The following is a 51437-nucleotide window of genomic DNA, read 5'->3' as shown; positions in this document are numbered from 1 at the left end:
CAGTAATGGTGTGGAGGGTAAAACCAAGCCGACTATCAGCATTGTGTTTGATAGGATCCATTTTAGCCAAAAGCTTAAATGGATTGCGAAGGGGGGAAGCAGACTTTAAGACTCTGATGAGTTGTGAGTTTTTTTATCATTGATACACAAGCCGCCTGATCAGCGGGACAAGTCGAATCGGTGCGCTAGGAATAGTGATGTCTGGTGAGACAGGCCGTATATGGGAAGTAATTGTAGTCAAATTTGGTAGATTGCCTCAGTGCTAGAACGCCAAACCCTGCAATGAAAGTTACCACAATGTTAGAAAATGAACGATGTCCATAGGGCGCACGATACTAGATTGCAAATTAGCATTGTGTCACTTAGCAAGTGATATGAAGTATGCAGGAGCCGTATACGAGGCCCGTACGTACGGTTCTGTGAGAGGGATGAGGCGCAAGCCTCACCCTACTCGATAATGGTAAATAAAGTAGTATAAAAGGCGCACCATTTAGTGGTAGGTTATTTATCACTCATACAGACTTTTACCTTCTGCGAAACGTCTTAAACGGGCGCAGAGTGTTAATTAAGGGATTACACAATGATCAAATGGATTGGTTTATGGCTTTGTTCGCTATGCCTGGTATTTGCTGCGGGTTACTATGCCAATGATAAGCGCCCGACAGTCCCCTCAGAAGCTTCTGTACATATAACCAACGTGGGCGACGGTAAAGATGAACACGTCTCACAAGAAGCGCTACCCCCTCAGCAAGGGGAGACTAAGCGTGATCAGTTACCCAAAGACTCAGCGAGTAAACCTGATGAGATTAGCCTAGAGGCCTGGTTGTCCGACAAGCCCAAGCTTAGCTTAAAACAAATAGGCGCCTTAATTATCTCTATAAGCACGATGGGCGAGCAGGCAATTATCGATACGTTATCAAGCATCGATACGTCTATCAGCGATCCAGATGCCGGCATGATTTTGTCAACAATGGTCTCTCGCTTAGTAGAGCTGAACCCCGAAAAAGCCTGGGACCTTGTTGATAATATGAATATTAACTTGGAAACGAAGAAGCAGTTTCGCTTATCGGTTATAGCTAATTGGGCTAATCAATCGCCCTCTAAGGCCCTTGATTGGTATATTAATAATGCTTCACTTACCTCAGGCAGTCTCGAAAACAACATTTACCCTCTGCTCATTTTTAGAGAAATGGCAAGTGAGGACATTGATAGTGCCTTTCAGTCTATCGCTCTTCTTGAGTCAGAAAATTTAAAAAGTGCGGCCTACAGCGGTATTTTTAGTGTCCTAGAAACATCAGAGCAGTTTCGAGACATGTTAACGTTAGTAAAACGTTCGGATGACAAACGGTTAGAAACGAATTTAATAAGTACCTGGGTACGCAAAGACGTTGAAAGCACTAAAGCTTGGTTCGATACGCTAGATGACAACGAACGAAAAAATGAGATAAAACGCGCGGTCTTTGATAGTTATGTAAACCAATCACCCAGTGAAGCTGCTTCCTGGTTTGTAGAACATAGCAGTAGTGAAAACTATCAATCTGATGTTGAACACGCTGCCAGAACTATCGCTTATTTTGAGCCCGACACCGCGCTTAGTTGGGCACAACGTCAAACGAATATCGATACTAAGCAAGCAGTGGTTACCTTATTACAAGGAGCAGTTTACAGATCACCGCAATTTGTCGAACAAAATTTAGACTTAGTTGTAGATCGCGACGCTAAGATAAACATAGCCCACTCGGTGTATTCTGCATACGGATACAAAAGTGACCAGCGGGCAAGGGATTTTCTGAACGGTTTCGAATACAAAAGCGAGTTAGCTAAACGTATTAATAAGGTGGAATCGAACCTTAAACGGGTTAATTGATGAATTTACGTTGTTCGGTCCTTGCTAACTGTGCAAAGGTCATTATAATACGGCGCTCATTCCGCTTTGCTGAATTAGTGATCGGCGAAGCATTAATATTAGGAGAATGACATGTCACTAACTAAAGCAGAAACCGCGAAAATCATTGCTGAGTACGGCGTTAAAGAAGGCGACACTGGTTCACCAGAAGTTCAAGTTGCTTTGCTTACTCACAACATCAACAAGCTTCAAGGTCACTTCGCTGATCACAAGAAAGATCACCACTCACGTCGTGGTCTTCTACGTATGGTTAGCCAACGTCGTAAGCTTCTAGACTACCTTAAAGGCAAGAACGCTGAGCGTTACCTTGACCTAATCAAGCGTCTAGGCCTTCGTCGATAAGACTAGGTTTCAAGAAAAGCGCCCAATGGGCGCTTTTTTTCTGTGTGAATTTTATTCCTTCAAAAAAGCGACGCTTTGTCCTCACATTTTTTATTTGCTAGAAGCTTAGACCATATTTTTGAGATTTGGCGTTCGTTGCAATTAATTATTATCGCATAGGCGCGTTTTAAAGCATTCTTAATGGCATGTTAGTTTGAGGGTGCAGTTTTACTCGATGCTTTAACCGCATTTTGCAACGTGGTTAGCTCGTGTTGGGTGAGGTTACGCCACTGTCCCGGTTTCAGGGCCTTGAGCTCAAGGTGCATAATTCGTGTGCGCTTTAATTTAGTCACCTCATACCCAAGAAATTCACACATTCTGCGGATTTGGCGATTGAGCCCTTGAGTTAGGATAATAGTAAACGTATTTTTACCTGTGGGCTTTACAACACAAGGCTTAGTTACTGTTCCTAAGATAGGGACACCACGGGCCATGCGTTTAACGAAGCGCTCGCTGATAGGCTGGTTAACCGTGACTTCGTACTCTTTATCGTGAGCATTTTCAGCGCGCAATATCTTGTTTACTATATCACCGTCACTGGTCAAGATAATAAGCCCTTCTGATGGCTTATCTAGGCGCCCAACAGGGAAAATACGCGCTTTGTGACCTATGGCATCAATGATGTTTCCCTTAACGTGTCGCTCTGTGGTGCAGGTGATACCTATGGGTTTGTTGTAAACAATATACACCCGATCGGATTTGTCTTTAGCCACGGCCCCAACAATTTTGCCATCTACTTTTACGATGTCATTTGGGCCTATCTTGGTGCCAAGTTCTGGAGGATGGTTGTTTACACTAACGCGCTTTTGCTCAATGAGTTTATCAGCTTCACGTCGCGAACACAGGCCGGTGTCACTGATATATTTATTTAAACGTTTTGGCGCTTGGTCACTCATTGCGCAGTATGTCCTATAGTTTTTTAAAAGAAGATAATAATATCACGACACACGCTAATACATAAAAAATGAAAGGGGCACATTGCCCCTTTCGTTTCTTCGTTTAACAGTGTATTGCGTCACCGCTAAATAGAGATTACATCAACCAATATTCTATTGAGATCCTGCCGTAGCTGGCGCCGAGCCGCTTCCACCTGATGCACCGCTGCGAGACACTACTTTTGTAGCGATTTCGCGGATTTCATTTTCTAAGCTAGTCAGACGGCCAGATAATGTTGTATTGCGCTGCTCTAGAACAGAAAGCTTATCTGAAAGGTTACGCACACTTTGTTGCGCGCTTTGTTTATCGTTAGCCGCTTGCTCAAGCTGAACGTTAACCGCGAGCAACTCGTCGGCCAGCGAGGCCAGCTGATTTTTCACAGAACCAATGGCAGCCGCCTGGGCGTTAACATCGTCAGATACGGAACCAATATTTTTGTTGAGCGCGGTTTGGACGTTGCCAACACGATCGCCTAAATCGGCAATTTCTTTTTGGTTGCGGCGCCAAGCTGAAGCCCATAGCTTGTCCATCTGTTCCCACAGCTCGTTGGTTTTATTACTGAGCTCGGTCACCTTAACCTGAAGCGCGACCGTAGACTCGCCAATTTCTTCGCCAGTGGCAGAGAGTTTGTTTTCAAGCTGCATAATGCGTTTTTCGGCTTGATCGGCAACGGCTTTTTGTTGCTCTAATAGCGTATATAAGTAGTAACAGCCACCACATGCAGCTAACGCTACAATTGCAACCAAGGTTACCCATATTCCATTTCCACCACCGTTCGATGAAGGGGAAGGAGAAGAAGGCGTTGATGACGGCGTGGTAGAGGGTTTTGAAGGTGCCGCTTGCCTTTTGGTTTGGTAGTCTCGACGGTCTTCTTCGTCCAGCCTAATTGTTGGAAACTCGTCGTTTTTTGAATTGTTTGCCATAGTAAATTATTTATCTCGTTATGTAGGGCTCGCTGATCACAAGGCTATCATGATGTGCGCTAATAAGAAGAGAGCCCATCCTTTTTTACGCGCTACCGCATGTTATCGCTTATTTAAAGGAAATTCTATGGCTTATGAAGATGTCAACAATACATAAGCCACAAGATTAAACATTTTCTTTAACGCGTTAGATTTAGCTGCGCTGAAACGCGGCTTTAGGATTTGTCGCCGATCCACTCAACCCGATACAAGTCGCGTCTTCTATCAAGGTAGTTTCTTACTGATCCTTCGTTTTGAAGTTTGGTAAGCTTGTCTAAATCTAAATCAACAATGAGAGTCATTTCCGTGTTTGGCGTGGTTTCAGATACAATTGCATCGTGAGGAAACGCAAAATCACTAGGAGAAAATACGGCCGTTTGCCCGTACTGTATGTCTACATTATCAACTTTGGGTAAATTACCAACACTTCCGGCAATGGCAACGTAACATTCATTTTCGATAGCCCGTGCCTGTGCGCACCGGCGTACGCGTAAATAGCCGTTTTTAGTATCAGTCCAAAATGGAACAAAGAGTATTTGCATTTCTTGGTCAGACAGAATGCGCGCAAGCTCGGGGAACTCCACGTCATAGCAAATCAGTACGCCAATTTTACCAAAATCGGTATCGAAGGTTTTAAGGCTGTTACCGCCTTTCATTATCCAATCCTCTTTCTCGTGAGGAGTAGGATGCAGTTTATATTGGCTCTCGATGGTGCCATCTCTTTTGCAGATGTAGCTAACGTTGTAAAGCTCTTCTTCTTCCACCACAGGCATAGAGCCAGCAATGATCGTGATATTGTAGGACACCGCTAAATGGGACACCGCTGTTAAAATTTCATCGGTGTAGGTAGCCAAGTGCCAAATAGCGTCAATGGAAGAATCTGACGGGCTAAGCCCCATTAATGGTGCATTGAAAAACTCGGGGAAAAGCGCAACATCGCAGGAATAATCTGACAGTGCGTCAACGAAATATTCGACCTGCTGCAATAGCTCTTCGACATTGTTAAAATAGCGCATCTGCCATTGAATACACCCTATACGGGCGCTGGCCTTTCTGCTTGCGATTAGAGAAGGGGTACCAGGCTCATAGTAAATATTGTGCCACTGAAGCAAGGTGGCATACCCTTGCGACGCTTCATCTTCAGGCAAGTAAGCTGACATAACCTGTTTCACTTCAAAGCCGTTAGAAAGCTGAAAAGTTAAAATAGGGTCGTAGATATCTTTAAGCTTTACCTGTTCAATGTATTCGTATGGCGACAATTCATTAGCGTGGTTTTTGTAGTTTGGTATACGGCCGCCCGCCATTATCGACTTTAAGTTGAGGTTACGACACAGTTCTTTGCGCGCCTCGTACAATCTGCGGCCTAGCCTAAGGCCGCGATACTCAGGGCAAACAATCACTTCAACGCCATATAGCACATCGCCGTTAGGATCGTGAGTAGTCAGGTAGGCGTCGCCAGTTATTTCATCATAACTGTGTTTATCGCCGAACTGGTCATAGTCGACGATAACCGAGATAGCAAAAGCGACCACCTTGCCTTTATCTTCAATACAAATTTGCCCTTCGGGAAAGGTTGTTACCTGGGCTTTGTAATTAGAGTAAGGCCAAGCGCCTCCTACATTGGCGTAAACTGTATCCATTAACGCCTTTACATCGTTGTAGTCATCTAGCCTTAAATTTCTCAAGTCTAAATGGTGTTCCGTTTCTTCTATTTGTGTTTGATCTTGACTCATGGGTTACTCATGTTTGTTACGCTTTACATCACTTATATGCAAGTATAGTTGATGTTGACTTTAAGTAAGACAAGCAAGAAGCGTGCGATTTCGAAGCACGCTCGCCAGCGATAAAACTTTTTTCTTCTATCGATTAAAATTTTGCGGAGTAAAAGCCGCGTTTCACAATTGCCACACTAATGTTAGCGGCGTATAACGTCGCTGCTTTCTCGCGGCGTGCATTAACGCCATCAATGCACATCAAACCTTCTTTGTTTTAATTTATCGGTAAACAAAACGTAGATGAATAAACAGCAACTGACAGCAATACAACCTCTTCATGTTTTTGATGAATCGATTTTCGAAACCATTGTCGATGACCTCGTTACGAAAGGCTTTTCTATACAAGAGAATGGGTTACCTGATTTTATAACACAAGCTCTTTTAGACTGTCAGCGTTCAATTTCTGAGGCAGAATATAAAACGGCCGGTATTGGTCGCGCAGACAACTATAAAAAAGCGGCGAACGTGAGAGGGGATGCAATATGTTGGATTACAGGCTCGTCGCAAGAAGGAGCACTGTGGCTAGCATGGTGTGAAGCAATGCAGCAGTATATAAACCGTTCACTTTTTATGGGGCTTTTTTCGTTTGAAAGTCATTTCGCCTGCTACGAACCGGGTAAATTTTACAAAAGACATGTAGATGCGTTTAAAGGGCAGGGCAATCGCGTGCTTTCACTGGTCGGGTATTTGAGTGAAGATTGGCTGGAGGAACACGGTGGAGAACTGGTCATTTACAATAGCAGTGATGACGTTGAAGGTACCAAAGTCTTACCGAAGAAAAATACCCTTGTCGTCTTTTTGAGCGAACAGTTTCCCCATGAAGTACTGCCTGCTACACGTACCCGTCACTCTATTGCCGGTTGGTTTAGAGTTAACGGCAGCGTTAACGATAACATAGACCCACCGCGTTAAAACTTATGGGGCAATGTTCTGCATGTCTGGTATCTAAAATATTATACTTATGTATAATAAGTTCACGCTATCTATCTACAGATAAAGAGTGTAAAACTAAACCTTCACTAGGGTAATACGCTCTAAATGTTTCGTTTTAAAAGCCTTGCTTTTAATGTGGAAGTAAAGTGCTTTAACTGACGCTTTCCCAGAACGTTTTATAGATATGGTAGTGCAGTCCACAATAGCATCGCTCAAATGCCTATTGTGTCGCTTAGGGAAAAGACGTAAGAAGTGATTGGTCAATGCTGGAAAAAATACCTGCCCCCACCCCAAGAGAAGAACTCCATGTACTGGTTATCGATAACCAGGGGCTTGTTCATGATGTCGTAGCATCTGCATTGCATGAAATTGGAATAAAGAATGTCAGCAGTGCATTTAACGCATTTCATGCAAAGCGACTATGTGAAGCGCGACAGTTTGATTTTGTATTATTGTCGTTTAACGTAAGCCACGATAAAGATGGCTTTCACCTCTTTGAAGAATTAAAGCACCTCAATCACATCAATGACACAACAACTGTCGTGTTCTTAAGCGCCGAAACATCGCCCGAGCTCGTCAATTGTATTGTCGAACTTCAGCCCGATGATTTTTGGGTAAAACCCCTACAGCGTAATAAAATTGAGTCTCGATTAGACTATTTAATACAAGTGCGCCTTAAGCTGCATAAAATGTTGTACTGTATGCAGATAGGCGACTATTCCACTGCGATGTATTATGCCGAAAGGCAGCTAAAAGACGCCTCGCTTTCTGAGTATCACACAAGAATAAAGCGCTTAATTGGCGATTGCTTATTGCAGCTTCGCGATTACGACTCCGCTGAAGATTATTTTAGGGGCTTATTGCAGAGTATGGATCACGCATGGGTTCATATTGGCTTAACTCGCTCCTTACTTAGACAAGACGAATTAGAAGAAGCCCAGCTTCTTGTCGATGATTTGTTACAAAGGCCTGATACACGGTTTTTAACCTACGATTTACTGGCGCAGTATTTTATAGAAAAAGAGCAGTTCGATATTGCTTATGAGCAGATGAAAGAAGCGAGTAGGCTTGCGCCCCGTAATATTGAGCGCAACAAGCGCCTATGGGACCTCGCTCGACTTAATCACGACAAAGCAGGCCAGCTTTCTGCCGTTCAAAACATGGCAAAATTTGCTAAAAACTCTATTCACGATTCACCTCAGCTCACGTTAAACATTATCCGTTCTACTATTGACCTTGCTACTAGCCTGGGCAATGCAGAGACAGAAAGGTATTTGCAAAAAGCCGAGTCCGAACTGGAAGAGCTTAAACAGCAAAAAGGTATGCAAAGTCAGCTTGGTGAACAAATTGACGTGGTGAAAGCCCGCGTGCTTTGTCTAAGAGATGATAAGCGTAGTGCAGAAAAATTGATGAAAGATCGCTCAGCTTCTACAGAAGGCTTGTCGATGGAAGACAGTCTGGACAAAATGAAGGCGTTTCATGAACTGGGAATGCGCGAACACTGTGTCAGTATTTTAGATAAGCTACGTAAACAAATTGAAGGCGATACCTTTACCTCGCAAGTGGTCAATGAATACTTAAATCAAGAGTCCATTGAACGCAGTGAGATTCAGTTTACCACCAAAGAACTGAAACAGATGGCGACGGTAAACTATAAAGAGAACCGATTGAACCCCGCCTACAATAACTTGCGGCAGGCGCTGACATTGTCGCCTAAAGATAAACAAATTGCGCTGAGTTTATTGAAAGTTATTACCCAAATTCACCTTGACGATAACCTATCTGATGAACAAATGAAGTCGGCGCAACGTGCAGCAAAGGTGCTGTTATCTACTGAATTATCGACAACGCAAGCGGAGAAGCGGGATCAGTATATTAAGCGTATTGGTATCGAAGTTGACGATACTAATGCCGCTGACTTAGTGGGTATGGTAGTGTCTAAAGCGTGAACGCCTAGTGGTGTGTAGAAATAGGAAATTATGGTGATGTGCCATTGAAAAAGCTGCCTTTAAAGGCAGCTTTTTACGTTTGCGAGTCACATTTTGTTAATGTGAACGGCGCTGGTTATTTTTCAACGCTAGCTTTTCTTTTCAACATTATGCTGACGACGGCGAAAACCTACCATTGCGGCTAGCAATGCGAGAATTCCTCCCATCGCTCCTCCTGAGCTATCCTTGTCATCTTCATCGTCTTCAACTACGTCCGCTTGTAAATCGAATGTGGCGATGAATGGGTCATGGTCCGAGCTTCTAAACGGGCCAACGTCGGTAAATGCGTAGCCGTCTTCGTCAGGATAGAAACGAAGCGCTTGATCGTACTGTAGCTGATACGATTCCACTGAGTTAATATTCCAGTGTGCACCATCAATAGCGTCTGCAAGCATGGCGTCACTTGCTAACACGTGATCTAAACTACCCACTTGTTCAGTGCCGTAGAACCAATATGAAAAGCCTTCTGCGTCGAACTCTTCGGCTAAATTGTGATAGCCAAAACTAGATTCAACGTCAACCGAGGCACCTTCGTCCATGCCCGTGTTTATAGCAGTAGCGATGGTGTATCCACGTGATTCAGGTGTGTAATCGGTAAGTACAGCGACAGGGTCTTCAGCACTGTATGCATTTAAGTCGCCCAATATGACTTTACGCTCAGGCAGGCTCTCATCGCTCAATGCGTTACCAAGCGTGATCGCTGCCGATACGCGAAGTGCATTACAGCTGCCTTGAATTGTCGTAATTTCAGACGGTGCTTCTGCTACGTCCTCAGCACACTGCGAACCTTTAGATTTAAAGTGATTTACCGCAACAAGGAACGACTTGCTACTTTCGTTATGAACGAACGACTGAAGAAGGCTAGGGCGCATACGTGCCAGACTATCTTCATCAATTTGTTGTACTGGCATATCCACAATCATTGCATCGCTTTCAGGTGTCACTACAGACGCCTTATATAGCAAGCCTACGGTAATGGCATCGGTACCTATTTCGCTACCGTCGCTGGTAGCAACAAATGCGTATTGTTCGGTTTCACCTAATTCAGCATTAATGGCATTAACAAGAGACTGGATAGCGCTATCGTCGCCAAAGCCATCATTCTCTATCTCCATTAAGCCAACAACATCAGCATTTAAATTAATAATGGCTTCGACAATACGACCTTGTTGTAGGGCGAAGGCCACGTCGTCTGACGCACCGCGATTGTTGTCATAATCAAAGGTCACATCGCCGTTTTCATCTACTTCGCCATTGAAATAGTTCAGTACGTTAAACGTCGCGATTGAAAGGTTACCTTCAGCAACAACAGGGTTGGCTTCGCGTGTTGAAGCTACTTCAATGATGTCACTTGGATTTATTCTGTAAGTACCAAAGCTATAGTTTAGCGGGCCCGAGGCCGACACACTGTCGCCAATGCGAATGGCGTTCGCATAGCTGAAAGTAGGGAAGTAATTAAGTGTATCAGGATATTGTGAGCCGCTATTGTCTTCAATAGTGAGTAAGCTGGTTTCGCTTGCTTGCTCTGCTGCAACGTAGTCTTCTGACAGTGGAGCTGCAACGTCGCTCGGCTGACGCTTAATCGTGTCACTAACGACAATCTCACCGAAGCGCCACAAGTTATTCGTGCTTGTTACGGTAGCATCGGTAACGCTTACTACCATGCCTTCCAGTGTTTCTAAGTCAACTTCATAAGGCATTGAAAGGGCTACGCTCGCAACCGATTCCGCTTCCCCACAATCTAACGCTGTCACGTCACTGTCCATAACCAGTGTGGTCATGCCGTAGTTTTCTTCAACTTCTCCGTAAAGACGAACCAGGTTGCCGGCTTCAATGTCTATATTACCTTCTACCAACAGGCCTTCAGACGTTGCTTCATTAGCGTCGTAATCTGCCGATTCTTCTTGGATAAAGAATCCGCCATTTCGCGTACCTGTTACAATAGCTTCAACAATAACCTTATTGCCCACCTCTGCAGAGCTATTCTCACTACCTTGAATAGTACTGATAAGCACCGCGTCATCGCCACAAACACCTAGCTCAACGGCCGGTACTTCAGGCTCATCGACTACTTCATCTCCACCTTCTGTTGTGAACGTACCTGTTGGGAAAGGTGTCGTTGCATCGGTATTCGTTGTTGCGCCATCTAACGCATCCACACCGCTGAATGTCCAGTTAGCTGAATCGAAGTTGCCGCCGTTAGCGTTTTGGCCTGAGGTACGGTAAGCCCACCCATCAAGGTATTCCCACGCGGTGCCGTTTCCATCGGTATTAATGTCGCCAAACGTATCAATAACACTACCGTCTTTGAAAAGTTCAATAGCATCGTCGCCATTAATGCCCATTGACGAGCTATCATAGTCAGGTGCTGAACCGAAAAACGCGGTAAAGCCGTCTATTTCAGATGCAACGTAAATATAGGTTCCTGCAGTTGCAGATACGCCAGTTGGGAAGGTAAACTCTTCGCCATCTGTGCCACCACCATTATTGGCAGAGCCAACACCATAAGCGGACAAGTCGGCAATGTCGTTGACCACAAAAAGTTCAACGGCTTTGGGTACACCGCCACTTAGCGGCCCATCAATGACACCACTAATGACCAAATCGTTAGCATTAACTGCTGTGGAAGAAAGCGCAGAAATTATCCCTGCAGATAGTAAAGTTAATGATGTTTTCACGTCATTTTCCCTTTGTAGTTTTCATTATTTTTCTAATTCACATCTTTGTGTGTGCTCGCAGGTGTGCAAGCCAGCAATAACCAGGCCCAATGCCATTTTGCTATTGCGAGTACTACCGTAAAGGGATTTCGCGTGGGTAGGAATGATTTAAGCTTATTCAAGCTGTATTTTAATAAATTTATATACAACAGGTACTTATCTTTTATGGGTAAGTTTATTTATGCCTTTGAGTTGTAACAAAGCGCTTAATTATCGCTTAAGTAATTCTATTCGGTGAAGTGTTTAAACCGCTAACGCAAGCTAGGGCGTTACCCATCAATTCATTTGTTTTCAATATGTTGTTTAAATAAAGCATGATCGTCTATTACTTGCTCAGCATACAAATTTGCAACTTTTACCAGTAGGGTCTTTACAGATTCAAATGTTTTAGCCGCAGAAGAGGAGAAGCGGGTACTGCGGCGGTCTCCCCGGCAGTGTGCTAAAGCAAGGCTGTACCCACAAAGTTCAGCAAAGTAATTAAAACCCTTTTCGATGGCTTTTTTGCCCATGGCGATATCGTGCGGGGCAACCCCAACTTTAGCGTGATGGCGCGAGCGCACTAAATAGTGTGCGCCAGCATATTTTACCTCATCGAGCACTAAGTCTGGCCTGCGCTGCATTCGGCGTTGACAGCGGGCGGTAAGATGCGCCGCGTTCAGTCGATTAACCGGGTTAAGCGCTTTAAAATAGTGAATGGGAGCGGCTTCACGCTGCTGCTTCACTTCTACGATATGGCAATGTGAGAAGCTTTCGGCGTTATGCGGTTTGGACGGGCCCACTAAAAAATAATAGCGGTTCATATTAACCGAGCCCGTACCGGCATTTAGGCGTTTAACGATATCCACAACGGCGTCATCCATATAAGGGGCAAAAGCGGCCAGTAACGCTGAATATTCTTGCCCACTTAGTTTAGTGAACTTCTCGCTGTTACGCTTGAAGGCTAATGTGTCGCCCTGTAGTTGTACTGCTTTGGCTAACGCACTTTTTGACGTGAAATCTTCACCACCTGCACTACGCGCCTTTGCTTTGTTATAGAGCTTAGTTAATTTACTGGGAACGGTGCTAGGGCAGGTGTCTATTGCTTCGTTCAGTACTGAAGCGTTTGCTTTAACGCGCTCACATGTCTTTATATAGCTTTCTATAAAACGATACTGAGCTTCAATCACATCCTGATGGCTAACGACCGGCTTCGAATGGTTGATGGCGTCATCTTGATATTTACCTTTAATCACACCAGCGCAATGTGCTCTGGCAAGATGTAAAGACGTGAGATAGCGAAGAACGTCCCATTGCGCTTGTCCTACGCATGCATCATCGAAATCGTTGGGTGAGAAAATAACCGTGTCGCCATGGGAACCCTCTTCGGTAAGAAAACCGAAATTTGAGGTGTGGCAATCGCCCATTACGCTTGTAAGGGGAATTGAGTCACATTCTTTTGGGAAGTTGATGACCCCAGATAGAATATCGGCATAAAATAGCTGGGCACTTCCTCGATAAAACACAAAAGGGCTTGAAGCCATCTTTGTGTGCTTAGCTAGCTGTAAGCTTGGTGTTTGCCCGTCAATGCGTTTGACTGCATCTATGATATGTTGAAGCCGATTGTCTAACATGGTTTTCCTCACCTATTCACGTGGCAAACGCTGAGCTTTTAAGTGCGCGTATTGCAATGCAATTAATCAATTTGGTTCTATTTTCATCGTTCAATTCAATAACCTGATTAAGCGATTCATTTTTACCAATTAGTTTTTTAAAATGATACGCGCTATTCTTATCACCAGTTTCGAGAGACATGAATTTTTCATTAGTGAATAAGTTCACAAAAGTGTAAAACCATGTCGTCACTATAAACGTAAAGTTTGTATTCGCATGCTACTTGCTTGCGAAGATAATTTAAAACCAAAATGGAGAATTAAACATGGCATTGATCAATACTGCTATCAAACCTTTCAAAGCGACTGCATTTAAAGACGGCGAGTTCATTGACGTAAGCAGTGAAGACATCAAAGGTAAATGGGCAGTTTTCGTATTTTACCCAGCTGATTTCACATTCGTATGCCCAACCGAGCTTGGTGACATCGCTGACAAATACGAAGAGCTTCAGTCTCGTGGCGTAGAAGTTTTCTCAGTATCTACTGACACTCACTTCACACACAAAGCATGGCACGATTCTTCAGACACGATCAACAAGATCAAGTTTGCAATGATTGGCGACCCAACAGGTGAAATCACTCGCAACTTCGATTGTATGCGTGAAACTATGGGCCTTGCTGACCGTGCAACATTTGTTGTTGACCCAGAGGGTATCGTTCAAGCAATGGAAATCACGTCTGAAGGTATCGGCCGTGACGCAGACGACCTAGTACGTAAGGTTAAAGCTGCTCAGTACGTAGCAAATAACCCAGGCGAAGTTTGCCCAGCTAAATGGAAAGAAGGTGAAGAAACACTAGCGCCTTCTCTAGACCTAGTAGGTAAAATCTAAGCGTCTTGCTTAGAGGCCGATAATGCCGTTGGCGTTAGCTAACGGTAAGCATTGGCAACGTTTATATAGGGAGCGGGTCTCCGCTCCCTGATGTTAATTCCCAATTTCCGCTTATGTAGTTGACCTCAGAAGAAGGTTGGCGGGGATCGGCGTGTCGAAAATAAGGCAGAATAACCGTGTTAACTAAAGAAATTTTACAAGCATTGAAGTCTTATGCTGAAACAATGCAGAAAAACGTAACCTTTGTCGTACAGACCGGTGAACATAGCAAGCGCGACGAGCTTGTGAAGTTTCTGTCCGACATTGCATCAGTAAGCGAAAAACTTAATGTTGAAGAGCGCGACACTAATGGTGAACTCCGCAGCGCTATCAGCTTCCTATTAGAAGCTGACGGTGAAGATACGGGTATCCGTTTCTCAGGCATTCCCGGTGGTCACGAATTCAACTCTTTAGTCCTTGCCATGCTGCACGCAGCAGGCACAGAACTGAAGCTAGATGACAGCGTTAAAGCGATGGTAAAAGCTATCAATGAACCGCTTAACTTCGAAGTGTTCATTAGCCTTAGCTGTCACAACTGCCCAGAGGTCGTTCAGGCGTTAAACCAATTTGCATTGGTTAATCCAAATATTAAAGCTGAAATGATTGATGGCGGTTTATATCAAAACTTAATTCAAGAGCGCGACATTCAAGGTGTACCAAGTGTGTATCTAAATGGCGAGCTATTCGCAAACGGTAAGGTTGACGCTTCTGTGCTTATCAACAAACTTATCGAACGCGACCCAAGCCTTAAAGAAGCGAATAAAGGCGACGCGTTACCGCTGCAAGATGTGACGGTAATTGGCGGTGGCCCAGCTGGCGTAGCATCAGCTATCTACAGCGCTCGTAAAGGTTTGAAAGTAGCAATTGTTGCAGAAACATTTGGCGGGCAGGTTAAAGATACGATGGGCATTGAAAACCTAATCTCTGTGCCTAAAACCACAGGCCCTGAACTTGTTGGCAACTTGATGGAGCACGTACGTGACTACGACATTACACTTAAAGAGCATGTTCGTGTAGATAGCATCGAAAAAGGCAACATCAAAACGATTACGTTGTCTTCTGGCGAGCAAATCCGTACGCGTACGGTAATTGTCGCTACTGGTGCCCGTTGGAGAGAGCTGGGCGTACCAGGTGAAAGAGAAAACGTAGGGAATGGCGTAGCATATTGCCCACACTGTGACGGCCCATTCTTTAAAGGCAAAGACGTGGCGGTAATTGGTGGTGGTAACTCGGGTATTGAGGCTGCACTAGACCTAGCAGGTATAGTGAAATCGGTAACGGTATTTGAATTCATGCCAGAGCTTAAAGCCGATCAGGTATTAATAGACCAAGCTGAAAAGCGCGACAATATCACTATTATTAAAAATGCAGCGACCCGTCAGATCACTGCAGAAAATGGCAAAGTGAATGCGATTGAGTACCAAGACCGTAGTACTAACGAGATTCATACCCGCGAACTAGCAGGTGTATTTGTTCAAATTGGTCTTGTTCCAAACAGCCAGTTCATGAAAGATACGGTTGAAATGACACAATACGGCGAGATTGTGGTAGACAACAAGTGTCATACATCTGAGCCTGGTATATTTGCAGCGGGCGATGTAACAACTGTTCCGTATAAGCAAATTGTTATTTCAATGGGCGAGGGCGCTAAAGCCTCATTGGCAGCGTTCGAGTATTTACTAAGCCACGAAGTCGTTGAATCAGAAGATGAGAGCGAAGCAGCTTAATTAGCGGCGCTTCCTTTACCTACCAATCAAAAAGCCGAACTGACCATGTTAGTTCGGCTTTTTTGTTTTCCTTTTCTAAGTCATCAAATGTATCGCCCTAAATAGTAATGATAGTAGTTTTCATTTAACTGTCAATTTGTTAAATTAGCACCGTTAAAATAGAAAGAAGTAGAGCGCTCAGCAGTTTTATCCTTCTTTTAGAAACGCGCATTTATGCGTGCTCGGGTGCTTTACCACAAATAAAAAACCTACAAAACATCAAAAGGCACTTTCATCGCTAACGATAGTATTAGCGTTGCCTTTTATGTTCTTACTTCAAGGAATAGTTATGCTTTCAGTTGCAGCAAGTGGTCTGTCACTTGCGGCCTTAGCGGCAGTTTATAAAAGTTGGCGTGGGCAGGCGTCTACTTATTTATACGTGGGGCTTGCTGTTTGGTTGGCTTCATCCGTGTGCTGGTCTTATGCTCAAGGGTGGGAGTTCGGTGTGCTATACGCGCTGTGTATTCCCGCGTTGTTAGTGTGGCCTTTTATCGCGTTAAATCAAACCCAATTACCAAAGCCAAAGAATAACCCCCAGCCGAGAAGCGTCGATTTTTCTCGCAAAACTCTGCTAGGTAATACGGCGAACTACGTGGTGATATTGGTTGTTTTGTTAGCGGTTAGCGTATTTCTAACCCTTGGTATATGCGCGCTACTTCCTTTTTCAATAGCAGGGCAACTCGCCACAGGCACTGTGCTCTTGCCGGTATTGTGGGGGATGATTGTTTATCACTACCTCGCCACCGTTCACAAATTTAAAGTGGTGGGTGCTTACACCGTTCTTGCGGGTCTATGCGTGCCTGTACTTACCTTTATGCCGATGTAGGTGAAAATAATGGATAAAATAACCAAACAAAATGCATTAAATGCACATACGTGGGTAGGCGTGTTTCTGAGCGTACTTCTTTTTCTTGTGTGTTTGTCGGGAACCATTGCTGTATTTCATTTCGAGTTTGAGCGATGGGAGCAGCCGCACATTACCGAAATGGAAAATGTGTCGCCAGAAGTCGTTGAAAAAGCCATGGATAGCTTTTTGTCGCGGCACACCGAAGAATCTCATCACCTCTTCGTGGTGTTCCCTACATCAGATATTCCGCGACTGGTTGTTGAAAATGATCATGTTGCTTACTTCGCCGACAATGAAGGCAACTTGATTGAAAAGGAAAGCGTATCTTTTACTCAAATGCTGGTGGATTTACACCTTTATTTAAATTTACCACACAGTTGGGGGATGATTTTAGTCAGTGCGCTAGGTGCAGTTATTTGTACGCTTGTCATCACAGGGATTATTGCACATAAACGTATCACTAAAGATGCATTTAAGCTAAGACGCGGGGGTAATGGTCAGCAAGCCCAAATAGACCTGCATAATCGCTTCGGCCTTTGGGCATCGCCATTTCATCTAGTTATCGGTATTACCGGCACCTACTTTGGGCTGGCGGGCATTATTCTTATTGTCATTGCTACGCTTAATTATGGGGGGGACAGAGATGCCGTAGTGGATCAAATATTCACACCAGACCCGGTCTTAGTGCCTCAAGAAGGCAAACCGGCTATCGGCAAAGCATTTGCTCAAATGGAAACCTTGGCCCCTGAGAAATCCCCTATCTTTTTAACCGTACATGAAGTGGGGGAGCCTGAGCAATTTATAGAAATCTACGCGAAGGCCCCTAATCGAATGATTTACGCTGAAGGCTACCGCTTTGATACCGCGGGTAATTATATAGGCGTTGCGGGTTATGAAAACGGAGAATGGGGTAAGCAGCTATTGTGGTCAATGTACCGACTACATTTTGGTGACTTCGCTGGACTGGTCAGTAAATGGCTTTACTTTGTCTTGGGTGTAATGCTAACGATGTTATGCGTATCGGGCATGGAGATTTGGCTGTCTAAAAAAGCACATCCACCGCTGGCTAGTCGCCTTTGGTACGCAACGGTTTGGGGAAGTGTAAGCGCATTAGCATTTACTGCCATTGCAGATATGTTTTTCACGGGGTCTTTAGTAGCGGTGTTTTGGTGTTTAATGCTATTAAATACTGGGGTAACGGTGGCGGTTAAGGCGTTAACTAAGCCTATGTGGCTATTGATATCGGGGCTTAGCGTACTCATGTTGCTTGTTGCTTACGTGGCGGTGCATGGTAGTGCAACATTTACTATTGCTTCGTTACAGCTGAATATTCCCATGGCGGTTTACGTCATCTGGAGCGTATACCGTGCCCGCACATTAATAAAACGTGCTAGCACTGAACAAGCAAAGGTGAAAAAAGACAAAACTGGCAGCGCGGGGCAGGCTAGTCAAGGCAATAGCGCAGAGGGTGCGAGTGCTTAAGTAGCGTTAACGTTAACCGCGCAGTTAGCGCCTGCCCGTGAGAACGCGTAGGCGCTAATTGCGCTTTTTTCTTTTCCATGTTCCACCGTAGAGATAACCCGCGCTACTTGCTGCCTGTTCTTGGCATGTTTTACACACTATACGCCAGTTACCACTCTCGTTTGTTTGAATTCTAAATTGTACGTCTGCTTCTTTACTGCATATATCGCAAGGCTTTGGTGGTCTAATTCTGTCTTTTTTGCCCATTCATTCTTTCCATGATGCTGAGAATTAGGTAATTATTTTAATCTATCATGGTTCTATTTAGTGCGTGGATTATTCCTCTAAATAATCTTCGCGATTGTAACTGCGGCCGATGAACCTACGCGTACTAAGCGCCCCCACAGTTTCATAGGCAGCGTGACTTTCGTTGCGATTTGAGATTGTGCCTCGTCTCTGTGATGCTGTTCGTCCATCTGACACCGTTTGAACCGGTTAATGACGTTTGATGGCGGGTTCGGTTGCATTACCAATTTGCTACATTGCTTTTCGTAATGGGTGTCGACAAATTTCTCTACACTGTAAATCGTATAGAAAAACCAGTCTTTACCTAATATGCGAGGGACAAAACCTGTAATAAAACCAGCCGCTACCCATAGGGGCAGAATAAAGCTTCCTCTGAAAAGCGGCATTTCAGTTTCAAAAAGATTCAGGTGTTGCTTTTCAGTTTTTAGATGCTCTTGAATGAAGACTTTGGTATCCCTTGTCGAGCGCATAATATTAAATAAGCTTAGGATGAATTCGGCAAATATTGCGCCTCGGTATATCCAAACCGCACCGGTTTCACCAGCATGGCTTGCCCGTAACTCTCTGTCTATCTGCTTGGCGTACGAAGCTTCGAGTGTTTTTGAATAAAATGACATGATGCACCTTTACAGCATTTTATTATGAAACGCGCGAAACCTGTTTATAGATGCCACTTTACGAATTTGTAATGCGCAAAAAGCATTGTCATATTAACCCCTTAAAAAACAGCTATTGAGTAATAGTTCATTATTCAAAAACGAAAGGGGCGTGTTGAAAGTTTGCTTGCTATTGTGGGGAAAACCTAAGCGCAAGCTAAATAGAAAGCGTATTAATATGGGGAGAGTGCTAATGAAAGTGGCTTGGTTGATCGGTGTGTTAATTGCCCTTTACCTACTGTTATGGCCTGTACCCATAGCGCCAGTTTCATGGCAATCACCTGCCAATAAAGGATTTGAAGGTAAATTCGCCGAAAACACACGGCTTTCCGATTTAACCCTTATTGATCTGGGCGACGACTATGGGCCAGAGGACTTTGCGTTAAACCATGAAGGAACCTTGGCGACATCGAGCCATTCAGGTGCCATTCTGTTAAAGAAAAAAGGCGAGCGTACCTTTTCTCCCTGGGTAAATACGGGCGGTCGCCCCCTAGGCATTGAGTACGATAGTAAAGGAAACCTTCTAATCGCCGATGCCCACCTTGGGTTACTTAAGATAGATACTGCTGGCGTACTCTCTGTGCTGGTTGATAGCGTAAACAGCACTCCTGTTGTTTATGCAGATGATGTGGATATCGCAGAAAATGGGAAGGTGTACTTTACCGACGCGACCACCAAGTTTTCAGCCAAAGCGTTTGGTGGCACCCTAAATGCAAGTTTGCTTGAAATTTTAGAGCACAGAGGGAATGGTAGGCTAATCGAATACACCCCTTCAACGGGTAAAAGCAAGGTCATTATGGATGGTTTAGTCTTTGCTAATGGAGTAGCGGTTAGCCATGACCAAGCGTCAGTTTTAGTTAATGAAACGGGAAACTACCGGGTGCTACGCTATTGGCTAGGTGGGCCAAGGTCCGGTCAGGTTGATATCGTCATTGATAACTTGCCCGGCTTTCCCGATAACATAAGTGCGGCAAGAAACGGTGGCTATTACGTGGGGCTGGCATCACCGCGTTCAAGCGCTGTTGATAAACTCGCCGATAGTCCTTTTTTACGGAAAATAGTGCAACGACTTCCTAAGCTTCTTCGCCCACAGGGGCAAGCATATGGCCATCTAATAAAAATAAGTGAACGCGGAGAAATAGAGCTAAGCTTGCAAGACCCAACAGGCGCATTTCCTTTCACAACGGGCGCAATTGAAACCGATGAAGAGCTGTATATTAGTAGCTTAACAGCCACTGCTGTGGGCGTGTTAGGTCTAAAAGAGTAGTGCGAACGCGCCATGAGTATAGCGCCTATTTACTGTAAACATGCGTTGTGGGTTTAAAAAAACAAGGCAAAAGGGCGTTAGCTACGATGATGCAGGCATAGTTCGTTATTGAATACGTAAATGAATACGTAAATGAATACGTTATTGGGCCGAGCAGCAACCCCTACCTACATTTTACATTTAGAAACATTTTAAACATTTGTTAAGTAGTTACCCTTTCTAGGTTGTGTCAATATCGTCTATGCTAAAAAGTGCGTGTAGTACTGTTTTACTATTTTAGGTCAGCCGTATTTAAAAAAGGACATTTTTCTGAACATGAAAGCGTATACGTATTCTTCGGTGGCATTGGCGGTAATGGTTACTCTTCTTGGTGGCTGTGGTGGCGGGGGAGGCTCGTCTAATAATCCTCCTGTGGCCACTACGCCGACGACGCCTGTCACGAGTGAGCCAGAGTGGGAAGCGGGCGTTTACGAGCCGCAATCCCAATTTATTGCGAAATGCGAAACCCCTCGAAGCGGCATTGACCCATTTACAGGAAGGGCTTACCCCGATACGCAAGGCACAGCAATGGATGAAAAGTTATGGCTGCGCTCTTGGACTAACGATACTTACCTTTGGTATGACGAAGTAGACGATAACGACCCGGAAAATTTTTCGGTTTTAGCCTATTTCGATCAGCTAAAAACCACCGAACTTACACCAAGCGGTACGCCAAAAGACAACTTTCATTTTTCGCAAGATACAGCAGAATACAACGAATTATCTCAGTCGGGTATATCGTCGGGTTACGGGTTTGATTGGGAATTCGGGTCAACTACAGTACCTAGACAGCTAACCGTTCGTTTCACCGAGCCCGGGTCGCCCGCCGCTTTGGCAGAAGTGCCGCGAGGGGCCAAAGTGTTAAGCATCAACGGCGTTGATTTTGTTAATGATAATACCCAGCAAGGTGTAGATGCTATTAATGCCGCTCTGTTTCCAGATGACGCAGGCACGACAGCCAATTTTGAATTCGAGTTGGTTGATGGCACCACAACCTCGGTGGAAATCACCTCGGGTGATATAAGCGTAACGCCTGTTCAAAATGTTAAAGTACTAGAGACCGAAAGAGGAAAGGTAGGGTACTTCCAATTCAATACCTTTATCGTTACTGCGCAAGAAGGCTTAATTAATGCCTTCGATACTTTCGTGGAGCAAAACGTAACAGAGTTAGTTATGGACTTGCGCTATAACGGAGGGGGGCGTTTGGCGTTAGCGTCGCAGCTTTCCTTTATGGTGGCTGGGCCTAATCAAACTAACGATGCCATTTTTGAAACCTTGCGATTTAATGACAAAAACCCATCGACCAACCCTGTTACAGGGGAAACTGTCCGTCCTACACCATTTTACAGCACAGAAATTGATTACGATGCAGGTTTACTTACCGATACGCTATTGCCTAGCTTGTCGCTAACGCGAGTGTACGTTATTGCAACCGATGCAACCTGCTCAGCAAGTGAAGCGGTGATGAATGCGCTTCGCGGTATCGACGTTGAAGTGGTACAAATTGGCTCGACAACTTGCGGTAAGCCCTATGGTTTCTATCCTACCGATAATTGTGGCGAGACGTATTTCACTATTCAATTTCAGGGGATAAATAATAAAGGTTTTGGCGACTACGCCGACGGCTTTATGCCCACCACCACACCAAACTTCGACTTTGAGTTGCCGGGGTGTGAAGTGGAAGATGACTTTACCGCAAGTTTAGGTGACCCAGATGAAGGAATGCTGTCTGCTACGTTACAGTATGCCGCTACGGGGTCATGCCCTGAGGTGGTTGCTTCAAGCGCTGTTGCCAATATCGAGGCGTTAGGCTTTAATCAAAGCGAGAGCCAAAGCGCGCTGGCAGGACAAAAGCTTATTGCCATCGATAAGCCACAAACACGCAAAGAGACGTTTATTTTACACAATAAAATAAATCAACCAATTATAAAGGAACGCGAGTGATGCCGTTTTTTGTAAAAAAAAGGGTGATGGTGGCGACGGCTCTATTCACATCCCTTGCGCTAACAAGTGGTTGTGCAGCAACCCAAGGTGATGATATGCATGAAGCCCGAACCATGTCTATCACGGCCAGTCAAAAACAGGCTATCGAAAACACCATTAGCGAGTGGTTTGGCGGCGTTAAGATTACCGTTGCCGATGACGTGTTTAGCCAGTCTTCGAAGGTGACTATTGAGCGAAAAGCGCAGATGGATAGCAGAGGTCTGCCCATTGATGGCAGGCACAATAACCCGATATTTAGCTTTACGCTTTTAACTAATGGTAAACAGTGCTTATTACGCAACGAGCAAACCGGTGAGCTAGCCACCTTAGATAATGTTGTGTGTGAGGCTGCACCCAAAGTCTAACCCAAGTTTGCTTTATAAATGCAAAACGCCCAGCGTTGACTAACGCTGGGCGTTTTTTTAGCCGCGTTGTTTACTAGCGCTTTTGCATGCTTGGCTGTTTTTGAGTGCGATTGCGGCTTATTGCCCGTACCGCTATTTGCCTTGCTAGTATTAGCACGATTTCTATTGTCACTGTGGCCGTTACGACTTTCAGGCCCGCCGCTGCCAGTTTCCTGTTTGCGTGTGCCTTGCTGTTTATTGCCGCCGTTATTTCGGCTGTTTTTATTGCCTACATTACGGTCTGAACTTTTCCCTTTCCCGTTTTTGCCTTGAAACGAGGGTGGAAGCCCGGTGTGTTTGGTTAGCGCGCGTTCGCCCCGACGGCCTTTTTGCGCTTTTTGACGCTTCTCATCTGCCGTTTCTGGTGGAACGAGGTGCTGAGGACCGCGACCAATTAAATCTTCGCGCCCCATACGCTTAAGCGCTTCACGGATTTGCGCAAAATTTTTCGGGTCATGATAACGCAACATCGCTTTGTGCAGTCTGCGGTGAATTTCACCTTTAGCAGATGGTACGTCTTCACTGTCTTTGGTTACTTTGCGCAGTGAATTCACTTCGGTGTGGTACATGGTAGTTGCCGTGGCCATTGGCGACGGATAGAAGTTTTGCACCTGATCGAGTTTAAATTTGTTTTCTTTAAGCCAAATCGCAAGACTTAACATGTCTTCGTCAGTGGTGCCCGGGTGCGACGCAATGAAGTACGGGATCAGATACTGCTTTTTACCTGCTTCCTGTGAATACTTATCAAAAAGCTCTTTAAAGCGGTAGTAGCTGCCCATGCCCGGTTTCATCATTTTAGATAACGGGCCGTCTTCGGTGTGTTCTGGAGCTATCTTCAAATAGCCTCCTACGTGGTGAAGGGCAAGTTCTTTCACGTATTCCGGGTCTTCTACCGCTAAGTCGTAACGTACGCCCGAAGCAATCAGGATTTTCTTAATACCTGGCAATTCGCGAGCACGACGATATAAGTCGATAGTTGGCTTGTGATCGGTGTCCATGTGCGCACAAATGCTGGGGTAAACACATGAAGGTCGACGACAGGTTGCTTCTGCTTTAGGGCTCTTACAACGAAGGCGATACATGTTCGCCGTTGGACCGCCTAAGTCTGATATAACGCCAGTGAAACCGGGTACCGTGTCGCGAATTTGTTCAATTTCGCGAATGATGGAGTCTTCAGAACGACTTTGAATAATGCGCCCTTCGTGTTCGGTAATAGAGCAGAACGTGCAGCCGCCGTAACACCCGCGCATAATGTTAATGCTGAAGCGAATCATGTCGTAAGCGGGAATTTTAGCATCGCCATACACTGGGTGCGGAACACGCTGATAGGGTAGGTCAAACACCGCATCCATTTCTTCGGTTTCAAGAGGCATCGCCGGCGGGTTAATCCAGATGTGTCTATCAGCATGGCGCTGCATTAAAGCGCGGGCACAGCCGGGATTCGTTTCTTGGTGCAAAATACGCGAGGTGTGCGCATATAACACCTTGTTGTCTTTAACTGTCTCAAAAGCAGGCAGCTTAACGTAAACCTTCTCCCAAGGCTTACGCTTTTCTTTTTCTTTCTGCGGCGGCTGAATTACAATAGGCGCAGCTTCTGGCGCTTCGCTACTTTTGGTGTCTTTGTCTTGTGAATCGCATTCAGGCTCCATTTGATAGGGGCTTGATATTGGGTCTATCTTGCCAGGCCTATCTAATGAGGTAGAGTCCACGCCTTGCCACTCTGGCAGTGCTTCTTTAACGATAATGGCAGTGCCACGAATGTCGCGCAAATCGGCAATATCTTCGCCTGCCGCTAAGCGGTGAGTGACTTCAACAAGCGGGCGCTCAGCGTTACCGAAAAACAGCATGTCAGCTTTAGAGTCGAATAATACCGAACGGCGTACTTTTTCGCTCCAATAGTCGTAATGAGCAATACGGCGCAAACTCGCTTCAATGCCACCTACAATAACCGGAACACCTTTAAAGGCCTCGCGGCAGCGCTGCGAGTAAACGGTAACAGCGCGATCCGGGCGCTTACCACCTACGTTGCCAGGCGTGTAGGCATCGTCGTGGCGAAGTTTTTTATCCGATGTGTAGCGGTTAATCATGGAGTCCATATTGCCGGCGGTAACACCAAAATACAGGTTTGGCTTACCTAACTTCATGAAGTCGTCTTTGCTCTTCCAATCGGGCTGAGAAATAATGCCTACTCTGAACCCGTGGGCCTCAAGTACACGACCAATAACCGCCATGCCGAAACTAGGGTGATCGACATAGGCATCACCGGTTACCAAAATAACGTCACAGCTGTCCCAACCAAGGGCATCCATCTCTTCCTTAGACATAGGTAAGAATGGCGCAGTACCCAAACAGTGTGGCCAATATTTAGGGTAAGAAAACAGACCGCGGTCGGCCTTAATGGTGGCTTGCATAGTAATCACATCTAGAAAAAACAGAGAGTTGCTGAAGCGCAATTGAATTGCGACACAGAATAATGGCGTAATTATAGCAGTCTTGGGACAGGTACGGTATAGCACTGTCATTAAATAAAAGTGCTTTGTATACTTGTACAAAATTGCAATGTTGCAGCACGGCGATTATTGCTTGGGGTTTCGTATGTGCGTACCTCAATTTTATGTAATGCCAGACTAGGTAAGAGCGCTAGTTGCCGCTTCTTGAAGTGAACCCGTTGCTTAGGCTTTCACGAGCAAAAACCTTTTTAAATAAAACTAAGAGACATTTTTATAACATGGCATATTGGCTATTTAAAACCGAACCCGATGCATTCTCTATTGATGATTTGGCAAACCGTCCTGAGCAAACTGAACCATGGGATGGCGTAAGAAACTACCAAGCCCGTAACTTTTTACGTGATGGCGTAAAGCTAGGCGATAAGGTGTTTATTTATCACTCCAGCTGCAAACTAGTTGGTATTGCAGGCGTTGCAGAAGTGGTGAAAGACGGGTACCCAGACACCACACAGTTTAACCCTGAGTCAAAATACTACGATCCTAAATCCAGCGAAGAAAACCCGCGTTGGTTTCGTGTGGATGTGAAGTTTGTAGAAAAGTTTTCCAGCGTACTGCCACTTTCTGTGATTAAAAGTATGGAAGGTATTACTGAGCTACCTTTAGTTAAAAAAGGCGGAAGGTTATCAATAATGCCGGTACAAGAGGGCGAGTGGCAGCAGCTGTACGCTGCTGCGAAAGGCTAAAAAGCCCGGTTCAACGCTTTGAGATACATCATGGCAAGGGCAACTTGCCAACACGATAATGCGCAGTTGCCCTAACTAATGCTTACTATTTGCCAAAGGCAAGTTTAGTGTCAGCATCGCGCAATAGGAAAAGTGCAAAGCACGCGCCCCACATAGGCCATGCGGCAAAAAACAGTAAGTGATTAAAGGCATCTAAATACTGCGGGAAAGACGAAAGGGTAGACCCGCCGTGAAGAATGAAAATAAGACCATAGGTGTACTTTTTAGCTAGCCCTGCTACAAAGGCTAAAACTAAGGCTAGTTGCAATGCCCCCATTACGTAGACAGCCATTTCAGGCACGCCGCCAATGCCATAAAGTTTTTCAAAAATGGCCATGCCGTGTGCGGGGTTAACAAATTTGTCTAGGGTCCAAACAAACATAACGATAAAAATAGTGACGCGAAGAGAAAGTAACGACCATTCCAGTCGGTTTTGAATATCTGTGTTGTTTTGCATACATGCTCCAAAAGTATAATAGTGCAAGCATATTAGAACGACTGTTCAATGCAAAAAATTCAACTAAATTTTTGTTTTTTAATATTTTTTCGAAAATTAATGTACTGAAATTTTTTGTGACACGTATCGGTCTAGTCAAATAATAAATAAAAATACGGAATCGTTAATGAAAAGAGTAATCGGCTTAGCCGTTAGCACACTTTCGCTTGCCATCAGTCAGTCGTTAGCTGCCCAGCAAGTATCAGATATTGAAGTAGTAGAAGTAACAGGCAATCAACAAAGCTTAAATACGCTAAACCCAGGCGACAATACGCTAAAAGGTATTTTTGGTAGTGGTTTAAGCGCAGCAGAAACACCTCGTGCAGTAACGTCACTGTCGGCAGAAGCGATAGAAGCCCTTAACATTAATGATTTACACGATATCGTAAAGGCAGCCCCTAATGCCTACGCTTCAAGCGGATTCGGTACACCCAGCTTGCCAAGTATTCGCGGTCAGCTAGGTGAACTCTTTCAAGACGGCGTGCGTCGTCAGGCCGGTAATAATGGTTTTGGGTTGCCATTGTCATTTAATAGCGTAGAGCAAATTGACGTAGTGAAAGGGCCATCGCCGGTGCTGTTTGGAAGTACACAGCGCAATGGCGGCTTTGTTAACTTGCAAACTAAGGTTGCGCCTACTAGTCAAAGTAGCGGTAAAGCTACCCTTCGCGCCGGGCGCTGGGATCAGTATTCAGCTCAAGTAGACTACGGCACGGCGATAGAAGAAGGTAAAAGCGGTATTCGCTTCAGTGCGGAATACCTAGATCACGGCAGCTTTTATGACTTTGCCGAGCGTGAAAGTACCAACTTATTCGTGGCCTACCGCTATACCCCAAGCAATGCATTAACGTGGGATATCAGTGCGGAATATTACGATACAGATTATCCAGATAACGCAGGCATCAACCGTCCAACTCAAGACCTTATCGATAACGGGGTTTATATTACAGGGCAAGGCACTCAGCCAAATGGCAGCGCAGTAGCTGGTGCAGGGGCTATTATTTCACCTACGGGTGAAGTAGTTATTCCTCGAAGCCGTGTATTTACCAACCCAGATGACATTAACGGTGCTGAAACTACGGTTATCCGAAGTAACGTAGAATACAAACTGACCGATAACGCGACCCTTCGCAACATTACGTATTATCAGTACTTAGAGCGCGAAGAGATTGCGCAAAATAGCTTTGTGGAAATTATTGACGGTGCCGATACGTTTGAAAACCGCACTGAACTTGATTACCAGTGGAGCGATAGCCAACTTACTACCATAGGCTTGGCGCTTCGCTATAACGACGTGCTGGGCTACAGCCAATTTACCACCGAAGCTGACAACCCTATTGATTTAACTGGCCCGATTTCAAACCGAGTTATACCGCTTACCGATGCACAAAAAGCCCGTTTGGTTGAATTACGCCCAGGCGTATTTTTGTCGCCTGGGGCGCAATATGACCTCGATGGCGATGGTAACGGCGATTTTAACCTGTCAGACACCACAGATTCTACATCGTGGCAAACTGGGTTGGCGCTACAGCAACGCTCTACATGGACAGACAAGTTCTCAACCATTGCTGGCGTTAGAGTAGATTATTACGATGTTGAAGCCCGCGACCCTCTAGCGCCGGAGGGAGTGACGGCAGCGTCTGATACCTATAGCGATACGTTGACTAGCTATCAGTTAAGCGCGGTTTACAAACTCACCGGTGACATCAACGTATATGCTGCGTTTTCCGAAAACGATGCTACGTCAAACAGTATGGCGGGGGGCACAGTATTGGGCGGTAATAATGAAATTAACCCGCTTAATTTTGCTACCGAAAATACCTTGTACGAAGCAGGGGTAAAATACGCGCCAAACAGCCAATGGTATGCTGAAGCGGCAGTGTTTGAGCAAACCCGTAGCTTACGCAATCGCGATGGCAGCAATAGCGGCGTTAAGACCAGCGGCTTTGAACTGCAAATGTTCTATCAAGGCAATGATATATGGGTAAATGCTGCTTACAGCTACTTAGACGCTCGCTTCGATGACTCTGCAGCGTTTCAAGGCACGGCTCAGGTGATAGACGCGTTTGATAACAGTCGCCCAGATATTATTGAGGGGACGGGAGTGGGATCGCCGACGTTTGCCGCGTTTCCTGCATCAAATACTCGCGTACAAGGTATTCCGCCTCAAATCGAGTCTATTAATGCCGGCTGGCAAATTACCGACAGTTTCCAAGTGGGTGCCAGCGCGCTTTACACCAAATCTTTCCCGTTAGACTTTTTACAAACCGTGCATATTCGCGACCAATATACGGTTGATTTAAACGCCGACTATCAGGTTACCGATGCGCTTCGCGTTCGCCTAGATGTAATGAATATCACTGACGAAGAAAACTGGCAGCCACTTTTTGAAGGCGGGTATTTTGGTGCGACTCTAGTCATGCCGAACGTGCCTCGTCACGCTCAAATTACCATGCAATACGCGTTCTAAGCGCTAAGGATTATTGATGTTTAAAAAGATAGCGCTACTAGGGGTTATTGCAGCCGCCATTTTTAGTTTTTTTTATTTTGATTTAAATAGCTATTTAACCCTCGAGGGAATGAAAGGTTCCCTCGATACGTTCAAAAGCCAAATTGCAGACAATCCGGTTTTAAGTATTGGGGTGTTCTTTGCTATTTATGTCGCAGTAACCGCACTTTCACTGCCAGGTGCAGCTATTCTAACTTTGGCCGCGGGTGCGCTTTTTGGTCTTGTACAAGGTTTAGTTATTGTGTCGTTTGCTTCCAGCGTAGGGGCTACGCTGGCGTTTTTAGTATCCCGTTTTATCCTGCGTGACACCGTTCGCAATAAATTTAAAGAGAAGCTAAAGAAAATAGATGAAGGCGTTGAGAAGCAGGGGGCATTTTATTTGTTCACGTTGCGCTTAGTGCCCGTATTCCCCTTCTTTTTAATAAACTTATTAATGGGCTTAACCTCACTAAAGACCTGGACATTCTACTGGGTAAGCCAGATAGGCATGCTAGCTGGTACGGCGGTTTACGTTAATGCGGGTACTCAACTGGCCCAAATTGACAGCCTGTCAGGCATTGTTTCTCCAGGTTTAATTTTTTCTTTTGTGCTGTTAGGTATCTTCCCGTGGATTGCCAAAGGCATAGTGGCGCTTGTTAGTCGCCGCCGTGTTTACAAAGGCTACAACAAACCAAAGAAATTTGACCGAAACCTAGTGGTTATCGGTGCCGGTGCAGGTGGATTGGTTACCAGTTATATTGCGGCAGCGGTGAAAGCGAAAGTAACGCTGGTAGAGGCTGGGGAAATGGGGGGCGATTGTCTTAACTATGGCTGCGTACCCAGTAAAGCCATTATAAAAACCGCTAAAGTGGCGAACCAAATGCGCCATGCCGATAACTATGGTTTGGAGCCAGTATCGCCTGCGATGTCCTTTAAAAAAGTGATGGCACGTGTACACGAAATAATTGCGGCTATTGCGCCTAATGACAGTGTAGAGCGTTACACCAGTTTAGGTGTTGATGTAGTGAAAGGCTATGCAAAGATCATCGATCCCTGGACAGTAGAGATTAAAAAGAATGATGGCGGCACCCAAACGCTAACCACGAAAACCATTGTTGTTGCTACCGGTGCTGCGCCTTTTGTTCCTGACCTGCCGGGTATCGAACAAAGTGGTTATGTTACGTCTGACACCTTATGGTCTAAATTTGCTGACCTTGAAGAATCGCCAAAACGGTTAATCGTGTTGGGTGGTGGGCCTATTGGCTGTGAGCTGGCGCAGGCCTTTTCTCGCCTGGGTAGTAAGGTTACGCAAGTTGAACGTGCACCACGGCTAATGGGTAAAGAAGACGCTGATGTTGCTGAATATGCAGAATCTGTACTTCGTGAAAGCGGGGTAAATGTTCTGACATCCCATGATGCCCTTCGTTTTGAGCGACAAAACGGTGAAAAGGTGTTGGTGGTGGCGAAAGAGGGGGGCGAAAGCACCATCGCTTATGATGAGGTAATTATCGCGGTGGGCCGTAAGGCCCGTTTAAACGGGTTTGGTCTTGAAGACTTGGGAATTAAGTTTGACAGAACTATCGACACTGACGAATACCTGCAAACGCTGATGCCAAATATCTTTGCAGCAGGTGATGTGGTAGGACCGTATCAGTTTACTCACGTGGCCGCACATCAGGCATGGTACGCGGCGGTTAATGCACTTTTCGGCACATTTAAGAAGTTTAAAGTGGATTATCGGGTTATTCCTTGGACAACCTTTATCGACCCAGAAGTGGCAAGGGTAGGTCTCAGTGAGCGAGATGCTGCAGAACAAGATATTGATGTGGAAGTAACTCGCTACGAATTTGCCGAACTCGATCGAGCCGTTGCCGAAAGTGCGCGTAAAGGATTTATAAAGGTGCTTACGCCGCCAGGTAAGGACAAAATACTGGGCGTTACTATTGTTTCTGAGCACGCTGGTGATTTGCTTGCTGAGTTTGTTATTGCCATGAAACACGACCTAGGGTTAAACAAAATACTAGGCACTATCCACGCTTACCCTACGTGGGCTGAAGGTGCGAAATACGCAGCGGGGCATTGGAAGCGCGCTAATGCACCTGAAAAACTTTTAGGCTACGTTGAAAAATTCCACACATGGCGCAGAGGTTAATAGAGGTGAAAACTACTCTAACCACTTTTATGCGTAAAATCGCCCTATTGTTACAAGGTATTACAGTGTCACGTGGTATTTCAGCATCGCGTAGAATTGCAGCAGGCAGCATAGTGCTGTTTGCTGTAAGCGCAAGTTTCTATGCTAGTGCTGAAGAAGGTTTGCATAGCACGTTCGATAATTTGTTAAGTAAGTATGTGACGCCAATTTCCAACGGCGCAAGCACTCAGGTAAATTACGATGGCTTTAAAAAAGAGCGGAATACGCTTAACGAGTATTTAGCGCGCTTATCTAAGGTAGAGCAAAGTAAATTTGATTCGTGGGATAAGGATAAACAGCTCGCTTTTCTTATTAACGCTTACAACGCCTATACCATTGCGCTTATTTTAACTGAGTACCCAGGTATCGACTCCATTCGAGATTTGGGAAGTTTCTTTACTTCGCCTTGGAAAAAAGAAATAGCGCCGCTGCTTGGTGAAACTCGCACGTTAGATGAAATTGAACACGAACTTATTCGCGGCACAAACCAAACCACAAAAACTTATAATGAGCCTCGCATTCATTTTGCGGTGAATTGCGCCAGCGTAGGCTGCCCGGCGCTTCGAGAAGAAGCTTACACAGGGAATAAACTAGATGAACAGTTAGAGGCGCAAACAAAACGATTTTTGTCTGACAGCACTCGTAACAAAATGAGTGGCGACACACTCTATTTGTCTAAAATATTCGACTGGTACAGTGAGGACTTTGAAGGTAAATACGGCGAGTGGCGCGACACGTCAACGCTCAATGAGTTTATCTTGCTGTATAAAGACGCAATGCGGTTAACTGAAGCGCAAGTTTCAGCGTTAAAAAATAACACTGCTGATATTGAATACCTTAACTATGATTGGGCGCTTAATGTTGCACAGTAGCGTTAACAGTAGTGCCCTGAATCCCTCCCAATTGAATTCAGGGCGGCAAGCTAAGGGACAGTTAAGTACAAATAGACCCTTGTTCACCACTATGCAGGTACTCTTTTTTACCTGTATGGTCATTTTTTCGGTATTTGTTGTAGCCCAAACCGCGGTGGGCAACACCAACGATGAAGCAGCCAGCGAAAAACCGCCTCTTGTTCGATTTCATGCCTGGGGTGGTAGCGCCCAGGTCAATGGCTACCTTCAGTGGGTGGCACTTCAAGTTAAAACCCGCTTTAACATAGAGCTTCAACACGTGAAGCTAGCTGACACCAGTGATGCGGTGTCTCGTGTACTGGCAGAAAAAGCAGCGGGTAATCATGACAATGGCAGTGTGGATCTTATATGGATAAACGGCGAGAACTTCGCTGCAATGAAAAAGCACGGATTACTGAGTGCCTCGTGGGTAAGTGAACTTAATAATTTCAGTCTCACTAATCCTGAGGAAAACTCCGCTATGACCACAGACTTTGGTGAGCCCACTTTAGGCATGGAAGCACCTTGGGGGAAAGCGTCTATGGTGTTTTACTATCGTAGTGAACACATGAAGTCGCTAGGGCTTATGGCGCCGAAAACCACTGAACAGCTTCTACGATTTAGCCAAAAAGCCCCGGGTAGATTCACTTACCCTGTACCTAGCGACTATTTGGGCATCAGCTTTATTAAATATGCTGCGCTGGCGCTAAACAAAGACAAACACAGCGTGTTTTATCAACCGGTAAGTGACGCATCGCAAAAAACTGTTTTGCCCCCTTTATGGAAGTATCTGGATGCGCTACACCCTACTATGTGGCAGCAAGGCGAACATATGCTAAGACACGCCTCTCAGCTCCAGCGATTGGTGGGGGCGGGCGAGCTTTCATTGGCATTTTCTTTTACCGCATCGGAAATCCCCTCTGCGGTCACACGCTTCGATTTACCTGAAGATGTGCGCACTTACGCTATGCAAGACGGAAGCTTAGCAAACGTGCACTTTATAGGGTTAACCTATAACTCGGGAAGTAAAGCGGCGGCGAAAACCGTTGTGAATTTCTTGCTTTCACCCCAAGCACAAGCCAAGAAGCAGGAAATAACCGTATGGGGCGATGACACCGTGCTCGATATGACGACCCTCACTAATGCCCAACAAGCATTATTTAAAAAAGAGGCAGTGCATCCATCGGCACTCGATAAATCGAAGCCGACCGCTCTATTGGCCGAGCCTCATGCAAGCTGGACCGACGCGCTGCGTGATGCATGGTACGAACGTTACGGAGCGCGTTACTAATGTTCGCGCAATTTACGCGCATTATGCGCTGGTGTTTACTGCTATTGCTTTGCATACCCGTATTAGCAGGGCTTGTGGGCGTAATTTTTCCTGCGCTAGGTTATTTCCCTGCCATCGGCGCAAACAGCTTCTCACTAGACGTTTTTAGAACGCTATTTGCTCTTGATGATATTTGGCACATGGTGTGGCTTTCACTTTTTACTGGGGTGGGGTCAACATTGCTGGCGATGGCTGGCGCGTTTTTATTATTAGCTACCTTTTATCAGTCTTCGTGGCTTGAAAAAGTGCAAGGGTTGCTTAGCCCGTTTCTGGTGTTTCCTCATGCGGCAGCAGCCATTGCTTTATTGTTTGTATTAAGTCCTTCAGGTATTTTTGCTCGGCTCATGGTGCTGGGCGGTGATGACGTTCCCCCTGTAGCAGGCAGCAGCTTTTTCCCTTATGATGAGTTCGGCTTTAGCGTACTGTTGGCGTTAAGCCTTAAAGAGTTGCCATTTATTATTTTAATGGCCCTTAGTGTGATGTCTCAGCCGCTAATAAAAAAGAAACTGTTGGGCTACGTAAACGTGGGGGCTTCCCTTGGTTATTCACCCACAGCAAGCTTTTTCAAACTTGTAGCACCAAGTATATTTACGCAAATCAAGCTGCCCATACTTGCGGTGTTGGTGTTCGCCACCTCAAACGTTGAAATTCCGCTTATACTTGGCTCCAATAATCCGAGTACCCTAGCCGTTGCCATTATGCATTGGTTTAATCATATTGATTTGTCCATGCGCTTACTGGCCAGCGGTGCAGCGGTGCTTCAGGTGGCTGTGAGTGGGGTAGCGTTACTCTTATTTTTCGCCGTTGAACATTTATTTATGTACTTAGGCAAACAGAGCCTGATAAAAGGCCGCAGGCACGGTGCCGATGCCCTAGTTCGAGGCATTGGATACGGCATTGTTTCACTCTACGTGATATTGATAAGCACAGTGATCTACGCGGTTGTAATGTATTCAATAGCAAAGCATTGGTCTTTTCCTGCGCTGCTGCCTGAAGGGGTTACTTTCTTACACTGGGGCACCGCGTTAGAGGCACTGGCAACACCGCTTGTAAATAGCCTATTACTTGGCATGTTAGTGAGCACATCGGCAATGCTACTGGTACTCTTTACGCTAGAAAGCGAACAGCTAAAGCCGGCGGCTAGACATGCCAACAGCGCGTTTTCAATATCGCTTTTTCTACCACTGTTAGTGCCCGGAGTGGCATTTTTATACGGGTTAGTGTGGTTCCAGCAGCTTGTTTTGCAAAACGCCGTATGGTTTCACACCTACATTGCGCACATGGTGTATGTTGTTCCCTATGTGTTTTTGTCTATGGCGGTAGCCTATCGCAAGTTCGACAATCGCTATGCCATGGTTGCGCAGAGTTTAGGGAAAACGCCGTGGCAGGTGTTCTATCGCATCAAGCTACCTCTAATGCTTAACGCTATATTGGTGGCGTGGGCATTAGGGCTAGCTATAAGTTTTAGTCAATATTTACCCACCTTGTTAGCTTCGGGGGGCACCATTGCGACTATCACGACGGAAGCTGTCGCCTCGGTATCGGGTAGCAGTACACGCTTAACTGCCGTATACGTTATTATTCAGGGGGCAATGCCTTTAATTGGCTTTGTGATTGCGTGGTATTTACCTGGCGTTTTAATGAAAAACCGCGGCGCTAGTATCAAAGAAAAAAACAAACGTAGAGCAGTATTACATGGCACTTAGTTTAGAAAAACTGGTTATCTCTCGTGCAGAAAATGTGCTGTTGAACGTAAACGCATGCGTAGAAAAAGGGCAAGTTTTAACAGTGATGGGGCCAAGTGGAGCGGGCAAGTCTACCTTGCTGCAAGCCATTGCCGGGCAACTTTATGAGCCATTTAGTGTTAGCGGCATTATTAAAATCAACAATAACGTGATTAACCGTAAACCCGCCCATTTGCGTAAAGTGGGCATGATGTTTCAAGACGCCTTGTTGTTTGAACATATGACGGTAGCTGAAAACATAGCGTTTGCCATGCCAAAAAATAGCCACAGTAATCCGCACGCTAGGATGGAGGCCATTAACACCATGTTGAGCGCTGTTGAATTAGAGAGTATGGGGCAGCGTGGTGTAAATACGCTTTCAGGCGGGCAGCAGTCAAGAGTGTCGTTATTAAGAACGCTAGCTTCGGCGCCGGATGTGGTTTTGCTAGACGAGCCCTTTAGTAAGCTTGACCTTGCGCTTCGTGGGCAAATTCGAAGCTGGACATTCGAGCAGCTTAAAGCGCGCAATATTCCCGCCGTGCTGGTTACCCACGACAAAGAAGACGCCATTGCTGCTGGCGGCCAAATAATTGAGTTATCGCCATGTTAGATGCAAAAATTACCCCGTTTATAAAGCCACTATCAAAACCCCTGATTAGCTTTCTTGATCAACAGGGCGTTGCGCCGAACCACGTGACCCTTGCCGGGTTTGTCCTTGGCTTACTGGCTGTTCCCTTTATTATTCTTAACTGGTGGTGGGTGGCGCTTTGCTGCATCATTTTCAATCGCGTTTTGGATGGTATAGACGGCGAGCTAGCCCGCTACCAGAAAAGTAGTAGTAGCGCGGGTGGATATTTGGATATCTGCTTAGACTTTCTATTTTACGCGTCGATACCTTTGGCGTTTGGCATCGCAGACCCTATCAACTGGGGTATCCCTGCTATGGTGTTATTAGCCACGTTTATTGGTACAGGAAGTAGTTTTTTAGCTTTTGCTATCGCCGCAGAAAAGTTTCAGATAGCCAGGCCTCAGTTTGCCAATAAAAGCTTTTATTACATGCAAGGGCTAACCGAGGGAACTGAAACTATTATAGTGTTTTTGGCATTTTGCATCTGGCCGCAATATTTCGCTGAAATGGCTTATATTTTTGCAGCAGCCTGTGCGATTACTGTGGTGACGCGTATTGCAGGAGGGTTCAGCACCCTCGATAAGGTAGAGCGCAGCGTAAAGGCTAACAACGCTCGCGAGCATCAAGCTTAATAAATATAAACTGCGTGTAACCGTGAGCTTTGTGTTATGGCCGCTTAAACACCTGTTTATGATGGCAATGTGTGAAGGGTTAGAACGCGTATTGTTGAAAAAGTATTGTGATAGAGGTTTATGACAAAGAGAGTAAACGTTGGATAATACATCAGCTATTCGCTTAAGCGTGTTTCTTGGCATATTCGTGTGCATGGCGCTGTTAGAAGCGCGTTATCCAGCGCGTAAAGCGGTGCTCGATAGAAAAACACGCTGGGTGGGTAACTTGTCTATGGTCGCGTTGGGCGCATTGATATCTCGGGTGCTGTTGCCCGCCACTTTAGTCGGTGTGTCGGTGTGGGCCCAGCAAGAAGGCTTTGGGCTTTTCAATGTAATGTTAGGCTATGCGCAAAGCGGGTCATCGTTAACAGGAATAAGTGATGATGTCGAAAGTAGCGGCGTCGTATTCGCCGCCATAGTGACTTTAAGTGTAATACTGCTAGATATGATCATCTATTGGCAGCATAGGCTGTTTCATACCGTACCTCTATTATGGCGTTTTCACAAAATGCATCATGCTGATAGTCATGTGGATACCACCACAGGCCTTCGCTTTCATCCCGTTGAAATTGCTATCAGCCTAGGCGTAAAGGCCGCTGCCGTGGCACTGTTAGGTATACCTGCTGTTGCTATTGTTATTTTTGAAGTGGCGCTTAATGGCTTTGCGCTGTTTAATCATGCCAATATACGACTATCGCAAAAGTGGGATGACAGAGTGGGGCGGGTCTTAATAACGCAACGCCTTCACCGTATTCACCATAGCCAGGCCAAAGCAGAGTCAAATTCAAACTATGGGTTCAGCGTGTCGTGGTGGGATCGCTTGTTTAATAGTTTTACCCCACGGGCACAATACAGTGATGAAACGTTACCTATTGGGCAAAAAGACGTACTTGCAGTAAAAGAAAATGCGTCTATTAGGGCATTGCTAATGCAGCCATTTAAAAATAAGTAGGGCGTTAACCACCCTACAATATTCATCTTTAGCAGTATCGCATAAGCCTGAGTCGCATACAGTCAGCTTAGCTACATCCAAGTTGTAAAGAAAGGCCACCAAGTTTACCTTCTACACTGCTTTCACTTTCTACTGGCAATATGGGCATGATATCAAGACCAGGGCGGGCTTCTACCTCGTCAACGGTTACCTCAGTGAAACAGTAGTCATCGCGGCGGGACGCATTTGGCTGCATGATGAACGCAGATGCTTCGACCAGGCCATTTACTTCTCTAACAACAACTTCAAAGTAACCTTGAATAAAACAAAGAGCTTAATGTTAAAAAGTGAATAGTTGCCGTGTAGTCGTGCGCTAGAGCGCTACATCATGCCAATAGCTTTAAATACCAGATAACCTGTACCTAGCTGGAGTAAAATGCCAAGGGACAGAAACACGCCGTCACGGTTCGCCATGCCTAGCGCTGTTATGCAAAGTGCAAAAGCGGGCAAAGCGACAGCGAAAGGAAGTGCTTCAAGGGGGATCATACCAAGGGCTGCAATAGCACAGTATCCCGCAATGATATTTTTAGCGGGGGTGTGAGAGAGAAAAGTCATGCGGGGCTTAAGTAGCTTTTCGGTCTTTTGGGCGTAGGGTTTTGCTTTATCAATTGCGCTTTCTAGCTTATCAGAGCTTACTTCTTTCTCTTTTAGTACTTTGGGGAGCCATGGGCTTTTTCGCCCAACAGCCGCTTGTATACAGATAAAAAATAACGTTAAGCCGCACAGGGTTGGTACGCCCGGTATAGCCCCTGTGGGAAGCAAAGCAATAAGAGCAGGCATTAAGAGGAGCGGGCCAAAGCCTCTATCTTCAAAGCGTTCCACTACTTCGCCTAATGACGTCTTTTCGCTTTGTTCATCATACATCTCATCTAATAATTCAACGATTGAATCGCTCATGATTAATGCTTCGTTCCCGTTTGAAATTCCTTATCCCTTTTTGAATACGCTGTCATCTTAAATAAGTTTAATAAACCAATAGGCGAAATTTTTTATGAAATGCGTGAGGCCAACAGAAATCGGCATATTTAGTGCTACATTTAAAGAGTATCGAATGTCGAGAACTGTTTTGAATAAAAAAGAAGCCCTTTCCATTTTGCGTCAAATGCCATCGAGTATTTTGTTTAAAGGTACTGATAGCAATAAGGTATACGCGAGCGAATGCTTTGAAAAAGATTTTGGAATAATCGAGCCAAATGGTATTACAAGCAGCTCTCTTACGTTTTACGACCCGTACTCAAAGAAAGAGATGCTTGGTCGTGCAGACCCTTTTCTTCTTGTAGAGTCTGGGGAACAGCTTGCCAAGCAGTGCCGGCTTCAGACTCAATCACGTACGATGAATTGCTATATTGAAGGGGGAATGGTTTAACGATTGTTACGGTCACGTGGGGGGGGACGCTGTACTTAAAAGCGTTGCCGAAACCTTGTCAAATAGCTGTTTAGGAAGTGACGATTTAATTGCAAGGTATGGAGGAGAAGAGTTCGCAGTCATCCTTCCAGGTACAACTTCTGATTCACTTGCGACAATAGCCGCGAGAATACTTCGAAACGTAACCTATTTATCGATAGCACATGAAAAATCTCTATGTTCAAAAACGCTCACCGTGAGTATTGGTATGGTTTGCCTTGATTGGAGCGAAACCGAGCCTGAATCTATGCGAGGGGAGACCAAACTAAGCGCTACCTCCTTTCTTGAAAAAGCAGATGCGGCGCTATATCGGGCTAAGAACGCCGGCAGGAACTGCGCTAAATTTTAGCCTTCGAGGCACTCAATGAAGCATTCAGTAAGGTTAACAAACCTTAAGCACTCACCCTCCAATATGAGTTTTCTTTATCAGCGCGTTAAGTTACACCACTTTAAATAGTCACATGTTATTTTGTGATTAAAAGTAATCACATTTTAACATGTGAGTGTTTTTGTATTTTATGGGTTGTTGTGTATAGTAAAGCGTTAGACCCATTGAAAATGATGGTGACATTAAGAACGGGAGCCGCTCATGGTACAGTCAGGTAAGCACACTAAATCGGGAAGTAGTGACACACGTCAAGACGCTGCTAAGCGGTTAAATGACGTGCAGCTGAACGATAAAAGTGACCACAAAGCAGGTGTGCTTACTGGCGATATATCCCAGTCTCAATCATTTTCTGATGACGATTTTACTTCTATTCTAGCCACCCTCAAGGCGCTACTCTCAAAATACGCTGACCAATACAGCGGAGACTTTGATGTTTACAGAGGGGACGCGTTTCAGTTAGTCGTTAAGCAGCCTGAGCACATTATGCTGATTGCTAGTGGGCTACGGCTAGCGCTAAAAGCCCTAAACCCGAGCGTAGATGTTCGAATTAGTGCTGCCGTGGGGGACGCACAGTTTCGCGCAAAAGAGGTGAAAACGGGAACGGGGGAAGCCTTTGTGTTGTCAGGCAGGGGGCTTGACGATATTAAGCCTTACCACCTCGCTTTTCATACGAGCCATCAAGCGCTTGAAAACAGTACACAGTTAATCACGCGTTTCGCTGATGCTCACCTTACAGGGCTAACGCCTACCCAATCTCAAACCTTATTGGCCTATATCGAAGCGTCAGACAAAAGCCATGAAAACGTGGCTGCCATATTGAATAAAAATAGAAGCAATGTGAGTAGAATTCTAAATGCCAGTAATTACAAACTGGTAGCAGAATACCTAAGCTACATGGAGCAGGAAATTAACGTGTGGAAACTTGGCCACCGGCCATTGAGTAACGCGCCTGTAAAATAATAACGCGGTCATTACGCCTTGGGTGTAAACATATTAAAAGCGAGCTTGTGAAAGGAGCGAGAAATGCTAGCTGATAACCTAGATACCAGCATGGTGACGACTATAGAGCAGCCCGAATTGCTGGTGGGGCTATTATTGGCACATATCCTTGCTGACTTTTATTTTCAGCCCTTTGCATGGGTAAAGCAAAGAAATGAACGCCATGCTTTAGCGTTACCTCTATACATACACACCCTTATACACGGCGTTCTTGCTGGAGCTGTACTGCTACTGTTATCTGAAAATATAAGCTTAACCACAATAGGTGTTGGCGCTATTATTATCGCGGTATCACATTTTAAAATTGATGTTATCAAATCGTATTGTGTGCAAAGCACGACAGCGTTTGTTATTGACCAAATAGCGCATGTGGTCGTTCTTTTAGGCGTATTTTTATACGCTACCGATCAGTGGCAGTATGTTCTTAGTGCGTTAAGGCAGCTTAGCGCTGGCGACTTGGTGATAACGTTGGCGTATCTGGCTGTACTTAAACCCAGCTCCATCGTTATTAAACAGCTGTTATCGCCGTGGAGTAGTGAAGTATTATCGAGCAACACACAAACCACTCACCCCAACGACCCGCCAACCATTAGCACTGAAGCGCAGCAAACCCTGTCTTTAGCTGGGCAGCGCATAGGGTATCTAGAAAGGGTATTAATGCTGACTTTTGTATTATTAAACCAGTTTTCCGCAATTGGATTCCTTATTGCTGCGAAATCTATTTTCCGCTTTGGCGATCTCACTAAACACCAAGACAGAAAGCTCACTGAATACGTGCTGCTAGGCACCTTTACTAGCGTAGCAATGACCCTTGTTATAGGTTTACTATGCGCTGCCGCATTAGGGCGATTACCCATTAAACCCTGAAAAGCATTAATTCGTTTATAAAAGCTATGTTACGAACCATGCTGTTTGATGAATCGAATAATGGGTATTTCAAACGCTATTATCTACTCACTAAGTCGTTAACCTGGTACTTAGACGACGCTCTAACGTAAACAATAGTCTCATCGTCGCTTATATTGCGAAGGCGGTGCTTAGCCGGTGTAGAAGACGCAACATAGCTGCCTGCGTTAAGCGTTCGCGCATTGGATTTATTCTCGTCTATGTAACTCAAACTACCTTGGATAACTACGGCTTTAAACTCATCACCGCTGGATGTTATCGAACCTTCAAAGCCTTTGTTAAAGCGCACCAGCATACCGGTGGCGGTGTCTTTTGTTCTATCTCCCCACAAATCAGCTGCGCCAGGGCTTTTATCGCCTCGAGCAGGGTTTAAATAACCCCAGTTAATATCTTCTGCCGTAGTTACTTTTGTTTCAGCCTGCACGCTGGGCGCAATGTAAACACTTGCGCTAACCAGTAGCGAAGCTATCGTTAATTTAGCGAGTTTCAGGTGTTTCATACAATCTCCAATTCGTTGGTTGTCGGCGTTGCTTATTTGATAGTCTCAGTTTATTCGTTAGAAAAAGGATAATAAACGACCAAACGCGCGAAAGACTTTCCTGAAAACAAGGATAATAAAAATGATCCACACTAATTCAGAGCGCTCGAGTAAAGTATGAAAACAGAAGACTTACAGGTTTTTATAAAAGTCGCAGAAGTAAATTCTATTACCCTTGCGGCCAAGAAGCTTGATTTAAGTTCATCTGCAACAAGCATGGCCATTAAGCGAATTGAAGAGCAACTTGGTGTAGAGCTGATGTTGCGCTTCGCGCTATGACAAAGGAAGCGGTAAAAGAGTCGCAGATGTATGGGTTTAAAGTGTGTAACATTCCCCATGTTATTTGTGCGTCACCGCATTATTTAAGCGAAAACAAAGCGCCTGAGGAATTAAGTGACCTTGCCCATCATAATGCGCTGCTTTATAAGCTATATGACCAAACGCACAATGCATGGGAGCTGACTAAAAACGGCGAAAAATTTCGAGTAAAAGTGCAAAGTAATCGCGCAGTAAACGATGGGGATATTGTTAGAAGGTGGTGTGTTGACGGGGCAGGTATCGCAAAAAAATCTGCTATTGATGTGGCCGAAGATTTGTTAAACGGAAAACTTAAGCGCGTGTTAACGCAGTATACGGTTCCGCTAACAGAAATGTGGCTAATGCTTCCCAGCCGCCATTTAATTACTCCAGCCGTCAGATTAGTTAGAGATGAATTGAAATTAGTTATAGAAGCGCGTCGGCAAAAACTAATTGAGAAAGGGTTACTTACTGAAAATGAATGGCCGAGTTTGAATAGCCTTTGATACCAGCTTAACTACACCCGAAACACTAAAATAGTGCTAAGTGGCTAAAATTCATACTTTTTGTGCTATTTCTAGATTGAATTTGAAGGCCGAATATTTTCTAATAGTGCTTGCAAAGGAATGCGACACATAAGTCTTATAATGCACAGTGCGGGATAGCGCTGCCACAGTATCACTTCGTCTACCTTCCTTTGTTTTCATAAAAAAGCTTCAGCACGAAATATTCTGCCCGAAGCGCAATAAGAGAAAAAACATGAAAGCAAAACTATTAGTTCCATCTTTAATTGCCGCCGCCCTTATCAGTGCTTGTGGAAGCACACCTCCCACACCTGAAGAGCGAGCGATGGCAAATCAAATGCAAAAAGCATTTCTCGCTAAGCTACAAGGCATGACAGTTCCAGCTGCTGCGCAGCAACAAGCCGCACCCGCCGCTAAACCGGAAGTATTGCTTAGTGCAGCCGAACTCGCTGAACAAAAGCAAAAAGTTGATGCAACAGGCGGCCCTGCTATTTTCTATCGCAAAAAAGATGGCATCATGATCGATGGGCAGATGTTTAACGATTTCGAAGGGCAAGTAGCGAACTTTGGTGGCAACCGATTTACTGGTGAATTTACCTACGCGGTTGAGAACTTCGACGGTTCTTTTACCCTTAAGTATCACAAAGCACATTCCTCGGAAGCGCCTATCAAGATTGGTACGGTGTGGAAGCGCGGTGGTCAATTTGAAGTGCGAACAGTAACTGGCAAAAAAGCGACGGGCAATAGTGTTATACCTACGTCAGATGGATTTATTGTAGGGCGTTCTGGTTCAGCTTTCCGTTACTTTATTGATGGGGATAGCGTTAAAAACATCACTCTGTTAGATAACTACCACATTGCCGAGCATCAAAAAGGCGACGCAGCATCTACCGGTTTTATCCTGCTAGAAAAAGACCCTCGTGATGAAAACGACAAAGTAGGAGGGTTGTTAAACTCGTTTAAAGAGTTAGGCAATACCTTTGGGCTTAATAAGTTCGATGATTATGTACTTGTAAGCATCGATGGCTATACCACGGTACCTATGGACGTGGGCTTAGGCGGTAAAAACATCGCAGAACACTCTAACTGTAAACGTCAAAATGCAGTGATGAATAAGTGTGAAAACGTTGAATTTAAAGAGTCACTTTATACTAAGTTAGGTTTGCCAAACTACAGTCATTATTATTGGTCAATCGACTGGGTTCAAACTCAGTCAGGTCCAATGGCAATTTACAGAACCTCGACCAAAGTTAAAATCGTAGATATCAACAACAAGCAAGTTCACACCGTGTTTTCACGTACACTAGGCGTTAACGACTTTGTTGTGATTGAAAATGCTGACGGAACAACCGGTATCCGAGCTCGCCTAGGCTTTAGTAAAGAAGAAGTAAAAGATATTGAGTCGTTCATCAGAAACAATACCACTGATATAGAGCCTATGCAGACCCTTCAATCGTCGTAGTATTAGCTTGATTTAGTTTTAACGCGAGAGAGGCTTACTGTTAGTAAGCCTCTTTTTTTTACCCCGTTTTTACAGCCTAGTTCTTCATTAGTTTTCCTTGTTGCTTTCGCCTAACGTTCTCATGTTTGGTGTAAATTGTGGCAGTGCTTCAAAGCTCTCCTGAGAAAATTCAGGGTCTTTGAAAAGGTGGTAATAATAAAATTTTCGTAGCGCCTTATGAAAAACGCGTACATCATTTTCATAGCTCACCATCGCGCTTACGTTAGTATCAGCAGCGCTTGATAATAAACGCTGCGTAAGCAAGGAAGGAGAAAGCAAGGCTACGTAGCTTGCAATGGTGTCTTTTTGAAGCGTGGCAGCCTGATAAGCTTTCGACAAGTCACTGGCAGTTTGATCGCCCACCTGTTGGAACGCGTAGTACCATTTCCAGTTAAATGATCTGTCTCTTTCAGGGTCAAATGTTGTGTAATCGGCCCACTGAGGATGAGTGGCAATAAATGCGCGCCACGTGTCTTCAACGGGCTTATCCCACGCACTATTTACCGCTTCACGTTGGGTAAGCACAATATCGCCACCTTCAGGTGTTTCTACCACCGCATTAATTACCGTGTGTGCGGTCACGGGCACAATAACAGTGGTAACAAGCCAAGCGCCTAGCATAATAGAGGCAAGATGCGTTGCACTGAAACTTGCAAAACGCATTGCGGCGCCAATTACAAGAACAATGGCACTCCATATTGCAATGTTACCTATTACTATCGCGCAAACGGTTAAAATAGAGGGCAAAGATGCACCATTAATTTACCCGAACACAACAAACGGAATAAGCGTAACAAGCGCTAAAGGAAGCAAAGTGACTATTACTCGTGCTGTCCATATAGCATGGGCGTTGCGTGCGGTTACATTAAGTAAATCGAAGCGGCGAGCTTCACATTCTTTTGCTTTTAAATCGTAGAGTAGCAATATGATAAATAATGGTAGCAATACACTGGTCACAAAGGCGAAATCAAAACGCCCTAAAAAAGCCAGTTCTGGGTTATCTGCATCGCTTTCATAAATTTGACCTTCTAATGCAAGCATGCGTATACGGTGCTTCCAAGGAAACACATCCCGTTCACCGACGGCCGTAAAAGCCAGCGGGGAAGGGGGTGAATACGTTAAGTGAAACGTATAGTACGCGGCACTACCGTAATTCGACTGATGGGCGAGCGCGCTATCTCTCTCGGCTTGGTCTTTCTCTAACAGTCGTTCAATGGTGGCCTGTTGTTCCTGCATTTCCGCGAAGCCTGTCCACAATGACACCACACTTAAAAAGAAAACGACTAATAACGTAAGCTTTATTTGCCGGTGACCGAAAACAAAACCCGCTTCACGTTTAAGATCGGTAAAACGCATCATGGGTTTAACCTCCTAACCGCCGCTTTTAAAAGCAAGACGGTAATGCATACCCAAATAATCAGTTGTAGAAAATAGATAAGCGCGTTTGAAATGCGTGTATCTGCTGCCTCGGGCTTAAAGTTAAACTCTGATAACAACGCCCAGTTGTCTGCACCGACAACCGCTTTATCAGCGGCTTCTTCGCTTGCGTTGCGATCCATATCCAGCTTGTAATCCAGCTTTTCAACATGCACTTTATTTAGCCCTTGAACAAACTCTAAACGCAGGGCCTCTGCTTCTCTTAAAAAGCGATGATGGGTTTCAAGGCTGGTACCCGCTAATATTGTAGAGATTGCGCGAACGGCAACCGTAGGGGATAGCCAACCAAACTGACGTGCAATATGTGCTTGTTCTAACTCTTCACCCATTCTGTTTTCGGCGAATTCATTAAGCACTTTTGCCTGTCTGCCTTCTGAGTACTGAGCAACAACTCCGCGGAAATTAACAGGAAGGTCGTCCACGGAATCGACATTGTATTTTGCTAATAAATCTTCTTTTAGCTTTTTAAATGCAGGGTCGTTAACGTCGTGACCGTCGCCCAAACTTCTAAGCTTTTCTTCTACTTTAAAGTCCGCTTCAAGTTTGCCCATAGAGGGGGCTGCATTCGTTGCGACGCTGCTGCCTAAGCGAGGAAGTAACACACATGCGAACATCCAAATAACAATAAGCGCGGTGAAGCTAACGCTACTTTTCTCAAATAACGCTGAACACGCAGTTACAACGGTAGCCCATAGCAAGAAGTAAACGGCGTAACTTAAGCAAAATAGCAGCACCACAAGCGGGCTTTCGCTTGAAAAAGCGACATATAAGCAGGCCAGAAGTAAAGGGAGTAAGAACAAACCGCTAGCTGCAATTAGCGCTAATAGCTTACCTAAGATTAGCTGCCAGCGAGTCGTACCTTGTGACAACAACAAGGTATGTGTTCCGGCCTCGCGCTCTCGCGATACACTGCCGTAACCAATAAGAATAATAAACAGTGGAGCAAGCACTAACGCAAGAAAGCCAGGGGTTAAGCTACTAAAACGCGTAAGCCCAGCCGATTGCCGCTGCTGTGCAAACATGGCGCTATTTTGCCGATGGCCTTCTAGGAAAATAGCGTTACCTGTGTAGGTGTCGACGCCAGGCTCGATTACGCTTAATGGCGTAGGGGCACGAAAAACGTAATGACCGTAATGCACCATGCGGTGAGGGTGCTTATCAGGCTGCGCTTTAAAGCGTTCTTCTGCTTCAGTTTGAAGGTGCTCTCTAGCGTGCGCGGCCTCTTCAATGTGAAATGCATTTACGACTAGGGCTGCAAGGGTCAGTATGGCCCCTAGCAACAGTACCGTAGCGGCGACTTTAGTGCGCAGCCAATAGCGCCACTGATCTGCACAAATGGTTTTTGCTACACTAAATATCATGCTTTACGCCCTGCAAATGCTGCGTGTACGGCTTCAGTATCAATGGGCGTATCGCCAATGCGCTCGAAAGAACCAGTTAGTTTACCGTTACTTAAAAGCACAATGCGGTGAGCCACTTGGCAAGCACCGTATACGTCATGAGTTACCATAAAAATGGTAGCGCCATTGGCGGCAAGTTCAGACACCAACGCATTAAACTCGTCAATAGCGGCAGGGTCTAACCCTGATGTAGGCTAATCTAAAAACAGCACGGGTGCATTGCGCAATAGGGCAAGGGCAATTGCGGTTTTCTGGCGCATGCCTTTCGAGTAGTTCGATAACGCCTTATTCCATGAATCTTCTTGAAGAGCTACTTTGCGAAGTGCTGCAAAAATGTCTTCGTCTGATTTTTCTACACCAGCTACCGAAAGAAAGTAGCGGATATTTTCCAAGCCTGAAAGATGACCATAAAGAGTGACCGATTCTGGCAAGTAAGCGACAGACTTTTGAACATCGTTAGGGTGAGTAGTGGCGTTATGGCCCAACACAGTAGCGCTACCACTACTTGCTTTCATCAAACCTAAAAAGGTTTTAAGCGTAGTTGATTTACCCGCACCGTTCCCACCCAAAAGCGCAAATACTTCACCCTTACCTACATTAAAATTGAGGTTATCTAAAAGTGTGCGATCGTCCACGCGCACAGATAGCGCATCCGCGCATATTACTGAATTTGTTTGCATTGTTTGGAAAAGCCATACCTTAAACTTGTGTGGTAATGTTATATTATAACTATAAGTATGGGGATAGGTTTTACTCTTATAAGTGAAAGAAAAGGCATCAAATTCATTTTTTAAAAAGTTTGTTTGCTACAAAGGTACATAATTACTTACACTTTTTTCATTATTTACTATATGAAATATGGCTTTAAGTTATTGTTTCATAGCTGTAAAAATGAATAATGTCTCCACCAAAGAAAGGAATCGCCCCTTACCCATGGACTGAGTAAATATGACCAGCGTTGGTAATCCGATAGTTTTACATTTTCACTGGAACGAAAGCGCAGTACTAAGAAGAAAGTGGCGTCGCTTTTCTTTAGGCATCAAAATTTAAATTGCATCAACAAGGACAAAAAATGTTTAAAAAAGCAATATTATCAGCGGCGCTATTATCCGTTTCTCTTTCAGCATCAGCCAACTGGGTATTGGGTGTTGGTTATGGAAATATCTCAGACAGTGACGGTGATATTGATATTAGTCTTGGAGGCGTTATTGCTTCGGCGGGCTATCAATATCAAGTAAATAGTAATTTTAACCTTGTACCTGAGGTACGTTTAGGGACTGGGATCAGTGACGACGACGTTATGGGAGTTAACGTAGAACTTGACTCGTTTTACGCCATGTCAATTCGCGGCGAATATACGGTAGCAGAAGGAATGTACATATACGTCGTGCCTTCTTATGGCAAACTAGAAGTTACTGCAAGCGCGGGAGGCTTTTCGGAGTCGGCAGAGAGTGATTGGGAGTTTGGACTAGGTGGTGGCGTGGGTTACAAATTCACACAGACAAGTGCCGTTGAACTATCTTTCGAAACATTTGATGACGTTGACGTGCTAAGCATTGGTGCTAAGTTCGCTTTCTAAAATATGCGTAGAATTAAAGGGGGGGATTATCTTCCCCCTTCATTAAATCTTTTATTTGTCTAAATTGCCGTGCCTTGAACGATTCACAAAAAGTCCATCAAAAGAAACAATACATTGATCCTACTATAATTCAGTAAGACTTAACCGCCCCATAAATCTGTTTCTTTAAATTTCAGATAGCTTATTTTGATAATACTGAAAGTACTCTAGAGGATGAGCCATAGTTTGAGCGTTGAATTTATCGCGTTGAACGTTTCATGCTTGAGGTATAAAAAAAGACGTCATAGGACGTCTTAATTTATTGAATTGGTGGGCTGGCGGGATTTGAACTATGCATTTTGTTTTTCAATTCAATGTCTTATGTTTGTGCTGCAACTAATGAATACTTTACAATTATTGTTATCCACAAAAATACGATGGGTACAATCAGGATGGCATTGTACGTTGTAGTTGAAAGAAAGTCGTTACTTTCGTCGAAACATTCATCTATTTGCTGATTATCAAAAATTTCATCTATTTCTGTGTCATGCAATATATTCTTATATCTATTCTTTAATATTGTCACTTGGTTTGATAATTGATTTCTAGATTTCTCTAAAGTCACTTTCGATGCATGTACAAACCAAAACACGAAGAACATAAATAATGTGCTAATTACCGCGAACTCAAAAGACAACATGTCTACATTACTTTTGAGGACAACTTTCCCAATAATTGCTGAGAAGTAAAAAGTTGCTAAACCAACAAGTGCCTTTTGATGACTTTTTTGTTTATCTTCGAACTTGTCTGCAGCCTTATCTACCAGTCCATGCATTAATTCAATTGACTTATTTTTAACCTCGATATATTGCTTGATATTCTCGCGAAGATATATTTGATAGTTTGAATGTAAACTTTTAATAAGGCTGTCGTCAAAGATTTGTGATATGTTTTCAACATGCTTGAGTGATACTAAATTTCTTAATAAACCTAACCTTGTATTGAAGTTATTATCAGCAAAAACTATTTCATATACTTGAAATATTGCCTCAAACCTTGATATGTAATTTTCGTCATTCTCAGTAGTTGATACGAGTGATGCATACCCATCAAATGTATAGAAGTTTCGAGGTGTATTAAAATCGAAACTGCTAGCGAGGCAAGCTAAGCAATATTGGCAGGAAATCAATTTGAAAAACTTGCTTAAGACGGGTTCATTAGCCATTGCTTTTGCTAATTCATGAGCATCTTCTGGTTTAAACCGATTTTCGCTCAGAATTGAAGGTATGTTCGCAGTACCATCTAACCGAGCATCGATAATAGGTAACCTATACTCAGATTCTCTCGTTTTAATAGAACTTGATCGAATTTTTACATAACTCAGTTTTCTGAGTATTTCATTAAAATTCGTGGGCATTGATTTTACGAAAGCTTCAGGTGAATAAATCAAAAACTCTGACTGTTGAATTTTGCTAAACTCAATTTGAATTTTATAGCTATGTGTATTTGTGTCATCATCTAAGAACGAATCAAGTGTTCTTAGAAGGTCATCTATAGAATCTTCATTTGTGATAGTATCATTAACGACGATTCGATAATGAACTTGAGTAGGCTGGATAAAATCCAGACATTCTTTCACTTCTTTAAACGCGGCGGACTCTATACCTCTTGTCAAGTCCGAATATTCGAACTGTATAGAATCTATGTCTTCAACAAGATTCATTTTCATGGCAGTTCGTCAATCTTTCTGAAGTCATGAGGAACGTTAGTAGACTGAATGACGACAAACTCTTTTGCCTCGGTGGTACCTGCGTTTTTTTCTAGTCGGTAAATATTTGACGTACCTGAATTGGCAACAAGCTGTATATCACCATCGAGCGGGTATTTCTTTCTTGCTCTCTTTCTCACCGCTTTACGATCTATCTCAAAGGTGCCGTCGAACTTTCTCTTATCTACAAAAGAATCAACTTTGTTTATGAATGGTTGAAAGTTGAGGTCTTCTAGAACTGGTGAATACTGCTCGGTTAAAGTTCTTTTTAAATGCAGATATATCGAAATCAGTATTAGATTTAAAATACCCAATCAAACAATCTCTCATATCAATAAAATCATTCTTCGATTGGTTCTTTATTGTTGTAACTAGAGCATTCTCTATTAATTTATATGCTTCGTTTGTATTTTCGGTGTTGTCCCTGCAGTACTGAGCTCGTAGAAATGATTTTTGCCAAAAGGCTGGGATCACACCATTAGAAGACGCTAATTGAATATTTTCTTCAAATGAATCACCGTTTACTCGAATAAAACATGACCTAAGCAAAGACTTCTCAATTGGTAAGCCCGTTTTGCGCAAAAAGCTGTCTTTATCAAGATAGTTTGAAAACTCTATTTTTGAGATGATAATAAAAACATCGTCAGACCTAGTAACTTTTGCAATAACTAGCGAACCTGAAGAAATCTTTGTATTTAAGTGAGCTATTCTAGAGTTGTAGTCTTTTTCTACATCTAGAAGATGCTGAGCAAGTTCCTCTACATCTGTAAGTCCGTCCTCCGATGCTAATTCGTCAACCACATTTCTTGCAAGTGAGTTACCTTCAAACCTTGCAAATCTAGAAGAGGGGTTAATGGACGTTTCGTAAGCAATTTTTAAAACAAACCGTTTAAGTTCTTCATCATTGATTGAACTTAAATCAACTTCGCTGTATGTGTCGTTATCGACATTAATTTCATAAACTGCGTAAGCATTAATGACTTGATCGGACATTTATTTTCCTTAATTTTGTATCCACCTACCATATACTTTCCTAATCATTCCCCAGTCTGCATGACCCATTTGTTTTGCAACCCACATTGGGTTTTTTCCTGCAGAGAGCATCATTGATGCATAGGTATGTCTTGTTTGATATGGATATCTATACAGTATTTTAGCTTTAGTAAGAGCAGGTTTCCATATATTGAGGTGGTTTAATTGAGTTGACCAGTCCAGTTAAGGATATAATTGAAC

General features: G+C 44.5%; 44 protein-coding genes and 2 pseudogenes. 27 read left to right on the top strand and 19 right to left on the bottom strand.

What is annotated here, in order from left to right; genetic code table 11:
* Positions 1-580 precede the first annotated feature (580 nt).
* Together ACX5J7_RS08890 and rpsO are read left to right on the top strand one after the other, a co-directional pair.
* A complete protein-coding gene (locus tag ACX5J7_RS08890) occupies positions 581-1867 on the top strand; it encodes a hypothetical protein (protein WP_498706853.1) in 1287 nt (428 codons plus the stop codon).
* Positions 1868-1978: 111 nt separating this feature from the next.
* Positions 1979-2248, top strand: a complete 270-nt coding sequence (rpsO, locus tag ACX5J7_RS08885; RefSeq protein ID WP_012518257.1) for a 30S ribosomal protein S15 — start codon at positions 1979-1981, stop codon at positions 2246-2248.
* A gap of 188 nt (positions 2249-2436) precedes the next feature.
* Here rpsO and rluF read toward each other — a convergent pair whose 3' ends face one another.
* The 3 genes from rluF to ACX5J7_RS08870 form a co-directional block, all read right to left on the bottom strand.
* On the bottom strand, positions 2437-3183 hold the full coding sequence (rluF, locus tag ACX5J7_RS08880; RefSeq protein WP_012518258.1) for a 23S rRNA pseudouridine(2604) synthase RluF: 747 nt from the start codon (positions 3181-3183) through the stop codon (positions 2437-2439).
* A 153-nt stretch (positions 3184-3336) separates the two neighbouring features.
* Positions 3337-4146, bottom strand: a complete 810-nt coding sequence (locus tag ACX5J7_RS08875) for a hypothetical protein (RefSeq protein ID WP_498706850.1) — start codon at positions 4144-4146, stop codon at positions 3337-3339.
* Positions 4147-4361: 215 nt separating this feature from the next.
* Positions 4362-5918 carry a carbon-nitrogen hydrolase family protein gene (locus ACX5J7_RS08870; RefSeq protein WP_012518260.1) on the bottom strand — a complete coding sequence of 519 codons (1557 nt, stop codon included), beginning with the start codon at positions 5916-5918 and terminating at the stop codon, positions 4362-4364.
* A gap of 282 nt (positions 5919-6200) precedes the next feature.
* Between ACX5J7_RS08870 and ACX5J7_RS08865 the strand changes: the two genes are divergently transcribed.
* Together ACX5J7_RS08865 and ACX5J7_RS08860 are read left to right on the top strand one after the other, a co-directional pair.
* On the top strand, positions 6201-6872 hold the full coding sequence (locus ACX5J7_RS08865) for a 2OG-Fe(II) oxygenase (protein ID WP_498706849.1): 672 nt from the start codon (positions 6201-6203) through the stop codon (positions 6870-6872).
* A 284-nt stretch (positions 6873-7156) separates the two neighbouring features.
* Entirely contained in the window at positions 7157-8842 is a 1686-nt protein-coding gene (locus ACX5J7_RS08860) for a response regulator (protein WP_498706848.1), read from the top strand.
* A 128-nt stretch (positions 8843-8970) separates the two neighbouring features.
* Here the strand turns inward: ACX5J7_RS08860 and ACX5J7_RS08855 are convergent, their stop codons facing one another.
* Entirely contained in the window at positions 8971-11559 is a 2589-nt protein-coding gene (locus ACX5J7_RS08855) for an ExeM/NucH family extracellular endonuclease (RefSeq protein ID WP_498706847.1), read from the bottom strand.
* A gap of 320 nt (positions 11560-11879) precedes the next feature.
* Positions 11880-13208 carry a DUF2252 family protein gene (locus ACX5J7_RS08850; RefSeq protein ID WP_012518266.1) on the bottom strand — a complete coding sequence of 443 codons (1329 nt, stop codon included), beginning with the start codon at positions 13206-13208 and terminating at the stop codon, positions 11880-11882.
* A 311-nt stretch (positions 13209-13519) separates the two neighbouring features.
* Here ACX5J7_RS08850 and ahpC point away from each other — a divergent pair, with 311 nt between their 5' ends.
* The 4 genes from ahpC (at position 13520) to ACX5J7_RS08830 (ending at position 18211) form a co-directional block, all read left to right on the top strand.
* Positions 13520-14077 (top strand): alkyl hydroperoxide reductase subunit C, encoded by a 558-nt coding sequence (ahpC, locus tag ACX5J7_RS08845; protein WP_431603865.1) that lies wholly within the window; start codon positions 13520-13522, stop codon positions 14075-14077.
* A gap of 176 nt (positions 14078-14253) precedes the next feature.
* Complete coding sequence (gene ahpF / locus ACX5J7_RS08840; protein WP_012518269.1) at positions 14254-15843, top strand: alkyl hydroperoxide reductase subunit F; 1590 nt, start codon at positions 14254-14256, stop codon at positions 15841-15843.
* Positions 15844-16171: 328 nt separating this feature from the next.
* Positions 16172-16708 (top strand): hypothetical protein, encoded by a 537-nt coding sequence (locus tag ACX5J7_RS08835; RefSeq protein WP_020745842.1) that lies wholly within the window; start codon positions 16172-16174, stop codon positions 16706-16708.
* Between the two features lie 9 nt (positions 16709-16717).
* Complete coding sequence (locus ACX5J7_RS08830; protein WP_498706845.1) at positions 16718-18211, top strand: PepSY-associated TM helix domain-containing protein; 1494 nt, start codon at positions 16718-16720, stop codon at positions 18209-18211.
* 54 nt (positions 18212-18265) lie between these two features.
* On the opposite strand, the gene ACX5J7_RS08825 is transcribed toward ACX5J7_RS08830, so the two are convergent.
* Together ACX5J7_RS08825 and ACX5J7_RS08820 are read right to left on the bottom strand one after the other, a co-directional pair.
* A complete protein-coding gene (locus tag ACX5J7_RS08825; RefSeq protein WP_024016218.1) occupies positions 18266-18457 on the bottom strand; it encodes a DUF8622 domain-containing protein in 192 nt (63 codons plus the stop codon).
* A 77-nt stretch (positions 18458-18534) separates the two neighbouring features.
* A complete protein-coding gene (locus tag ACX5J7_RS08820; protein ID WP_498706843.1) occupies positions 18535-19113 on the bottom strand; it encodes a demethoxyubiquinone hydroxylase family protein in 579 nt (192 codons plus the stop codon).
* Positions 19114-19345: 232 nt separating this feature from the next.
* Here ACX5J7_RS08820 and ACX5J7_RS08815 point away from each other — a divergent pair, with 232 nt between their 5' ends.
* The 3 genes from ACX5J7_RS08815 (at position 19346) to ACX5J7_RS08805 (ending at position 22806) form a co-directional block, all read left to right on the top strand.
* Entirely contained in the window at positions 19346-20419 is a 1074-nt protein-coding gene (locus ACX5J7_RS08815) for an SMP-30/gluconolactonase/LRE family protein (RefSeq protein WP_498706856.1), read from the top strand.
* A gap of 315 nt (positions 20420-20734) precedes the next feature.
* The gene (locus ACX5J7_RS08810; RefSeq protein ID WP_483379605.1) at positions 20735-22402 is read left to right on the top strand and encodes a S41 family peptidase; all 1668 of its coding nucleotides are present in this window, start codon (positions 20735-20737) and stop codon (positions 22400-22402) included.
* Entirely contained in the window at positions 22402-22806 is a 405-nt protein-coding gene (locus tag ACX5J7_RS08805; protein WP_015067059.1) for a hypothetical protein, read from the top strand. The genes ACX5J7_RS08810 and ACX5J7_RS08805 overlap by 1 nt, the downstream gene beginning before the upstream one ends.
* On the opposite strand, the gene ACX5J7_RS08800 is transcribed toward ACX5J7_RS08805, so the two are convergent.
* Positions 22803-25256, bottom strand: coding sequence for a YgiQ family radical SAM protein (locus ACX5J7_RS08800; protein ID WP_498706841.1), 2454 nt, complete (start codon positions 25254-25256; stop codon positions 22803-22805). The two genes, ACX5J7_RS08805 and ACX5J7_RS08800, sit on opposite strands and share 4 nt — an antisense overlap.
* Positions 25257-25573: 317 nt before the next feature.
* Between ACX5J7_RS08800 and ACX5J7_RS08795 the strand changes: the two genes are divergently transcribed.
* Positions 25574-26038, top strand: coding sequence for an EVE domain-containing protein (locus ACX5J7_RS08795; protein ID WP_012518278.1), 465 nt, complete (start codon positions 25574-25576; stop codon positions 26036-26038).
* 85 nt (positions 26039-26123) lie between these two features.
* Here the strand turns inward: ACX5J7_RS08795 and ACX5J7_RS08790 are convergent, their stop codons facing one another.
* Positions 26124-26534 (bottom strand): hypothetical protein, encoded by a 411-nt coding sequence (locus tag ACX5J7_RS08790; RefSeq protein ID WP_498706840.1) that lies wholly within the window; start codon positions 26532-26534, stop codon positions 26124-26126.
* 166 nt (positions 26535-26700) lie between these two features.
* Here ACX5J7_RS08790 and ACX5J7_RS08785 point away from each other — a divergent pair, with 166 nt between their 5' ends.
* The 8 genes from ACX5J7_RS08785 (at position 26701) to ACX5J7_RS08750 (ending at position 37444) form a co-directional block, all read left to right on the top strand.
* A complete protein-coding gene (locus tag ACX5J7_RS08785) occupies positions 26701-29040 on the top strand; it encodes a TonB-dependent receptor (protein ID WP_498706838.1) in 2340 nt (779 codons plus the stop codon).
* Positions 29041-29056: 16 nt separating this feature from the next.
* The gene (locus tag ACX5J7_RS08780; protein ID WP_498706836.1) at positions 29057-31210 is read left to right on the top strand and encodes a dihydrolipoyl dehydrogenase family protein; all 2154 of its coding nucleotides are present in this window, start codon (positions 29057-29059) and stop codon (positions 31208-31210) included.
* A 29-nt stretch (positions 31211-31239) separates the two neighbouring features.
* On the top strand, positions 31240-32121 hold the full coding sequence (locus tag ACX5J7_RS08775; RefSeq protein ID WP_498706854.1) for a DUF547 domain-containing protein: 882 nt from the start codon (positions 31240-31242) through the stop codon (positions 32119-32121).
* A 91-nt stretch (positions 32122-32212) separates the two neighbouring features.
* Complete coding sequence (locus tag ACX5J7_RS08770; protein ID WP_498706834.1) at positions 32213-33430, top strand: ABC transporter substrate-binding protein; 1218 nt, start codon at positions 32213-32215, stop codon at positions 33428-33430.
* Positions 33430-35175 (top strand): ABC transporter permease, encoded by a 1746-nt coding sequence (locus tag ACX5J7_RS08765; RefSeq protein WP_498706833.1) that lies wholly within the window; start codon positions 33430-33432, stop codon positions 35173-35175. Before ACX5J7_RS08770 ends, ACX5J7_RS08765 begins: the two co-directional genes overlap by 1 nt.
* Positions 35165-35803: an ATP-binding cassette domain-containing protein gene (locus tag ACX5J7_RS08760; protein WP_462834945.1), complete on the top strand. Its 639-nt coding sequence runs from the start codon at positions 35165-35167 to the stop codon at positions 35801-35803. The genes ACX5J7_RS08765 and ACX5J7_RS08760 overlap by 11 nt, the downstream gene beginning before the upstream one ends.
* The gene (locus ACX5J7_RS08755; protein WP_498706831.1) at positions 35797-36453 is read left to right on the top strand and encodes a CDP-alcohol phosphatidyltransferase family protein; all 657 of its coding nucleotides are present in this window, start codon (positions 35797-35799) and stop codon (positions 36451-36453) included. Before ACX5J7_RS08760 ends, ACX5J7_RS08755 begins: the two co-directional genes overlap by 7 nt.
* A gap of 139 nt (positions 36454-36592) precedes the next feature.
* Positions 36593-37444: a sterol desaturase family protein gene (locus ACX5J7_RS08750; RefSeq protein WP_498706830.1), complete on the top strand. Its 852-nt coding sequence runs from the start codon at positions 36593-36595 to the stop codon at positions 37442-37444.
* Positions 37445-37511: 67 nt separating this feature from the next.
* Here ACX5J7_RS08750 and ACX5J7_RS08745 read toward each other — a convergent pair whose 3' ends face one another.
* Positions 37512-37679, bottom strand: a complete 168-nt coding sequence (locus ACX5J7_RS08745; RefSeq protein ID WP_498706828.1) for an SH3 domain-containing protein — start codon at positions 37677-37679, stop codon at positions 37512-37514.
* Positions 37680-37804: 125 nt separating this feature from the next.
* Positions 37805-38380: an exopolysaccharide biosynthesis protein gene (locus ACX5J7_RS08740; protein WP_020745852.1), complete on the bottom strand. Its 576-nt coding sequence runs from the start codon at positions 38378-38380 to the stop codon at positions 37805-37807.
* Between the two features lie 154 nt (positions 38381-38534).
* On the opposite strand from ACX5J7_RS08740, the gene ACX5J7_RS08735 reads away from it, so the two are divergent.
* From ACX5J7_RS08735 to ACX5J7_RS08720, 4 genes are all read left to right on the top strand, one after another.
* A complete protein-coding gene (locus ACX5J7_RS08735; protein ID WP_498706826.1) occupies positions 38535-38849 on the top strand; it encodes a hypothetical protein in 315 nt (104 codons plus the stop codon).
* A complete protein-coding gene (locus tag ACX5J7_RS08730; protein WP_474377797.1) occupies positions 38830-39237 on the top strand; it encodes a GGDEF domain-containing protein in 408 nt (135 codons plus the stop codon). Before ACX5J7_RS08735 ends, ACX5J7_RS08730 begins: the two co-directional genes overlap by 20 nt.
* A 240-nt stretch (positions 39238-39477) precedes the next feature.
* Positions 39478-40236, top strand: a complete 759-nt coding sequence (locus ACX5J7_RS08725) for a hypothetical protein (protein WP_498706825.1) — start codon at positions 39478-39480, stop codon at positions 40234-40236.
* A 63-nt stretch (positions 40237-40299) separates the two neighbouring features.
* Complete coding sequence (locus ACX5J7_RS08720; RefSeq protein ID WP_020743461.1) at positions 40300-41142, top strand: DUF3307 domain-containing protein; 843 nt, start codon at positions 40300-40302, stop codon at positions 41140-41142.
* A gap of 79 nt (positions 41143-41221) precedes the next feature.
* Here the strand turns inward: ACX5J7_RS08720 and ACX5J7_RS08715 are convergent, their stop codons facing one another.
* A complete protein-coding gene (locus ACX5J7_RS08715; protein ID WP_024016229.1) occupies positions 41222-41680 on the bottom strand; it encodes a DUF4437 domain-containing protein in 459 nt (152 codons plus the stop codon).
* Between the two features lie 156 nt (positions 41681-41836).
* On the opposite strand from ACX5J7_RS08715, the pseudogene ACX5J7_RS08710 reads away from it, so the two are divergent.
* Together ACX5J7_RS08710 and ACX5J7_RS08705 are read left to right on the top strand one after the other, a co-directional pair.
* Positions 41837-42522: pseudogene (locus tag ACX5J7_RS08710) on the top strand (LysR family transcriptional regulator).
* Positions 42523-42775: 253 nt separating this feature from the next.
* Entirely contained in the window at positions 42776-44002 is a 1227-nt protein-coding gene (locus tag ACX5J7_RS08705; protein ID WP_012518297.1) for a hypothetical protein, read from the top strand.
* A gap of 87 nt (positions 44003-44089) precedes the next feature.
* Here ACX5J7_RS08705 and ACX5J7_RS08700 read toward each other — a convergent pair whose 3' ends face one another.
* From ACX5J7_RS08700 to ACX5J7_RS08685, 4 genes and pseudogenes are all read right to left on the bottom strand, one after another.
* Complete coding sequence (locus ACX5J7_RS08700) at positions 44090-44788, bottom strand: DUF3526 domain-containing protein (protein WP_498706822.1); 699 nt, start codon at positions 44786-44788, stop codon at positions 44090-44092.
* A 15-nt stretch (positions 44789-44803) separates the two neighbouring features.
* Positions 44804-45400, bottom strand: a complete 597-nt coding sequence (locus ACX5J7_RS08695; RefSeq protein WP_498706820.1) for a hypothetical protein — start codon at positions 45398-45400, stop codon at positions 44804-44806.
* Entirely contained in the window at positions 45397-46839 is a 1443-nt protein-coding gene (locus ACX5J7_RS08690; protein ID WP_498706819.1) for an ABC transporter permease, read from the bottom strand. The genes ACX5J7_RS08695 and ACX5J7_RS08690 overlap by 4 nt, the downstream gene beginning before the upstream one ends.
* A pseudogene (locus ACX5J7_RS08685) lies at positions 46836-47558 on the bottom strand (ABC transporter ATP-binding protein). Before ACX5J7_RS08685 ends, ACX5J7_RS08690 begins: the two are co-directional and overlap by 4 nt.
* A 392-nt stretch (positions 47559-47950) precedes the next feature.
* Here ACX5J7_RS08685 and ACX5J7_RS08680 point away from each other — a divergent pair.
* Positions 47951-48457, top strand: a complete 507-nt coding sequence (locus tag ACX5J7_RS08680; protein WP_105931115.1) for an outer membrane beta-barrel protein — start codon at positions 47951-47953, stop codon at positions 48455-48457.
* Between the two features lie 358 nt (positions 48458-48815).
* On the opposite strand, the gene ACX5J7_RS08675 is transcribed toward ACX5J7_RS08680, so the two are convergent.
* From ACX5J7_RS08675 to ACX5J7_RS08665, 3 genes are read right to left on the bottom strand one after another with little or no spacing between them, the layout of a single operon-like run.
* Positions 48816-50165 carry a hypothetical protein gene (locus ACX5J7_RS08675; protein ID WP_498706817.1) on the bottom strand — a complete coding sequence of 450 codons (1350 nt, stop codon included), beginning with the start codon at positions 50163-50165 and terminating at the stop codon, positions 48816-48818.
* Positions 50162-50344, bottom strand: coding sequence for a hypothetical protein (locus ACX5J7_RS08670; RefSeq protein WP_498706816.1), 183 nt, complete (start codon positions 50342-50344; stop codon positions 50162-50164). Before ACX5J7_RS08670 ends, ACX5J7_RS08675 begins: the two co-directional genes overlap by 4 nt.
* Before the next feature lie 55 nt (positions 50345-50399).
* A complete protein-coding gene (locus ACX5J7_RS08665) occupies positions 50400-51197 on the bottom strand; it encodes a hypothetical protein (RefSeq protein WP_498706815.1) in 798 nt (265 codons plus the stop codon).
* Positions 51198-51437: the final 240 nt, after the last annotated feature.

This window comes from Alteromonas infernus (assembly GCF_902705815.1).
Note: the sequence above shows the minus strand (reverse complement) of the source record. Positions and strands in the feature narration are given on the sequence as shown.

Coding starts and splice junctions, on each gene's coding strand:
- ACX5J7_RS08890 (WP_498706853.1), top strand. CDS start 581: ATGATCAAATGGATTGGTTTATGGCTTTGTTCGCTATGCCTGGTATTT.
- rpsO (WP_012518257.1), top strand. CDS start 1,979: ATGTCACTAACTAAAGCAGAAACCGCGAAAATCATTGCTGAGTACGGC.
- rluF (WP_012518258.1), bottom strand. CDS start 3,183: ATGAGTGACCAAGCGCCAAAACGTTTAAATAAATATATCAGTGACACC.
- ACX5J7_RS08875 (WP_498706850.1), bottom strand. CDS start 4,146: ATGGCAAACAATTCAAAAAACGACGAGTTTCCAACAATTAGGCTGGAC.
- ACX5J7_RS08870 (WP_012518260.1), bottom strand. CDS start 5,918: ATGAGTCAAGATCAAACACAAATAGAAGAAACGGAACACCATTTAGAC.
- ACX5J7_RS08865 (WP_498706849.1), top strand. CDS start 6,201: ATGAATAAACAGCAACTGACAGCAATACAACCTCTTCATGTTTTTGAT.
- ACX5J7_RS08860 (WP_498706848.1), top strand. CDS start 7,157: ATGCTGGAAAAAATACCTGCCCCCACCCCAAGAGAAGAACTCCATGTA.
- ACX5J7_RS08850 (WP_012518266.1), bottom strand. CDS start 13,208: ATGTTAGACAATCGGCTTCAACATATCATAGATGCAGTCAAACGCATT.
- ACX5J7_RS08835 (WP_020745842.1), top strand. CDS start 16,172: ATGCTTTCAGTTGCAGCAAGTGGTCTGTCACTTGCGGCCTTAGCGGCA.
- ACX5J7_RS08830 (WP_498706845.1), top strand. CDS start 16,718: ATGGATAAAATAACCAAACAAAATGCATTAAATGCACATACGTGGGTA.
- ACX5J7_RS08825 (WP_024016218.1), bottom strand. CDS start 18,457: ATGGGCAAAAAAGACAGAATTAGACCACCAAAGCCTTGCGATATATGC.
- ACX5J7_RS08820 (WP_498706843.1), bottom strand. CDS start 19,113: ATGTCATTTTATTCAAAAACACTCGAAGCTTCGTACGCCAAGCAGATA.
- ACX5J7_RS08815 (WP_498706856.1), top strand. CDS start 19,346: ATGAAAGTGGCTTGGTTGATCGGTGTGTTAATTGCCCTTTACCTACTG.
- ACX5J7_RS08810 (WP_483379605.1), top strand. CDS start 20,735: ATGAAAGCGTATACGTATTCTTCGGTGGCATTGGCGGTAATGGTTACT.
- ACX5J7_RS08805 (WP_015067059.1), top strand. CDS start 22,402: ATGCCGTTTTTTGTAAAAAAAAGGGTGATGGTGGCGACGGCTCTATTC.
- ACX5J7_RS08800 (WP_498706841.1), bottom strand. CDS start 25,256: ATGCAAGCCACCATTAAGGCCGACCGCGGTCTGTTTTCTTACCCTAAA.
- ACX5J7_RS08795 (WP_012518278.1), top strand. CDS start 25,574: ATGGCATATTGGCTATTTAAAACCGAACCCGATGCATTCTCTATTGAT.
- ACX5J7_RS08790 (WP_498706840.1), bottom strand. CDS start 26,534: ATGCAAAACAACACAGATATTCAAAACCGACTGGAATGGTCGTTACTT.
- ACX5J7_RS08785 (WP_498706838.1), top strand. CDS start 26,701: ATGAAAAGAGTAATCGGCTTAGCCGTTAGCACACTTTCGCTTGCCATC.
- ACX5J7_RS08780 (WP_498706836.1), top strand. CDS start 29,057: ATGTTTAAAAAGATAGCGCTACTAGGGGTTATTGCAGCCGCCATTTTT.
- ACX5J7_RS08775 (WP_498706854.1), top strand. CDS start 31,240: ATGCGTAAAATCGCCCTATTGTTACAAGGTATTACAGTGTCACGTGGT.
- ACX5J7_RS08770 (WP_498706834.1), top strand. CDS start 32,213: ATGCAGGTACTCTTTTTTACCTGTATGGTCATTTTTTCGGTATTTGTT.
- ACX5J7_RS08765 (WP_498706833.1), top strand. CDS start 33,430: ATGTTCGCGCAATTTACGCGCATTATGCGCTGGTGTTTACTGCTATTG.
- ACX5J7_RS08760 (WP_462834945.1), top strand. CDS start 35,165: ATGGCACTTAGTTTAGAAAAACTGGTTATCTCTCGTGCAGAAAATGTG.
- ACX5J7_RS08755 (WP_498706831.1), top strand. CDS start 35,797: ATGTTAGATGCAAAAATTACCCCGTTTATAAAGCCACTATCAAAACCC.
- ACX5J7_RS08745 (WP_498706828.1), bottom strand. CDS start 37,679: ATGCAGCCAAATGCGTCCCGCCGCGATGACTACTGTTTCACTGAGGTA.
- ACX5J7_RS08740 (WP_020745852.1), bottom strand. CDS start 38,380: ATGAGCGATTCAATCGTTGAATTATTAGATGAGATGTATGATGAACAA.
- ACX5J7_RS08735 (WP_498706826.1), top strand. CDS start 38,535: ATGTCGAGAACTGTTTTGAATAAAAAAGAAGCCCTTTCCATTTTGCGT.
- ACX5J7_RS08725 (WP_498706825.1), top strand. CDS start 39,478: ATGGTACAGTCAGGTAAGCACACTAAATCGGGAAGTAGTGACACACGT.
- ACX5J7_RS08720 (WP_020743461.1), top strand. CDS start 40,300: ATGCTAGCTGATAACCTAGATACCAGCATGGTGACGACTATAGAGCAG.
- ACX5J7_RS08715 (WP_024016229.1), bottom strand. CDS start 41,680: ATGAAACACCTGAAACTCGCTAAATTAACGATAGCTTCGCTACTGGTT.
- ACX5J7_RS08705 (WP_012518297.1), top strand. CDS start 42,776: ATGAAAGCAAAACTATTAGTTCCATCTTTAATTGCCGCCGCCCTTATC.
- ACX5J7_RS08695 (WP_498706820.1), bottom strand. CDS start 45,400: ATGATGCGTTTTACCGATCTTAAACGTGAAGCGGGTTTTGTTTTCGGT.
- ACX5J7_RS08690 (WP_498706819.1), bottom strand. CDS start 46,839: ATGATATTTAGTGTAGCAAAAACCATTTGTGCAGATCAGTGGCGCTAT.
- ACX5J7_RS08680 (WP_105931115.1), top strand. CDS start 47,951: ATGTTTAAAAAAGCAATATTATCAGCGGCGCTATTATCCGTTTCTCTT.
- ACX5J7_RS08675 (WP_498706817.1), bottom strand. CDS start 50,165: ATGAAAATGAATCTTGTTGAAGACATAGATTCTATACAGTTCGAATAT.
- ACX5J7_RS08665 (WP_498706815.1), bottom strand. CDS start 51,197: ATGTCCGATCAAGTCATTAATGCTTACGCAGTTTATGAAATTAATGTC.